The following is a 57,069-nucleotide window of genomic DNA, read 5'->3' as shown; positions in this document are numbered from 1 at the left end:
ATATGACGTGGATGATTAGTGAGTTTGCAAGTGTTGGGGATGTTACGGTGCGGACGCTTCGTTATTATGACAAGATTAATTTATTAAAGCCGAGCGATTATACTGAAGGCGGGCATCGGTTATATACGAAAGATGATTTGTATGTGCTGCAGCAAATTCAATCGTTTAAGCATCTCGGTTTTTCGCTTGGGGAAATTCAAAATATTATATTGCAGCGTGATATTGAGACGAGAGATTTTTTAAGACAAATGCATTTTCAAAGAGAATTGCTTTTTGCAGAACAAGAAAGAATTGCGAAGGTGCTTTCGCATATGGATGAGATGACGAAGAAGTTTCAAAAGGAAGAACGAGTGGATGTTGCTTTGTTTTCTTCATTTCTGCAAACTCTTATATGGGAGAAAGAAAATAAAGAATGGTTAGAGGAACACTTTTCAAATGAGTGTGTTCAATCGTTTTATAGTAATAAGGAATTAAAAGAAAAGTTTGATCGGCGATTTATGGATGTGATAGGGAAGTTGAAAAAGTATAAGGAAGAAGAGAAGGATCCGAGTCATCATGACGTTCAAGTTACCTTGAAGAGATTTTTCAATTTAATAGAAGAGGTAACAAACTATCTTGATACACCTCAAAGCGATATAGAGGATATAATCCAAAAATCAAACCTTCCACTATCCGAATTCCCAACCCTCTTCACAACCGAAGAAGAAAACTATATAAAAGAAGCAATGCAGCAGTTTAACAACTAGTTAAACTGCTTTTTCTATTATAATAGAATAAAAACCAAACGGAGGGAAACCCACATGCCAACCTACAACAAACTAATCCGAAATAAAATCCCACAAATAATAAAATCCAACGGAAAAACACCCACAACAAGAATCTTAAACGAAGATGAATACATAGAGGAACTCTGCAAGAAAACACAAGAAGAACTAACCGAATACCTAGAAGCAAAAACAAAATCCGATAAACTCGAAGAACTATCCGACCTACTAGAACTAATAAACGCCCTAGCCGAACACGAAGGCACAACACTAGAAGAAATCAACAACATCCGTAAAAAGAAAGCAGAAGAACGAGGTGGTTTCTCAGATCGAGTGTTTCTAATCGAAGTAACCGATAACTAGCCCCTCCTAAGCCCCTTACAAGCCCCTACCAAGTAATAAATCACTAAGAAAAAACATAACAAAACAAAAACACCAACAAACACCGTAGTAGGAGTCGAAAAAAATTTGAAATAACACGCCAAAAACCCGGCCATCCTCCCATATATATTATGAAGAGGCTTTTACTTTTGAACGGAGACGGGAGGAATTGGGATGGCGGTGTATCGTACTGTGCAGGTGAATTTTTGGCAGGATGATTTTGTTTTGGATTTGACGCCGGAGGAGCGGTATTTTTATGTGTATTTGTTAACTTGTTCGAAGACGACGCAGTGTGGGATTTTTCCTTTTCCGAAGCGGTTAGCTGAGATGGAGACGGGTTATAATCGGGAGACTGTTGATAAGCTTGTGCAGCGTTTCATTGATTACGGGAAGATTCTTTATGATGCGGAGACGCGGGAGTTATTTGTTTTGAATTGGCTTCGTTATAATCCGGTGACGAATACGAATGTGGAGAAGTGTGTGCTTCGTGAGCTGAAGGGTGTGAAGAATAAGGAGTTTGTACATATGTTTCTTCAGAAGTGCGTAGAGGAGGAGCTGAATGTTCCGATGCTTTTAGCTCATTTCGGTATGCCGAGTGATTTGGCTGTGGATGATGTTGAGCCAGTTTGTGAGGAGACAGAGGCGGAAGAAGAGGTTATAGAGGAAGAAACGGGGAGTCGCGTTTTTTCTTTTTATGAGCAGCATTTCGGTAGTTTGTCCCCTCATACGGTAGAGGAACTGAGTGCGTGGATGGAAGATTTGTCAGAGGAGCTTGTGTTGAAGGCCCTTCAAATTGCGTTTGAGAATAATAAGCGGACGGTTGCTTATGTGAAGGGGATTTTGAGGGGCTGGCACGGGAAAGGATTTACGAAAGTGTGTGAGGTTGAGGCTGATACGGCGAGCTTTAGGAAGAAGGATTCGTCTGTTAGTACGGGGGAGACGGAGGAGTTTTTGGCGAGATGTGAGGAGTGGGAGAAGAATGCGCCGTCTGAGGAAGAGTTGCAGCGCTTTTTAGCGGAGCGCGGGTGGCGGCCATGAGTATTCAAAATGTGGAGGCGGAAAAGACGGTGTTAGGTTCTCTATTACTTGATGGAGAGCTTATTAAGGAGTGCCGTTTGACGGAGCAGTATTTTTCGATGCCTGTGCACAAGTCTATATTTCAGTTAATGCGAAAAATGGAAGAAGAGGGGCAACCGATTGATCTTGTGACGTTCATTTCTAGGGTAGATCCGAAGTTTTTAGAGGGGATCGGGGGAATGGAGTATTTTATAGGGTTAATGGATGGAGTGCCTACAACTGCCAACTTCTCTTATTATGAGGGGCTTGTTCGAGGTGCCTGGAAAATGTATCAGGCGGGTGTTCTCGGGCACAAGATGGGAGAGCGTCTTATTGCGGAGAAGAGTGAGAAAATTATTGGTGAGACGATTACGGCACTTTGTGAGTTAGAGGAAAAGGACTGTGTATGTGAGTTTGATTTGAAGGATGCGTTAGTTGATTTATATGAAGAGCTTCATCAAGATGCGAAAGAGATTACTGGTATTGAGACTGGTTATACATCGCTAAATAAAATGACGTGCGGATTGCAGGAAGGTGATTTTGTCGTTCTTGGTGCGCGTCCTTCTATGGGGAAGACTGCGTTTGCGCTAAATGTTGGAATGCATGCGGCGAAGTCTGGAGCAGCGGTTGGATTGTTTTCGTTAGAGATGAGTAGTAAGCAATTGCTGAAAAGAATGGCGTCTTGCGTAGGTGAAGTGTCAGGGGGAAGGCTGAAAAACCCGAAGCATCGGTTTGCGATGGAGGATTGGGAAAAGGTGAGTAAGGCGTTTGCGGAAATCGGGGAATTACCATTTGAGATTTACGATAACGCAGGCATTTCGGTGCAAGATATTTGGATGCAAACTCGTAAGTTAAAGAGGAAACACGGTGATAAGAAGGTTTTAGTTATTGTAGATTACTTGCAGCTTATTACGGGCGATCCGAAGCATAAGGGCAATCGATTTCAAGAGATTAGTGAAATTTCGCGTAAGCTTAAGGTATTAGCACGTGAATTAAATGTTTGTGTAGTAGCGTTATCGCAATTATCTCGTTCGGTAGAAGCACGGCAAGATAAGCGCCCTCTTTTATCTGATTTAAGAGAGACAGGACAAATTGAGCAAGATGCGGATGTCATTATGCTTATGTATCGTGAAGATTATTACGATAAGGAAACGGTGCAGAAAGAGATGACGGAGATTCATGTGGCGAAGCACCGGAATGGGCCTGTGGGGAGTTTTAAGCTGCGGTTTTTGAAGGAGTTTGGGCGGTTTGTAGAGGGGAAATAGTGAAAAGACTTGAGTATTACTTTGCATATAAAATAAAGCATAAGTGTCCTATTTCATTAACTTATGCTTTATTTTTTGATTCTTTGAATATGTTTCTTATTTCCCCATAAAAAAGGATTTTCTCTCTGTAGTAATCCATTGTTCCAAATCGTCTTGGCTACGTTGGACAAGTCGATTCACTAGCACATCATGCCATACATAATCCTCTAATAGGTATATATGAACCGGATCATCTGTATAAAAAGCAACGTTACGCTCTTCAAGTGATGGTCCATAAATCATCTCTTTAGAATCTATGGATAAAATAAACCAATGTTCTGTAGAGCGAGTTTCTGTATAAGGTGTGATACGATGTGCTTCTAGATTTTTAATTGGATTTTCAACATGCAGGGTAATACCTTGTACTGTAACTTTATCAGCGACCGCAGATAGTTCCTCTTTTAATGCTTCATACATCTCATCCCACATTGAAATGACAATACGTTGTTCTGCTTTTTTTATTAATGTCTGACAATAGCTAATGATTGTTTTTTTGTCTTTTAAAGTAATTACTCGATTATCCGTTTTTTCCTCGGAAGTTTCTAGTTTTTTTAATGAGTCACTGATTCCTTCATACGTAGACTGCCATTCTGATTGAGCCTTTTGTAAAAAGATTTCAACAGGTAGAGGCGAATAGCGAGTGGTGTCATTTATTTCTTCCTTCATGACAATTCCTTTTTCTACAAGGTTACCTAAAATCTCATAAATTCGTGCTCTTGGGACACCTGAATCTTTACTAACTTGGTAGGCTGTGACAGGTCCCTGTTTAACAAGAGATACATAAGATTTAGCTTCATATTCATTAAAACCCATTTTTTTAAGCTGTTGCACTATGTAGTCCACTTTTTTCGTCCTCCGATGTTTGTTTTTATATTTCAACGTTACAATAACTCTTTACATTTAGCAAATTATTAGTTACTATTCCAATAGTGACTAAAGAAAGGTTGATAATATGGATTTTTATTTAGACCCATCAGTATTAATTATTTTGATTGTTTTTGGATTTTTAGCTTCATTTATTGATTCAGTTGTAGGCGGTGGTGGACTGATTGCTTTACCAGCTTTATTATTTACAGGACTGAATCCAGCAAGTGCAGTAGCTACGAATAAACTAGCGTCGACAATGGGGTGTGCAACTAGTAATATTGTGTTTTATCGTTCTGGTAACCTTGATTTGAAATCGGCGTTTAAATTAGTTCCACTCACTTTCATAGGTTCCATAATAGGGGCATGGACCGTTCATTTAATGAACCCGGAAGTACTGAAGCCATTGATGCTGATAATGCTTGGAGTGGTTGCTATTTATACGATATTCAAAAAGGATTGGGGCAGTATTTCTACTCATAAGAAATTGTCTGGTCGACACTTCATTATTTTTATTTTTTTTGTTTTTGTTATTGGTTTTTATGATGGATTTCTAGGTCCTGGCACAGGTTCATTTTTAATGTTTTCTCTTTTGTTTATTGGGTATGATTTTTTAAAAGCAGCAGGTAATGCGAAGTTTCTTAATTTAGGAAGTGATATTGGGGCATTGCTGATGTTTATGTGTGTAGGACAAGTACACTATGCGTATGGTTTTATAATGGGGATTGCTCAAATTGCTGGAGGGATTGTTGGCTCCAAATTTGCTATAAAAAAAGGAAGCGGGTATGTTCGTGCCCTTTTCATTACAGTAACTTGTTTATTGTTAGCGAAAAATCTGTATGACTATATGCAGTAAGTAATGTAGAAAAGGTTAACTATGCAGGCTACATAAATATAATAGTTCCTTGTAACATGTTTTAGATGCTACCTTATTCGAAGATAGCATCTAAAAAATTAAGATAAGAGGGTGAAAATAATACAAACGAATATTTTCGGGGTATGTTTATGTACTTTAGCGAAATAACTATTCCATATTTTTCTTATAATTAGGTCGCAATACACTCTTAAAATCCACCTCAGCAATCAACACACTCACTAATATAAGTGTCGCTCCTAAATATCCTTTCCCGGTAAGTGTTTCACCTGTGAAAACGAAAGCGAAGCCTGCGGAAAAGACAGGTTCTAATGAGAAGATAAGCCCTGTATGTGTAGGCGTCGTGTATTGCTGGGCGATAACTTGCACGATAAATGCGACTGCAGTGCAAAATATGCTTAAGGCTAGGATGATTAGCCATGAGTTGGTTGTGCTAGGCAGTTTGGGCGTTTCGATAATGAATGAAAAAATAAGACTAAATAGGCTGACGAACCCGAGTTGTATGACTCCAAGTGCAATGGAGTTTACATGTTTCGTTACGCTCCCAGTGATGATGACGTGGATTGCATAAAATAAGGCAGATAGTATGCAAAATATGTCGCCGTTACCGATCTTGAATTCACTCGTTAATGTTAATAAGCCGATTCCTATTATCGTTAAAAAGATGCCTACTATAACTTTCTTTTCCGGAATGTGTTTCAAAAATATAGCTGATAATATCGGAATGAAAATGACTGTGAGACATAGTAAGAAACCAGCATTTGAAACACTCGTATACTTTGTGCCAAAAGTCGCGAAAATGTAAACGATAAATAAGACAGAAGCGAGTATAAATGCATATTTTACCGTTTTAAAATCGATTTTGAATAAATGTTTGTAAAATATTAAACCTGATAAAAGAAAGGCGATAATAAATCGTAATGCGATTAAATTGTATTCTTCTATGCCTTCGAGTCCAACCTTTGTAAGTAAGATGGATGCACCCCAGAAGAATGTAACTAGTAGTAGCCCTAAATCCGCTTTTAATTGTAGTTTCATTTCTATTCCCTCGTTATGTATAAAATTTAAAATCCCATACCCCTATCCCCATTCTTCATTTTAATATTAATTCTGAATATTTGTAACTTAAATTTATCGACGTTTTATTCCATCAAAAAAAAGCTGTTTATAAAACAGCCTCTATGTATCTGAAAATCCGAACTTTGACTAAAGATTACGTAGAATCTCCAACCCTTTTCTTGTTAAATGAATTCCTGCTCTACCTCTTTTTATTTGCACATATCCTTTCACTTTTAGGAAGTTCAATCGGTGTCTCACTTGTGCCTCAGTTAATTTCATTTCGACTTCTTCGCTCTTTTCAGAAATAATTCTTCTTCCGATTGTTTTTCCTTTTTCTTCATAATTCATGATGAGGGTAAGGATGAAAAGTGATTCTTGATCAAGAGCGTTTGAACTTGAAGAAGAGGGTTTAATATTTTCTGCCTGATCGCTATCTATTTTCTTATGCGGAGGCTTTTGGAAATAATGTTGATTAGGTAAATCATTTTTTGTTATTTGGTTTCCGGTACGGACAGCAAGCATATAATCTATCGTGTTTTTTAGTTCTCTTACATTTCCGTACCATGGGTATCCTTGAAGTTCTTCAATTAGTTCTTGTTCAATTTTGACTTTAGGGCCCGATAGCGCAACAAAATGTTTAGCCAATAATTCAATGTCATTTCGGCGCGCCCTTAATTCAGGGAGGTGTATAAAGAGTACTTTAAGCCTATGGTATAAGTCTTCTCTAAACACATTTTCTTGAATCATTTTTAGTAGATCCTTATTGGTCGCTGCAATAATCCTTACGTCTATCGGGATAATTTGGCTTCCGCCAACGCGCATGATCTCTTTTTCCTGCAATACGCGAAGTAGTCGTGCTTGGAGTTTCAGGCTAATATCTCCAATCTCATCTAAAAAAATAGTGCCGCCATTTGCTTGTTCAAATAACCCCATTTTCCCGCCCTTTTTTGCTCCGGTAAACGCTCCGTCTTCATAACCAAATAATTCACTCTCGACTAAATCATCCGATAAAGCACTAAAGTTAACAGCAAGAAAAGGGCCGCTATTTCGCTGGGAAGCGTTATGAATAGCACTTGCAAATAACTCTTTTCCAGTACCGCTTTCACCCTCAATTAATACAGTTAAATCAGTCTTAGCTAACCTTTTTGCAATTTGTTTCGTGTCTTGGATGGTAGAGCTAATCCCAACGATATTATGGAAGTTGTATTTTGCTACATATCCTTTTTTGATAAATTCTTTTCTTAATTTCCGTTCAAATCCGATGGTCTTAAGGGCATTTCTAAAAGTAACAATAATCGATTGATCATTTATATGTAGACGTTCCACTATTACATCCAAGCCGTTTACAACAAATATTCCGCTTTCTTGTTGCTTATTTGAAAGGATGAAGTTTGCTAAATCAATATTATCAATAATGGCATCAATCGGATGACCGATAGCATGTTTGCTTTTTATTTTCAGCATGCTTTCCAAGAATTCATTAAAGACAACAATTCTTCCTTCATAATCAATAGCTAGTATGCCGTCACCAACACCATCAATAACTTGATGAAGTTGTCGATGAGCTTTAGCTAAATTCTTTGTTAAATCCACTATTTTTCGATAGTATCTCTCAGAAACGTGGTTACCTGATTCCTCCATTAAATGAAATCGATCTAGAATGGACATGATTGTCGTAATATCTATTAATCTATGACCAATATTAATTACTTTTTCTACGAAGTCAGGGATAATTTCAAGTTCGCCAGGTGTGATTGCGAGCTTGATCATTTGTATATTCGTTTTTCCAGGATAGTATGGGAAATATTCAATATGGTTCAGCCCCAATTGACGCATCGTTTCAATTGATTCGTATACTGTTTCATGATTATCATTCACATATAGAGCTTGTGTTCCTTCTGGTAAAAATAAAAGCTGGTCCACGTTTTCATAATTTAATGTTCGTTTTGCTATTATTACTTCGCAGTTTTCCCCAATAAAGTCTTTCACCGTTTCTATCGTAAATGTATTAGGTAACACAATTAATGTAGAATGAAATACTTTTGGAATATTTTCTTCTACAGAAAAACTTTCGATATCTATGAGGTCACCTACCATCTCCGTTAGTTGTTGATGTAGGGCTTTTCGTGTTTCTTTTAAAACGGTGATCAATACAATGTGATTGGTTTCAAATTTGTTCATAGAGCACCTCTTTAGTTGAATGTAATTGGTTATTGTGTAACCAATTAATAACCAATTATAATACATTTCAACATAGCAAACACCAATAAAACGACAAAATATTTAAAAATATGTAAATAATCACTTTAATTTTAATGTTGGCATGATATTTGCTTATATCAATGGTGTGTAAAGAAATAATGAAATGAGTAGAGTCGTAATTTACATATTTAATTCTTTACCACTTGCTAGAAAAGGGAGGTTAAGAGGATACAATTTCAGCAGAGAAAAACAACGAAACCATTTAAATTATGAGGTGAGAGAAAATGAAACCACTAATTGGTGTTACTGGGTATTATGTTGATCATAGTGAAATAGGGAAGGAGGGCTTGCGAGGGCTACCAGGTCAAGATATGGCTATCTTTTCTTATGACTATATTCGTTCAATTCAACGAGCAGGTGCAACGGTTGTTCTACTTCCAATTGAGGAAGTTGATCAAATTGAGTCCACACTTAATCAATTAGATGGATTGTTATTGGCTGGTGGCGCGGACATCAATCCGGTTTATTACGGTGATACTCCAAAATCGTATATAGGTACTGTAGAGGAAGAACGAGATAATTTTGAATTAAATCTGGCAAAACAGGCTTTAGAAAAAGATATTCCTATTCTAGGAATTTGCCGAGGATTACAAGTGTTAAATGTTGCAGCTGGTGGAACTCTTTATCAAGACTTAGAGCACGAGATGGGGCCAGAATATTTCCATGTTCGAGAACAGTTCCGTAAATGGCAAGGCTCTCATTCCGTAGATCTTTTGGAAGAGGGAAAAGTTTATGAGGCTATTGGCCAAAAATCTTTAATGGTTAATTCTTTTCACCATCAAGCAGTGAAAACATTAGGGAAAGATTTTGAGGCGAGCGCATGGTCCTTTGATGGTGTGATAGAGGCTATTGAATCCAAAGCTCATCGTTATGTAGCAGCAGTTCAATGGCATCCAGAAATGATGTCGGAAAGGGATGTCTTGCAGCAACGTTTATTTAACCAATTTGTAAATGAAATTAGTAAAAAGGTAGTTAAATCCTAGCGTGTTATAAATAAAAGAATTGGTGGATAGCTTGGTACGTCATGGTAGTGGGGAAACCAGACTGCCGGCTGCTTGTAAAAGTAATAATCATTGGGGGATGAACGAATCCCCAATGATTAAAGTTTCACTTTATTGCAAAGGGGATTGGTATATGAGTCAAGTATCAGAGAAGGCAGTTTCATTCGAGCCAGAAGAAAAAAAGGAAAAAAAAGAATGGAAAATAAACGTATTTGCAATGTTACTTGTCTTGTTAGTTATTGCGGCTGTTATTACACATATATTGCCGGCCGGAAAATATGAACAGATTGAAAAAAATGGGTATACAACAGTAGATCCAAATTCATTTAAATGGATTGAATCAACGCCACTTGGATTTTTTGATACAGTAAAATCTATTCCTACAGGGATGGTAGAAGCTGCTAATATTATCTTTTTTATTCTTATTATCGGAGGCTTTTTTGGTGTATTAAAGGCATCCGGTACGGTTGAGGCTCTTGTTTCAACGATGGCAAAAAAACTCGCTAATCGTGAAAAGTTAATGATTCCTATTATCATGCTGTTCTTTGCACTTGGCGGATCATTAATGGGAATGGCTGAGGAAGCTTTAGTGTATGTACCTCTATTCATCCCGCTAGCTCTTGCGGTTGGATTTGATACGATAACAGGAACCGCGATGGTACTAGTAGGAGCGTCCGTCGGATTTACAACGGCAATTATGAATCCGTTTACAGTCGGGCTTGCGCAAGGGATAGCGGGTCTTCCTATGTATTCGGGGATGGGATTCCGCCTCATTTTATTCGTAGTTATATATGTAATTGCTGTTACATTCGTCTATCGTCATGCTATGAAAGTAAAGAGGGATCCTGCAAACGGAATTTACGGAAAATTCGATACAAATGAGCAAGACAGCCTATTAACAGCGAAAGTAAAGTTAACAAAAAGACATAAATGGATATTAACGGCCTTTTTAATCAATTATATTATTCTTGTATTTGGTGTTATTAAGTACGAGTGGTATATAAAAGAAATTGCAGCCTTATTTATTATTTTAACTATAATCATTGCAATCCTTGGCAAGATATCTCTTGATGATACTGTAGAATCTTTTACACAAGGATCGGCATCTTTAATCGGCGGCGCATTAATTATTGGCGTATCACGCGCTATTTTAGTTGTATTGAATCAAGGGCATATTATAGACCCACTACTGTATCAAGTATCGGAGGGAATGGAACATATTTCTCCTTTTTTAAGTGTTGTTGGAATGTACAACTTCCAAGTAGCGATTCATTTTATTTTAGCATCAGGTAGTGGCCATGCGATGTTGACAATGCCTATCATGGCGCCACTTGCAGATTTATTGGACATTACACGCCAAACAGCCGTATTATCCTTTTCATTCGCCGATGGTATTGGAAATATTATTTTTCCGACAGGTGGTACGCTAATGGCTGGATTAGCAATTGCAGGAATTTCATGGACAAGGTGGGCAAGGTGGATTCTTCCTTTAATTCTAATTGAATACTCAATCGGTTTAATAGCAGTTATAATTGCTCATCTTATCGGTTATGGTCCATCTTAATAAAGACTATAAATATAAAATTGAAGAGACTCGATATGTAGTATGTACAAAAAAACGCCTATTTCATATAGGCGTTTTTTTTGATGGAGAAGTTATTCCTCTTCAAACTGAAAAATATCCCGATTAATAAGTTGGTGGAGATACTTATCCATTTCAGCAGCGGAAACTTTTCTTTCATTTTTAAACCACCATGCGCTTAATGAGGTGATTGCCCCTGAATAAAATTCAATGATTAAATCATTTGGCATCGTATGATTTTTGCAAAGTTGATTTAACGCTTCTATTTCTTGTTTTCTCGTTTCGTGACTTAAATACTGTGTCCGGTTAATAAATTGTTCATCAGACATTTGTGTCTCTAATATTTTACCGATTTCTTCATGGTGTAGGAATTGTTCCATTACTTGAAATGGTTTACTTAATCGATCTGAAACCGGTATTTCACCAATCATCTTGCTGTATCGTTTAAATCCAAATGCTAATAAAGCATCTTTATCTTCAAAGTGTTTATAAAAGGTTGTTCGGTGTACCATCGCAAGATCACAAATTTGGTTAATCGTGATCGTACTATATTTCTGTTTTGATTGCGTCATTAATTCAAATAAGGAATCCCACAATAATTTATGTGTACGTCTAATACGTAAATCAATTTGTTTTTCATTATCATTCATCTACAATTCTCCTTTTTTGTAGATTAAATATACAGTGGCTGAAAATTGATTCTCCCTTTTTAATCTACATATGTATATTATATTACATGTGTTCCGGTGTATTTAAAGTTTTTTAAGTAAGAAACAGGAGGAGAATCTGTAAATGAATATGACAACTAAGAGCCCTGCAAGTGGCAAAGTTGATACTTCTAATATGAAACATACCCCGATTTTAATTGCATTGCTTTTAGGGGCAATGGTTGCGTTATTAAACGAAACGTTACTTGGTAATGCGTTAACCGTATTAATGAAAGAATTTGGCGTAACAGCTTCAACGATTCAATGGCTTTCTACAGCTTACATGTTGGTAGTTGGGGTTTTAGTCCCAATTACAGCGTTACTTCAGCAATGGCTCACAACGAGACAAATGTTTTTGATCGCTATGGTAACATTTTTAGTCGGTACATTAATTGCGGGATTCGCACCGACATTTTCTATTTTATTAGTTGGCCGTATCGTCCAAGCTGTAGCGACGGGGTTAATTACACCGTTATTAATGAATACGATTTTAATCATTTGTCCGCCTGAAAAACGTGGTGCCACAATGGGGTTAATCGCACTTGTGATGATGGCAGCTCCAGCAATTGGACCTACATTATCTGGAGTAATCGTAGACTCACTCAATTGGCGCTGGTTATTCTATATTGTTATTCCTTTCGTGATCATTTCAATTATGATTGGGATGAAGTACATTCAAAATGTTTCAGAGTTAACAAGGCCAAAAGTAGATTATCCATCTATCCTTTTATCGACATTAGGATTTGGCGGGCTTGTGTATAGCTTTAGTGCATCGGGTGACTTAGGATGGTCCGATGTGAAAGTGTATGGCACTTTACTTGTTGGGCTTATCTCATTATGTATTTTTGTCGTTCGACAATTAAAAATTGAGAATCCAATTTTAGAATTACGCGCATTTAAAGTTCCGATGTTTACATTATCAGTAGGATTAATCGTCATTGTGATGATGTCGTTATTTTCAACGATGACTTTATTACCGATGTTCCTGCAAACAGTTTTACTCGTTACAGCTTTTAAATCAGGAATTATCATGCTTCCGGGAAGTGTTATTAGCGCCATAATGGGACCAATCGCGGGTAAACTATTTGATAAATTTAGTCCGAAAGTTATTATCGTTCCTGGCATTGTGTTAGTGGGGATTGCAATGTTCTTATTTAAAGGCATTACTCCTGACACATCAATGGTACAAATTATTGTCATGCATAGCGTATTAATGGTTGGACTCATGTTTGTCATGACAGCACAAACATACGGCTTAAATCAATTAACACCAGATTTATATCCGCACGGAACAGCACTGTTTAGTACGTTACAACAAGTAGCTGGCGCAATTGGAACAGCTATCTTTATTTCGAAAATGTCTTCAGGAACAGCTAGCTATATGGAAAGTTCCGCAAATCCAATGGATCCAGTAGAGAAGTTAAACGGTTTAACATCAGGATTCCAAGGTGCATTTACACTAGGGTTAGTCTTTATCATTATTGCATTTATCGTATCGCTGTTTTTAAAAGAAGAGAAAAAGGGAGTAAAGGCAGCGAGGGCTTTACAGAACGAGAATTAAGGTTTATATAAAAAAGACATCTTTTCTAGGAAAGGTGTCTTTTTACATGTCTTTTGTAACATCATACCGTAGCAACGGCCCCTGATCATAAAACCTCTCAAAAATAATCCCCATTATATAAAAGAACACTAAACCAAAACCAACATGAATAAGTGTAAAGGTAGTGCCAAATGAAGAAAATTCATACACGAGAATTGGCAATTTCGCAGTTGTCCAAACGCCTAAGAAAAATACGATGTACCGAATGCTTGCGCCTTTTTGTAAGAGTAGTGCTGCAATTGGGAAGGCAACGTAGAGAGGACCAGCTGCGATGCCGCCTAATAATAGAGAGAATAAGATTCCGTATACGCCGGAATTTGCGCCCATATATTTCATGAGCGTTTCTTTTTTCACCCATTGATCAAGTAATCCTACAAATAGTAGGACAGGGGGAAGGAGAAACAACATATCTAAAATGCTATTCCCTGTTAATTGTAATGCGCTCCATCCTAAAGATTGATTTATAAAAGTTAATACAATGAGCCCCAGTAGTAAGATGAAAAAGAAACGGTATCTCTTTAGTTCTTTCATACCATCACCACCCAAATGATATAGGAGAATAGAAGTGACATGAGTAATGCAGACGCATTACGTGCGTAAGCAAAGCTTCGCCCAAATATCTTTTGTTCCATCGGTAATGTTGTGATTCCTACTGACATGAGTGTAGACATAAGTGCCGCAACTTGAGGAAGGCCTGCGCCGTGTTGGACTAATGTATTGCCGAGTGGGAATACGACGAAGCTTGGAATAAGTGCAATGGAGCCGAGTATGGCTGAATAAACAATGCCGAGAAATCCAGATTGCTCCCCAATAATAGAAGAGATGAAAGACGGCGTTAATATAGAAAGCGATAAGCCAACGAAAAGCATGATGGAAAGCATCGCAGGTAGAAGATTGCGAAACATTTTCCACGACTTCATTAGAGCTCTTTTCGTTTTATTGCGGTCCTTCATAAAAGAAATCCCCGTAAGAATAATGGCTAAAGTATAAAGAATCACACCGTTAATCATGATCGGAATCCTTTAAGTCCTTATATTTTTCTATGAAAAAGGATAAGTTCTTCATTTTTTCTTCAATATCCATTTGGAAATCTGCCAATTGTTCCTTTCCAGCAGGCGTAATTTTGTACATCTTTCTCGGTTTGTCTTGATGATCTGTACTTACATAAGATTCAATTGCACCTTCGTTTTCTAATTTCTTTAGCGTACGATATAAAATGGCGCTATCGATTGGATTAACTGGAAGTTCTTCTTCGCACTTTTGCAATAATTGCCCGCCATAGTTATCCCCCTCAGCTAAAAATAACAAAAGAAATGCACCTGTATGTCTTCCTGTATGTTTCATGGATATACCTCCTTGAATGAATTAGAATTAATACTGTTAATGACAGTATACTGTTGTTAACAGTATATGGTGCATGAAGTGCTATGTCAATTTTAAAATGTGCGAGTTTCGAGGATACTATTTTCTAACGATTAACGTTGATAAACTACCAATGAGAAGGGGTTGTACATCAAAAAACACAAAAAAAAGACACTCTCAAGAGTGCCTCTTATTAGCAGCCGAATCCGCCGCCCCAACAGCTAGCTCCTACGATGATTAATAAAATAAATAGTACAACAAGTAAAGCGAATCCGCCGCCGAAACCGCAGCCTCCACCACAACTACCGCCATAGCCCATATTAACTCCTCCTTCCATAAAGACCATTAATTAATGGATTTAATGTACTTTATGTCTTTACGGATAAACTTGAGCAGGTCCTTTTGAAAAATAAAAAGTGCTTAGATTTAATGAGAATTGACGACCTTATTTTTGTCACGGGTATTAAGCTGATGACATATTGTATTTTATTCTGTGTATTGGGGGAAGGAGGATCTTTATGGCCAATTCTGAAATGATTTTACGATTACTTACGGATTTAAAGATTGAACAGCAAGCTTTAAAAGAACAGCTGGAAAAAATGCAAACAGCTGTGACTATTCTTGAAGAAAAATCAGTGATTGTGGAAGAAAAACCAGCGACTATTGAAGAAAAACCAATGAATATTGAAGAAAAATCAGCTGCTGCAAAGCAAAGAGCTCATTCTGGACGCCCAACATCTTTTCGTGCTTGGAGAGCATCTTCGCAAAAAAATTCATAAAAGTATAAGAAAAGAAGACATCGATTACGATGTCTTTTTTTGCTTGTACAATCCAAATGAAGTTAAGAAGATATATCCATATTGCTTTAAAAATAAGAAGAAAATAACGATTGTCGACTCCTGTTTTAGTATAGCATGTAATAATAAATATTTTTATGCAATGTTGCATATATATAGATTATATGATATTTATTGTATATATTTTAGTTGTCTGTTATTTGTTTTAATTCATTTACTTATATTATTTTTTGAGTGCCTCAGTGATGGGGCTTTTTTTTTTAGTGTGAAAGCAGAAACCCCTCAAGCTCAGGGAGGGGTTACATAACTAGGAAAAAGATTATTGGTGCTTAATGAGATGAAGATATGGATGTTGCATCTAGATTTCTTCTAAATGGATTAATATTTATTTTTAAACCGTTCCCCATAAATGATAAACCATACCGAAAACAAAAAAAGCTAGTCCTACAAACAGAACGATTAAAGCAAGCATTCCGTTTTTATTATGTTCCATATAGTCAGCTCCTTTTTTAGTTATATACAAAAAGCCTTTAGTCGTAATTATGGCTAAAGGATCGGATTCTCATACTTTTTAGTTTACAAAGAAAAGACACCCATATAAGAGTGTCTTTTCCGATAGTTTGTTTAGTCTTAGCAGAAGCAAGAAGCTCCAACGATGATTAATAAAATGAATAACACAACTAATAATGCAAATCCTCCAGCAAAACCGCAGCCTCCGCCGCAACTACCACCAAATCCCATAATAGTTCCTCCTTTAATAAGAGGGGAAAAACAAAGGGTCACTCGTGTTTTTTTAACGGATTCCATTTACTTTATGTTTTGACGTATAAACGTGAGCAGGTCCTTTTGAAAATAAAAAAAGACACCTTAAGGTGCCTTTATCCCGCTTTAATGGGCAGTAAGACCCCCACCTCAAAATTCAGCGAAAGCAAAGAAGTTAGGTGGGGGATCAACTGCCCATAAAAGTCCGATTGGTGAGGGCTGATAATCAGTGGGGGATGAAGAAAACCCCCACTGATTAAAGTTTCACTTTATGTAATTAATATTCGCTAGCATAAAACTCTTTTATTAGTTTTATTTCATTTGTATCCGGGTCAAACTTAAATATTTTAATTCGATTAGATTCGTCTTTATAGGCAAATGTATTATCGCCAACTTGGGTCATATTGCTAATATTTAAGCTAGGATCACTATCATGGTCAGTGATATCAACAGTTTTCTCACGATCCCAAAATGCAATGACAATGATTAAGATGATCAGGCATATACGTATGTTACGTAGTTCTCTTGCTAGAGGATGCTCCATATGATAGTCTCCTTCTTTAATTAATAAATTTTGTTTATAAAAGAGATACTTCCTATGAGAATATAAATAAAAAAGACACTGTAAAAAGTGTCTTTTTTATCTAATTTATGCGCATTGCTTAATAAGACGCTAGTTCCTCAAGCTAAATATGAGTAACTATGTAGGGTAATTTCATTATAACATTTTAACCATTACTGGGTCTATATGGAATTTTATCGATAATTATGTTTAATTATTCAGAATGGTACATGTAGTGAAAAATATATATTCCCTATAGTAATTGTAAAATATAATGCTGTATATAACTAGTCTTGTAATGAATGTAAGCAACAGCTGATAAACGGTTAGTATTTTTCCTTGTAAAAAAATATTCAATAATTTATCATTGCAACCGCTTACTCTTTGTGTATAATAAAGGTAAGTTAATAAGTAAAAGGATTGTTACTGTTCGGCAGGCAAAACCTAAATTGATCTAGAGGCTACGGGTGTAGTGTGGCTTTTGGAATCAGTTTAGGTTTTTTTATTACCTTTTGTGACTTTAAGAAGAAGAAGGCGGAACAATATGAAGATCCATAAAATCTTAAATAACAATGTTGTTTGTACGATGAAGGATACTGAGACAGAAGTTGTACTGATGGGCAGAGGTTTGGGATTTCAGAAAAAAGTAGGCGATACGATTGATGAATCTAAGGTAGAAAAGACCTTTGTGCTAGAAACAAGAGAATTATCAGAGAAACTTGCTAGGTTGCTAACTGAAATTCCTGTAGAAAATTTAGAGATTACAGAGAGAATTATTCAGTTTGCTAAGACAGCTTTGCCGGGGACTTTAAGTGATTATATTTATCTTACATTAACAGATCACTTAAGTTTCGCCTTAACTCGGCATAAAGAAGGAATGGATCTTAAAAATACTTTGCTTTGGGAGATTAAGAGGTTCTATCAGAATGAGTTTGAAATTGGTCTACAAGCTTTGAACATAATTGAAGAAGAGACTGGGCTTAGACTTTCTGAAGATGAAGCAGGGTCAATTGCACTACATTTCGTTAATGCACAGCAAGGAGAGCCGGCGATGCAACAAACGGTAGCGATGACGAAAATCGTCCAAGATATTTTAAATGTTGTAAAGTACCACTATAAGATGAACTTAGATGAAAGTTCATTTAATTTTAGCCGGTTTGTAACGCATTTACGATACTTTGCGCAGCGTTTAATGCAGAAGGAATTGAACTCGGCCGATGATGATTTTTTATACGAGCAAGTGAAAAGTAAGTATGAAGAGGCATATTGTTGTACAGAAAAAATTGAAGCATACTTACGAAAAGCACATAATAGTCATCTTTCAAAAGATGAAAAGGTGTACTTAACGTTGCACATTCATCGTGTAACGAAACGTAATGAATTATGTAATTGAATAAACGGGATTGTTACTGTTTGGCAGGCAAAACCTAAATTGACTTGTAATGGAGTGATTCGTATGTATCACACCGTTATGGTTAGTTTAGGTTTTTTCTTTTATAAAAAATAATAAATGGGATGATTGTAGGGAGGGAAATTACTATGAAGTATGAAAAATTAGCAAAAGATATACTGAAACATGTTGGCGGAAGAGAAAATATACATAGCGTTGTACATTGTATAACTCGCTTACGATTTCAGTTAAAAGATGAGGGGAAAGCAAATACAGAAGTACTGAAAAGTATGGAAGATGTTGTGACTGTTATGAAAAGCGGCGGACAATATCAAGTTGTAATTGGTAACCATGTATCGGACGTATACAAAGCGGTTATTGCTGTTGGAGGGTTTCAAGAAGCTGAGGAAGAAACTACGAGCGAGAAGAAAAAGAGTAGTCTTATAGATATTCTTTCTAGCATTTTTACTCCTATTTTAGGAGTGCTAGCTGCAACAGGGATGATTAAAGGATTTAATGCATTATTTGTAGCGTTAGGCTGGTTAAGTACACAGTCAGGAACGTATCAAATATTAAATGCAGTTGGAGATTCGTTATTTTATTTCTTCCCGATTTTCCTTGGATATACAGCAAGTAAGAAATTCGGGGGATCACCATTCATCGGTATGGCAATTGGAGGAGCGTTAGTCTATCCAGCTTTATCAGGTTTAAAAGCAAGTGAGCCATTATATACGTTATTTGCAGGAACGATGTTTGAATCACCAATTCATATTACGTTTTTAGGAATACCAGTTATTTTAATGAACTATGCATCATCTGTTATTCCAATTATTCTTGCTGCTTATTTTGGAGCGAAAGTAGAACAGTCTTTAAAGAAAATTATTCCAGATGTTGTGAAAACATTTTTATTACCATTCTTCACATTATTAATCGTTGTACCAGTTACATTTCTCGTTATTGGCCCAATTGCGACGTGGGCAGGGCAGTTTTTAGGACAGGCGACGCTTTGGGTTTATCATGCAAGCCCATTAGTAGCGGGTGCTTTACTCGGTGCTTTCTGGCAAGTACTTGTCATATTTGGCCTTCATTGGGGCGTTGTTCCGATTGGCTATAACAATTTAGCAGTAAACGGTGTGGATCCGATACTAGCGCTTATATTTGCCGCTTCATTTGCTCAAATTGGTGCTGTGCTTGGTGTTTGGATGAAAACGAAAGACAAGAAATTAAAAACACTTAGTATTCCAGCTTTTATTTCAGGTATTTTCGGTGTTACAGAGCCGGCGATTTATGGTATTACACTTCCTCTTAAAAAGCCGTTTATTATGAGCTGTATCGCTGGAGGAATTGGCGGCGCAATACTTGGCGTATTTGGTACACAAGCTTATATGACAGGCGGACTTGGTATATTTACGCTTCCGACATTCATTAGTCCGAAAGATGGGATTACAGCTGGATTTTGGGGAGCAATTATTTCGATGGTTGTTTCTTTAATAGTAGGTTTTGTTCTAACTTACTTATTTGGTTTTACGAAAAAGCAAACATCTACAGAAACAGCTGAAACAATTGATAAAATCGCTGCATCAAACGATGATGAAGTAATCTTTAGTCCTTTCCATGGCGTCGTTATGCCGCTGCAAAATATTGACGATGCTGCATTTGCATCAGGTGCGCTAGGTGAAGGAGTCGCGATTGAGCCTTCAGAAGGAAAGTTGTTTTCACCAGTTTCAGGTATAATCTCTGCGCTGTTCCCGACGAATCATGCAGTAGGAATTACGGCGGATTCAGGTGCTGAAATTTTAATCCATATTGGAATGGATACTGTGAAATTAAATGGCGAATTTTTCTCTTCTCATATTGAACAAGGAGTGAGAGTAGAAAAAGGACAATTACTTATTGAGTTTAATATAGATGAAATTCAAAAGGCGGGTTATATTGTGACAACACCAGTTGTTGTTACAAATTATGATAAATATAGCATCAAAAAAACGGAAATAGAAAAGATTCAAGCAGGAGATTCCTTACTAAAGTTAGGAGTTAAATAGTAGTTACATTTCATACAGGTTCAAACGAAGAAAGGTATTCTTTAAAACTTACAATAGCTTTCCTCGTTCATTCTTATATAAAGGAGTTTTTCTATATGTCTAAAGTTAATTTTCCAAAAGGATTTTTATGGGGTGGAGCAACTGCAGCCAATCAAGTTGAAGGTGCATATGTAGAAGACGGAAAAGGATTAACGACGGTTGATCTATTACCAACTGGTGAAAATCGCTGGGATATTATGAAAGGAAATATTCATTCCTTTACACCTGTAGAAGGAGAGTTTTACCCGTCACACGAAGCGATTGATTTTTATCATCGTTATAAAGAAGATATTGCACTCTTTGCAGAAATGGGATTTAAAGCGTTACGTGTATCGATTGCGTGGACGCGTATTTTCCCAAGTGGTGAAGATGAAAAGCCAAATGAAGCAGGATTACAGTTTTATGATAATTTGTTTGATGAACTGTTAAAGCACGGTATTGAACCAGTTGTTACGATGGCTCACTTCGATGTACCTGTTCATTTAGTAGAAAAGTATGGAAGCTGGAGAAGTAGAAAGCTTGTAAACTTCTTCGAGACGTACGCAAAAACGATCTTTAATAGATATAAAGATAAAGTGAAATATTGGATGACGTTTAATGAAATTAATATGCTTTTACATTTACCTTTCATGGGAGCAGGTCTAGCGTTTAAAGAAGGGGATAATAAAAAACAAATTCAGTATCAAGCAGCGCATCACCAACTTGTTGCAAGTGCGTTAGCTGTAAAAGCGTGTCATGAAATCATTCCAGATGCGAAAATCGGTTGTATGCTTGCTGCGGGTGCAACGTATCCATATACATGTAATCCAGACGACGTTCTTCGTGCGATGGAACAAGACCGTGAATCATTCTTCTTCATTGATGTACAAGCAAGAGGAGCATATCCTGGATACGCAAAACGCTTCTTTAAGGATAATAATGTAACAATTGAAATGGAAAAAGAAGATGAGGAAATTTTAAAAGAGCATACAGTTGATTATATTGGCTTTAGCTACTATTCAAGCCGAGCAACAAGTACAGATCCAGAAGTGTTAAAAAGCATAACGAGCGGAAATGTATTCGGTTCTGTTGAAAATCCATACCTTGAAAAATCAGAGTGGGGATGGACGATTGACCCGAAAGGCTTCCGTATTACAGCAAACCAACTGTACGATCGTTACCAAAAACCGTTATTTGTTGTTGAAAATGGTCTCGGTGCAATCGATCAATTAAATGGTGAAGAAGAAGTGAATGATGAATACCGTATTGATTACTTACAAAAACATATGATTGAAATGTCCGAAGCCATCCAAGATGGAGTAGATATTATCGGATATACAAGCTGGGGCCCAATTGACCTTGTAAGTGCTTCGACTGGAGAAATGAAAAAACGTTACGGATATATATACGTTGATAAAGATAATGAAGGAAAAGGTTCATTAAAAAGATCGAAGAAGAAAAGCTTCGATTGGTATAAGGAAGTAATTAAGACGAATGGTAAGAGTTTGGAGTCTTGAGTATGAAAGGGAGACATCTTAATTGATGTCTTCTTTTTTTCATTGTGAATAAAGTACGGAGCGATATTTCCCTTTACACGAACATAAAGGTATAATATAGTTTAGTTAAGTGAACTAAACTATTAAAACGAAATAACAGCATGGAGGAAGAACGCTATGACTAAATCATATAAAGAAGTAATTAATGAAATGAATCGCGCCTACACGGAACTCTACATTTTACTATTTCAAGATTTAAAGGATGAGTTCGGTCTTACTGGGCAGCAAGAGAGCATGCTATTTCATATTAATTTAAATGAAAACACGACAGCAAATAACATTGCGAGTACTTTTAATATAACGAAAAGTGCGGTGAGCCAAGTTTTATCGAAATTGGAAAAGCAACAGATGATTTCAAAACAAGTTAATCCGAATAATAAAAGGGAGTATTTCCTTACACTTGGTCCAAACGGTAGTAAGTATATGGAGCAATTGTCGAAGTTAGATGATGTATTAATCGAGAAATATTTCTCAAAGATTGATATCGAAGCGTTGCAGCAAATGACTGATACGTTAACGAAAATAAATAAAGTGATATTGGAAGAAAAACAGAAGGATCTTGAGTCTAATGAGTAAGAAGCAAGATGAAGCAATTAGCAGAAAGGAGGAGAAGCGTGTGATGAGTTACATACCAAATATGATTACGATAGCAAATTTTGTGTGTGGGCTGTTGGCTATTCACGCTGTTTTCGTTCATGATATGTATGGTGCAGTTATGTTCATTATTACAGGTATGGTATTTGATCTGTTTGATGGTATGGTCGCTCGGAAACTAGATGCTGTTTCGGAAATAGGCGGAGAGTTAGACTCATTTGCGGATTTAGTGACCTTCGGTGTGGCACCATCTATTCTTGCGTATAGTGTTGCTTTAAAAGATTTGCAGTCTATCGGGATGATATGTGCGCTCGCTTATAGTATTTGCGGAATGCTTCGGCTTGCGAGATTTAATACACAACAAAGCAAACTCCCGACCTTTATCGGAATGCCCATTCCATTTGCGGCAATGTGTCTCCTCATTTTATGCCTCCTAAATAATCCAGTTTCCGTGGCATTTGGCACATGCGTACTCGCTTATTTAATGGTGAGCAAAATCAAATTCCCCCATTTTAAAAAAGATATATCGGAAAGCTTGAATTCCGAAAGATGGGATTAATAGGAAAGATAAGGAGCATAACATGATTCGTATGGCATTAAGATCATTCAACATACAAATATATTGTTTGCTAGGCGTGATGTTACTGGGATGGTTGATGACACCTTTTTCAGCCCAGTTTGTAGGGATAAGCATTGGCCTTTTAGTTAGTATGTACTGCGCCTGGATCTTAGGAAGGCGTATCGAAAAGTTCGGAAATAGCATCGTAAAAAAAGAAAAAGCACCAATGCTCGGCATGATGAATCGATTTGCAGCGGCTATACTCGGCGCGATTATTATGTATGAAATTGAACACCGTGAGTACATGTGGACATTTGCAGCTGGAATTATGGGTGGGTATTTCTTGGTTATTATTAATTTGGGGTATTACAGTATGAGGGATGAGAAGGAATAAAGTGCTGTGTAAATAACTAATTTGGATGATTTTTATTACAAAGAAACGACACCCATATAAGAGTGTCGTTTCCGATAGTTTTTTAGCAGAAGCAAGAAGCTCCAACAATGATTAATAAAATAAACAATACAACTAGTAAAGCAAAGCCGCCGCCACAACCACTACTACAACTACCACCAAATCCCATAATAGTTCCTCCTTTAATAAGAGGGGAAAACAAGGGGTCACTCATGTATTTTAATGGATTCAACTTACTTTATGTTTTTTACACAATAATTGAGCAGGTCCTTTTGAAAATAAAGAAAAAACACCCTAAGGTGCCTTCCTCCGACTTGAACCATCTTAATTTTAATAATATTGGACTCCCGTCCGAATATTATTTTACCATGTTAAGTTGTTTTGTGAAATGTTCCATATCGAATTTGGAACTGAAAATGTACTAGCTTGATAATGAAGCCTGGCTATTAGAATTGAAAAATTTTAGTTTTATTATAATTAATAGAAATGAGAGTAGTGTGAATATAAATCCGCTCCAAATAAGCTGGTGAATACCTAAGTTTGAAATGAACCAACCTCCAATAGTGGTTCCTAAAGTAATTCCGAGATTTGAGAACGAAACGAATAGACTGTTACCAAATTCAGGTGCTTCTTTAGCTTCACTTATTAACCATGTTTGACCAACAATTAATCCACCAGCATGTACGATTCCCCAAATGAATACTATAAAAATCATTGGAACAAGGTAGGAACCTAAATAATAAACCAATATGTAAACAATAGAATATAGAATAGGGAATGATATTACAGTGTTTATTATACTTTTTTGCAGGAGACCACCAAATAAATGATTACCCAAAATCATAACTATACCAAATATGAATAGCATGATACTGATGAGAGATCCATTCATGGAAGTTACTTTTGCAAGGTACTCAGCGAAGTAGCTGTATACGGAAAACATGGCTGCAAAAAGGAATGTGACGGTTAAAATATTTAACCATAATCCTGGTTTGCCGAGTATACGAATTTGTTTGCCGAAAGACATTTTTTCTTTAACAGGCATAGAAGGAAGTAGGAGTAGTATTCCAATGAATGCAAGAGTGTTAACGAATGCTCCGAATAAGAAAGCGATTTCGAGTGAAAATTGGTCTGCAAGATAAGAGGTTAGTGGAACACCTAAAGCAAAGCCAACGGTAATTCCCATGAAAACTTTTGTAACTGCTTGACCGCTCTTTTCTGGAGGGACAAGTTTAGCAGCTGTTACAAGAGCGATTGAAAAGAAGAGTGGATGAAGCGCAGCCGGTAAAATACGAAAAATAAGCATGATTTCAAATTGTGTTGTATAAGCGTAGATTAAATTTGAAATAACAAATATGAAAATTGCTGTTAATAAAATTATTTTGCGATTCATACTAGAGACGAGCAGAATTAAAAACGGACCAGAAATAGCAACAACTAGTGCAAATATACTTACTAAAAATCCAGCTTGTGTAGTTGAAATTCCGAATTTTTGAGTGAGTTGTGGTAATACGCCGACAATACCCATCTCGGTAGTAATAATTCCGAACACACCTATTGCGAGTGTCAGAATAAGTAAAGGATTTACTTTTTTCATTTATAAAACTCTCCATTCGTATCAGTATTTTGAAAATAAATTCATTAACAAAGAAGCATTATTATAAGCATGATTGGATGCCAATATTATCAGGAGTATGTAATTCGAAATATAATAACAGATATCTAAATAACTAGATATGATGTGTTAAAAAAAATTCTCCTTTCTATGTTTCTTGCTTTTATAGGCAGTGCAATTTATAAAAAGTCATTGGATACCTGTAAAAAAGCAGAATGTGTGAAAGCTAATAATCAAGTAGTATGCTGATTGATTATTAGCTTTCATTTTATAATTCGTTTTGTACGTATTCAGAAAACTCTCGTATTGTTTTTTCGTTTCGACGATAGTAGGTCCATTTTCCAATTCGGTCAGACTCTAGTAAGCCTGCTTTTTTCATAGTTAATAAATAACTAGAAATAACCGATTGAGCTAAGCCAGTCTTAAGCTGGATATCTCCTACACATACTCCAACTTGAAAGTTAAGGTCTTGTTCTAGATAAGGTTTTTCATCGAAATGGTTTTCTGGATTTTTCAACCATGATAAAATTTGACATCTTGTTTCATTTGACAATGCTTTATAAATTAATAAAGGTTCCATAAGGATATTATATCTACTTTTATAGATTTGTAAATGGGTTTTAGTGATTTTAAGGGAAGAAGGTATAGTTGATCACTTTAAATAGGAATAAGTTGCTCTTGATCTATACCCTTTGTAAAGGACATTTTAAAAAAATCGGTAACCTAAAAAAGATGATTTCTGTATGCAAACAGGAGTCATCTTCTTTATATTCTATTGCTAACAAGAATGATTATAGTACGTCATATATTTCTTAATTTCATGTTTTAACTGAACAAACGATTCACATGATTTTATATATGCTTCATCGGTTAAAGTATTACGAGGATTACGTGCAAAAGTGATAATATTGTTAAGTTTAAGCATGTTGTTGCCTAGCTATAAATGGCGGATTACTAAGAAGAGTAATAATAAAACCCAACATAAGATTTAAGGGAAATTTTATATTTACCCCACTTTTTATTTTAAAAGTTTTTCCTATCCTATAAACAACAAAGTCATAGATGAAATTGTAAAGTTAGGGGATTCTACATGGATACAGGAGTTTGGATGAGTTATTTGTATACTTATTTTTTTACTATTATGTTTTGTATTGTGTTTCAAATTGGATTTTATTTTAAAGTGAAAAGAACTATATCTGTTCGGCATTTTCTATGGGTATATGTTTTTCTATTCTACCTTTCACTAGTGTATGGGGTGACGCAGATCGCGACTGTATGGGATATAAGTAGATACGAAACGTGGATTCGTGTAAGTCAAATCAACTTGACTCTATTTGATACGGCAGGTAGTACGACGTATCTTTTGAACATTGTACTGTTTATGCCATTAGGTTTTTTATTACCGACTATTTGGCCGCAGTTTAGAAAAATGAAAAACACCGTATGTGCGGGATTCTTTTTTTCATTGGCAATTGAGTTAAATCAATTACTAAATAATAGAATTACAGATATTGATGATGTATTTACGAATACTCTCGGGGCGATTGTTGGGTATGTATTATATAAAATATTATATATAGCATTATTTAAAATGATATTGAAAAGAGAGGGGAAAAAGCTTGATACGAACTCTTCTTTAGTCATAAAATACGAAGCTGTTTTTTGTTTAGTTTGTTCATTTGTAGGGGCGATGTTCATTTATTATCCTGGAGACTTGTAAGCTACGATCTCGATTATAAAATGATTCTAGTATTTCTTCCAATCAGCACAAGATTCTCTCTATACGTTATTAAGCTATTCAGCAGATTATAAGATTATCAGTAATCATACTGGTGAGATTGAAATAAAGGCTGACAGTTTCTATCCAAGCTTTTCATTTATGTATGATGCGCAAGAATTATTTGTTATTGGTGGGGAAGAGAAATGGTCACATATCCATTATATAAAAAGATTTTTTCATCTTGAGCAGATTACAGATGAGCTAATTATTGATGTAAGAAAATGAGAGATGAGTAAACCCTCAAGTATAGAACGATATACTTGAGGGTTTTTATGTATGAAGAAGGGTCTTGTATCATATATTTTATTCTTCGTTTCATGTAAGTCATTCGGTTTATAAAAACAATGTGTCGAATAGATCATTAAAGAAGGCTTTTCTATTTTTCCCTAGAATGAACAGTAATGAATAATCTAATTCCTTAATGTAATAAGGAGGCAGTAAAATTTGAGCAGGAAAATTTGGTTTGTAGTTACTTGTTTTGCTTTTTTAGTAGCTAGCTATATTGTTGTCCAATATTTTATTATGGATGGTTTTCAAACAGGGCTTGTAAAAGTGAAGCTTATGTTTGGATCTAAATTAAGTGCGTTCTGGTATATGATGCTATTTATACATATTACAACTAGTATAGTAGCATTAGTAATTGGTCCGTTTACATTATCCACTAAATTTAGAGAAAGGAATATCAACCGTCATCGAATAATTGGGAGAATCTATATGGTTGGTATATTATTAGGAGGCGTTTCTGGATTATACCTATCCTTTTATGCTACGGGTGGATTGGTAGCGAAGTTAGGTTTCGGTTTGTTATCCGTATTTTGGCTAACATCAGCATATCAAGCATTAAATAGAATTAAGAATAAAAAAATTAAAGACCATCGGAATTGGATGATTAGAAATTATTCTTTAACCTTTGGAGCAGTTACGTTAAGAATTTGGCTACCGTTGTTTATCGTTCTATTTGGAATAGAGCGGTTTGAACTTAGTTACGCTATTATTGCTTGGTTAGCGTGGGTACCCAATTTAATTGTTGCAGAATTATTCATAAGAAAAAGACTTAGTAAAGGAAAATATCAAGGAAATGAGGATTTACATTTTTAATGTAAATTTGCTGTAATATTGAGGGCAGAATTCTTCAGTAATTGAATTTTTTAATAGCTGGATTTCATTTGTAGATTCAAAAATCCACTAATTTTATTGAATAAATAGAAAATACTTTCTTTTTTCGTCTGTTTAATTTAATATCAATAAGGGCACCAAAAAAATAGATAGAGGTGCTAAAATGTACGGTATTATTAATTATGAAGTGTTTTTACTAACAGGAATTTTATTGAATTTAATTCCTGGTGCAGACACCATGTATATTGTGGGGAGAAGTATTTCACAAGGTAGAAAAGCAGGTGTGTATTCTGTTTTTGGTATTATTACTGGTTCTTTAGTTCATACGTTGTTGGTTGCTTTTGGTTTATCTATTATACTTACAAAATCCATTGTGCTATTTAACACTATTAAGGTTATAGGTGTTATCTATCTTGTATATTTAGGGATTAAAATGATACTTGATAAGACAAATGTAGCTTTCCAGGCCTCATCCAATAAATTGAACATTAGAAAGATATATGTACAAGGACTTTTAACAAGTCTGACGAATCCAAAAGTCTCTTTATTCTTTATTGCGTTTCTTCCGCAATTTATAGATACAAAGGCTTCAGGTCCTATGCCTTTTATCATTTTAGGACTTACTTTTACAGTAACTGGACTATTATGGTGTTTATTTGTTGCTTATTTCTCTTCATATGTTACAAAAAAATTAAGAGGAAACCAAAAGGTAGGAATGATTCTAAATAAGATAACAGGACTGATTTTTATTGGTATGGGGTTAAAGTTGCTTCAAACAAAATCTCCTCAATAAACCTGAATAACATAAAAATGCCCCCTTTCAAGAGATGTAATCGTAGGTTTAGGCTAATTTCTACATACTAAAAAGTCCCTTTAACTTTGAAGGGACTTTTTGCTTGTTATTTTGAGTTATTTAAAAATTTATTTCAAGAAACAACCTATACTTTAATTGTATTACCAACTAGCAGTTTCCGTACTTTCTTTCAACCACTTCACCCAATCCAAATCTTCTACCTTAAGCAAACTGAGCGATACACCTTTCATATCTAAAGAAGTTAGAAGGGTACCAACTTTCACGAACTCCACATGTAAGCCTTCCAGCTCACATAAGCGTCGAATGTCATTTGCGAAAATGTATTGCTCCATTAGTGGAGTTGCGCCTAGTCCGTTAATGAGGATGGCGAAGTTGTCACCTTTTCTCCAGCGATAAATGCTTTTAAGTTTGTTCATTAGTTCGATTGCTAATATTTCAGAAGAGGATAATGCTTCTTTACGGTATCCTTTTTCTCCGTGAATGCCGACGCCGTAAAAGACTTCATCGTCGTTTAATGAAAATGAAGCTTTTCCTTTCACCGGATCGTTTGCAGGTGAAAGGGCGACTCCTAATGTGTGTAAGTTTTCGATGATAGAACGGCCGAGTGTTGTTAGTTCGTCTAAAGGGTGACCTGCAAGAGCGGCCGCACCAAGTATTTTTTGAACAAAAACAGTACCAGCGACGCCGCGTCTTCTTTTATTAAAAGAAGCATCATCTTCAATTGAAACGTCGTCATTTACGATGATGTGGTCAATTTTTCTACCTTCTTCTTTTGCGATTTGTTCTGCTGCTAGAAAATTTGCTACGTCATCTTTAAAGTTTTTGATGATGAATAAAATACTTTTATCTTTTGGCATGAGGCGAGTTGCTGCAATAATTTGTTCCACTGTAGGCGGAGTGAAGATGCTTCCGTTTACGGCCGCCGTCAGCATACCTTTTCCTACATAACCGATATCAGCAGGCTCATGTCCGCTACCACCGCCGCTTATAATGACAACGTTTTGCTTCAGTTTCTCGATATCTTTTACATAAATGATGTTATTTGTTTCGTCGTAATTCACTTTGTCGTTATGTTCAAAATAAAAGCCATGCATCATATCTTGAACGATATGTTGTACATCATTCATAATCTTTTTCATTGCTTTTGCCACCCTTTAATTACTTTGCTGATTGCTCCAGTAATAGTAGTAATTGATTGTTTATCATATTTTTCATGAGAGAAGACATAATGGAAGGATCTACTTCGCACTTGCTTTCAATCCAATCTTTTATCGTTCCAACGAAGCCGTGACTATAAAAGGAGGCAATCGTATTTTTTGTCTCATCAGAAAGGCTGAATCCACAGCTCACAGATAGTTCATCAATAATCTTCATATATAAGTTTTTCGTATGCTCAAATAAATAGTGATTAAACGAGTTTTGCTCAATGACTTTAAAAGCATTTCGGTAAAATTTTTGATTTTCATAAAAGTAATCAAATAATAAATCGAAAATGTTTTCCCACGTTTCATAGTCGAGAAAGTCGATAATGTTTTCTTTCGTTTCTTCTCTATAAATCCAGCTTAATAGTTCAAATTTATCTTTAAAATGATAATAAAAAGTTTGCCTACGCATTTGACAGTGTAACATAATATCGCTCACTGATATTTTATGAAAGGACTCTGTTTCCATTAAATACTTCAATGAATTCGCGATTATCTTTTTAGAAATTATAGAAGAGGTCATCTGAATCATCCCTAGAATGTTAGTAATATGAAAATCCTACCTACAAATGAGAGCGGTGTCTTTAGACAGATTGTCCATTTTGTCCGTTTACTATAAAACGCTTTCATTTTAACATGGATAGTAAGAAGAAGATTTCAAATATATCACAATATATTAAAGGAATTGAGGGAGAATCACAATGAAAAAGATTATAAACAAACCAGAAACATTAGTAATGGAAATGTGCAACGGAATGGTTATGGCTCACCCAGAGCTTGAGCTTTTGAAAAAATATAAAGTCATTAAGAAGAAAGAAATGAACGAAAATAAAGTAACGTTAATTAGTGGCGGCGGTAGTGGTCATGAGCCAGCGCATGCAGGACTAGTCGGAAAAGGAATGTTAGATGCGGCAGTGTGCGGAGATGTGTTTGCTTCACCTTCACAAATTCAGGTATATCAAGCAATTAAAGAAACAGCGAGTAAAAAAGGTACGTTATTAATTATTAAAAATTACAGCGGCGATATTATGAATTTCAAAAACGGAGCGCATTTAGCGACGGAAGATGGAATTGAAGTTGACTACGTAAAAGTAGACGATGATATTGCGGTAGAAGATAGTTTGTATACAGTAGGACGCCGCGGCGTTGCGGGCGTTATTCTCGTTCATAAAATTGCCGGCGCAGCAGCGGAAGCAGGTATGGATTTAGGAGCGGTGAAAGCTGTAGCGGAAAAAGCAGCGGCTAACGTGCGCACAATTGGTTTAGCGTTAACGTCTTGTACAGTTCCAGCGAGCGGATCACCTACGTTCACACTTGCGGAAAATGAAATGGAATACGGCGTAGGTATTCACGGCGAGCCAGGAATTAAACGTGAAAAAATGTTGTCAGCAGATGAACTAGCGAACCGTATGACAAATGATCTAATGAAAGATTTAGGAGTAAAAGATGGCGAAGAAATTGCGCTTCTAGTTAACGGTTTTGGCGGAACACCACTGCAAGAACTTTACTTATTTAACAACGCAGTGACGCGAGAACTAGCTGCTAGAAACATTACAATTAATAGAGTATTCGTTGGCAATTATATGACGAGTATCGATATGGCTGGTATGTCTTTAACAGTAATGAAATTAGATGATGAGCTAAAAACATTACTATCAAAAGAATGTAATACACCAGCGTTTAAAGTAGATGGACCAGTTGAAAGTGTTGAGTACGTAAATGTGCTTGAAGAGACAGAAGAGAAGGAAGTTTCCTTTGAGATAGAAACGGCAGAAGAGCACGCTGTTATTAAAGATAATGTCATTACATTAAACAACATGATTTATCTCGTTGATAAAATGAGCGACGTTATTATTAAAAACGAAGTGCCATTCTGTGAATTAGACACGCATGCTGGTGACGGCGACTTCGGAATGAGTGTGGCAAAAGGATTTAAGCAACTAAAACGTGAGTGGCATTCTATCGTAGAACAAGAGAACGTAACGATCGGATCATTCCTTGACGGTTGTTCGATGATTATTATGGAACATTGCGGCGGCGCATCTGGTCCAATTTGGGGCGGAGCATTCCGCGCAGCTAGTAAAGCAGCAGGCGAAAAGCGTGAGCTAACAGTGAAAGAATTCGCTGAAGTGTTGCAAGCAGCACTGCAAGGCATACAATCTATCGGTGAAAGATCGTTCGGTAGAGGAGCGGTAGTTGGTGACAAAACACTTGTTGACGCACTTGCTCCATGCGTAGACTCTTGGTTAGCTAGCGCTTCAAACGAAGAAAACATGAAAACTGCCTTTGAAAAAGGCGCAGAAGCAGCGGTTAAAGGAGCAGAGTACACGAAAGAAATCGTCGCTCGCATGGGCCGCGCTGGTACAGTTGGTGAAAGAAGCTTAGGCTATCCAGATGCAGGTGCACATGCACTTGGGGTTATCTTTACGGAGATTGCTGGTAGTTTGAAATAGGAATTGGAAAGTCCCCTCTGCCTTGTGGTGGAGGGGGTTTTTATAGTTGATTGATATGTAAATTTGCTGGATATTCTCTTCGTAAAGATATGTGTGTTTATAAATACTGAGATAAGGATTTTAAAAGAAGCAACGTGAGTTCTCATATAAATATGAAGTTCAGGTTGTTTAATTGTATTGTTGAAAAACTGATTAATTGATAGAAAGCACTTCAAAAGGTGGTGTTTATTATTTTGGACTTCAAAATTATGTTGGCCACCTTATGGAGTACTTTGAGTGGGATAAGGAGATTATCTCGTATATTCTATTTTACATCTATTATATTTGAAAAATGCAGATTCATCTTTTTATAAAAGGCATCAGTACATAGAGATATTTAAAGAAGAATTATTTGAAAAAAACATACAATTTTTGAGAAACATTAGGTAATTCCAAATTTTTGAAAAAAGTTATTGATTGTGTTATTGATATTTTGTAAGATTTATACAGGTGCGAAAGTATTTATTAGTAATAATTTTTGGGATAATGGTGAAGCTTACGGAAACCATGAATTCCGATTAAGTGGTTACCAGACCTGGAAGACCGAAACTTACGGAACTTGATAAAATAGGGTGTTCGCATGAGCAAATTAGAATATATTTCTAATTTGCTTTTCGTATTTATAGAATTTATTTAGGGGTGATAAAATGAATCGAAACAGACTGGTATATATACTGTTATTATCAATGTTATTGTTGTTTAGTGCTTGCAAAAAGGAAACTGAAAAGACACAAGAAAATAATAATCAGCCTAAAATCCAATTAGATAGCACTAATTTCAAATCAACTATTGCCAGTACAGTAAATCGAGATAAATTGCCTTTCACCGAAACCGGTGGGATTAATGTTGGGATATATAATCAAAATGGAGAAATTGAGAAAGATTTTAACTTTAATATAGAAGAAAACCAAAGTCTTAAAAAATTTATTTCTTTAGGGAATTTAATTAAAACTGAAAGGGTTTATAAGATGTTTCTTCTTGTAGATTATAAACAAAGTGAATTTAAAGTTGATGGTAGAGAGTTAGCAAAAGATTTCACTTTTCAAGTAGGTGCGGGAGAATCAGTAGAAGTTCCTATAGAAATCCCACCATTACCAAAAGGGTTACATGATGTGGTTTTTGTCATTGCTAAATTCCCTGATAAAAAAATATTAGATGAAGAGTTTAGGAAACAAACGGATTCATCCAATCTTCTATTTGTAAGATTCAGTACAGTAGTAGGAGGGGATGAGACTGTAAATAATCAAGTTAAATTTAATAGTTACGGAGAAAAGAAAACAGAGGATATGCTAGATGGTGTTTTTATTGCTAAAGAAAATAATTACAAGAGATGGTTGACTCAAGAAGTTACTAAAGATAAAAACTTGAATTTCTATACGAAAGTCGGAAATAATAGCAATACAAGAAAACAATATGCATTAGTACAATTCTTTGATTGGGAGCAGATGAAATTTATAGATAATAAAGATGTATTATTTTATGATTTAGAACCAAATACAGTTTATACTGTAAAGTCTCAAATCCCTATAAATAAAGAAAAAGGAGTGTATGATTTAACGCCTATTTTAATACATAATCCTTTTCAAAAAGTAACGGTATACAATCAACAAATAGATACAGCAATTAGAGTTGGAGTAAATGTAGAGGATTAGTAAATACAAATGAATCTTTTTGTCAAACTATTACAGTGGCTGAATTAATACTTATTAAATATAAACAAAAGCACTCTAATTAGAAGAGTGCTTTTGTTTCGTAGAAGTTAGGTGGGGATCAACTGCCCGTAAAAGCCCAATTGGTGAGGGCTGATAATCAGTGGGGGATGAACGCCCCCATTGATTAAAGTTTCACTTTATTTGTTGGCCAACCTAGAAGCCGCCTCTTCAACTTCTTTATACGCATTTTGTAATACTTCATTTGGATCTAGTACTGCTGTTCCTTGTGCACGAACGATTTGATAATCTTCAATACCTAAGAAATTAAACATTGCTTTTAAATATTTATGAGAGTATTCCACTTCTGTATACCAATCATCATTTGTATAGATTCCTCCACTTGCTTGTATAACAAGCATTCTTCTTCCATCTTTAAGTAATCCGACTGATCCAGTTTCAGTATATTTAAATGTTTCACGTGCAATCATGATATTGTCCATGTAATCTTTTAATTTTGATGGAATATTAAAGTTGTGCAAAGGTAATACGATAACATACGTATTTGCACTTTTAAATTGTTGTACAATCTCGGACATACGCTCTGTTACTTTTTGTTCTTCATCAGTTAACTTTTGTCCATTTCCTTGCTTTTCCCATGCGCTTAAAACAGTTTTATCTATCATTGGTACTACATCATCGTATAAATTAATCTGTTCAATCGTTTCATTATTAGGAATTAATTCTTTATAAGATACTAAAAAGTGGTTAAGAACCTTAATGCTGACTGATGATGGATCATCCACTTTCGGATGTGCGTTTATAATAAGTGTTTTGTTCATTTGTATTTCCCCTTTTTAAAAGTTTTTACGTTTTAATTACCGACCGAATTAATCGTCGATTAACTTGGTCTTTAATATAAACTCTGAAATTATTTTTGTCAATTGAAATACACAATATTCTAAAAGAGCCCTTTTTTATTTGACTAAAATTCTAAATGGTCCTAAGATACAATTTGATAACCCTTAAAATAAAAAGCAGGTGATTTGTATATGCAATATAGTGTTGGGGTTGAATATGCCTTGCATTGCCTAGTTTATTTAATTAATACTCCTTCCAAGGAAAGTGTTGGAATAAAAGATTTGGCAGAGTTTCAAGGACTTTCTGAAACATTTCTTTCAAAAGTTTTCGGTAAATTATCTAAAGCTGACATTGTGAATTCTGTCCCAGGTGTAAAGGGAGGGTATAGGTTAGCTAAGTCTCCAGAAGATATCTCTTTTTGGGATGTAATAGAAGCTGTCGAAGGTCCAAAACCTATTTTTCAATGTAAAAATATTGTGCAGAATGGCCTACTATATCGAGACGAGGCTTGTAATTCTTGTGAACCTAGCAATTCTTCTTGTACAATTAACTTAGTGATGCTTGAAGCAGAAGAACACATGCGTGAGTTTCTTCGTAAAAAGACTCTTGCATGGTTAGATAAAGAACTTGATATTGTTTTACCTGAAAAGATAAGGGTAGATACTCGTGAATACTTCAAACAAAAAAACTCTAACTAAATCGCCATGACGAATTAGTTAGAGTTTTTTTGTTTTTTAACATTAATTCCATCATGTGGGTATTTCATTACAAATTCCTTCTTTAAATATCACATTTAATTAACTCATAAAGTTTCAAATTGATTAACATTAAAATTCTAAACAATACAATTTTATTTTCGTAAAAAGTAAATGGATTTATGTGTTCATATATTTTAAACATAGTGAAAATTGCCTTTGAAAAAGGAGCAGAGTATACGAAAGAAATCGTAGCTCGCATGGGCCGTGCCGGTACAGTTGGCGAAAGAAGTTTAGGCTATCCAGATGCAGGTGCACATGCGCTTGGAGTTATCTTTACGGAGATTGCGGGTAGTTTGAAATAGGAATTGGAAAGTCCCTTTGCCTTAAGGTGGAGGGGCTTTTATATAGTTGGTAGAAGACTACTTCCGGGCTCTCTTTGTAAAATATGAGTTTGTTAATATTTTTGATAAAATCTTATTTCAAAACTCCAACTAATATTTCTCAACATTAATATATTGCAAATAGTTAGAATATTTAAGATAATTATTTGTGAAGCAATATATTATAAAAAAAGGGGGAATTTATTTTGTTACGTCGCTTATCTATTTGTACTTTATTAACAGCTTTTATGTTTACTTTGTTTACATTTAACGGCTCTGCTTTCGCGGCTACGAATACTACTGAAAATAAAACTGTAGTAGCAGCTTGTGCAAAGGGAGGTACGGTAGGTACATATGGTGCAAAGATGCGCAGTGGTTACACTGTTGGATCACCTGTCTTACATACATTTAATAGTGGTGAGAAAATTACTGGAACATGGGTAACTGGTGAATATGTTCAAGGTCATTACAGTAATTCTAAACAGTGGTTAAAAGTTACTTATAAAGGGATGACAGGTTATGTATCCCACACAACATTATATAACATTTGCTCATAAAACTATGTACTATAATAATAACTCTGGATATATTGAACTAATCTCTTTTAGGGATTAGTTCTTTTTATCTTCTTTTAAAATATCCACATTTAACCAATTTAATGTATGGATAACCATTTTTTCTAAGTATTTATTGGATTAATAGTTTTAATGTTAGTTGTTAATTAGTATGGGGAAATTTATCATGCAATGAAGAGTGAGAAATCAAGAATTATAAAAAATTATAGTATCTTCTATTTATATGTTTATTTTTTATATAGAAACGAATAAGGGACAGAACAAGTTATAAGTTTAAAGAGTTGAAATGGTGAAAATGTATTGAGAAATTTTTTTGAAACAATAATATTCAGAAAATTAAATGTTTTCTAGGTTTATTTTTGTTATTATGTTAGTAATCTATAGACAAAGGAGAAGGGGCTATATGAGTGTACACGTAATAAAAAAGGAAGAAATCACTTTACTTTTACATGATTGGTATCGAGAAATCCGTTCACAGAATTTCGTTAAGGCAAAGGAATTAAAACAAAGTATTGATACAAAAATTAATAGTATGGAAGAAAATCAAAAGAATACAGAGTTTTATGCACTTTTAGATTTTAGATTTAAAATGTTAAGTGCAGAGTTTTATCCCCATCAATCTGACATATCTAAGAATGATCTAAGAAAAATGAAGCTAGATGAAGCGCCATCAGATGAATCTTTATTATATTATTACCATTTCTTTAAGGCTTCTCATGCTACGGTAAACGGTGATTTTAAAGTGGCTGAAAAGCATTATGGAATAGCAGAATCTTTGTTGGAAAAGATTCAGGATCCAATCGAAAAAGCAGAATTTAACTTTAAGCTATCCAGCTACTATTATCATGTTTGCCAGCCTATTTTAGTTATTCAATATGCAACCAGAGCAAGAAATATATTTGAAGGGCTGTACGGGTATAGTAGGAAGGTCGCAGCATGTGACAATGTTCTTGGGTTAGCGTGTGTAAAGCTAAATGAATTTGAACAGGCAGAAGTTTATTTTATGTCGTCTCTGGATATTTTGAAAAAGCAGAATGAAGAAGAGCTAATGTTACGAGTTCGACATAGCTTAGGGGTTATGTATGCAGAGCAAAACCTATCTGATTTGGCAATTCGTTATTTATCAGAAGTATCACAAAAAATCCCGAATCACTTTAGAGCGATTTTTTTGGAAGCTAGAGAGAATTTAAAGTTAGGAAAGACAAAGCTTGCAGCATCTTTAATTGAAAAAGGATTAGTAATCTGTAATGAACTAGAACAAAAAGAATATGAACATCACTTTACAATTCTAAAGGGAATGAATGAGAATGTTTCTGCTGAAGAATTAGAGTTAGCTATTTCTAAAGGAATTTCTTTCTTTAATGAAGTAGGTTTATGGCAATATGTCCAGGAATATGCTGAAAAATTAGCGGTTAAATATCATAAAGAAGGAAATTCAATAAAATCCAGTGAATACTTCTATTTAGGATATAAAGAAAAAGAAAAAGGTTTTCAGAAAGGGGCTTTAAAATGAAAAGAATCATAAGCAGTTCAATTGGATTAATAATTACGGTCATACTATTAAATGGAGTAAATGTTTCAACGGAACAATCAAAGGTTAGTACAACAAACGTTATACAATATACGCATGGAGAGCCGTGGGGTTGACGTAATATTGAAGTATAAAGAGTTATTAGATCAAAGTGAAGAAAAAGTAATTATTAGGTATATAGATGAAACGCTCCAATGAGCGTTTTTTTTATTTTATAATCAGATGATTTATGCTCATATGTACCGCAGTAAAAACTTATTCCTGACTTAAAAAAAGAGCCTCCACCGGAATGATATTTGTATTAACTACAACCACATCTACCAAGAAAATTAGTTTTTTTTCCACATGAAGGACATCTCGATTCTAGTATTTTATTCTTCAAATATCTCCGGCTTCTCCACTCTAAATGATTTCACCTCACCACATTCTAAACAAAATGTAGTTAATAGTTTGGAACGTTTTCCCACTGAAAAGAGCCTACTAGAATCATCCTCACAAACATATGCATGATAAGCAAATCCAACTCTTCCTTCTTTAAATGTAGTAGAACCACAATTCTCGCATCGTATATTTTTCATGCTACTAACACCTCTTTTGCTGTATTTTTAAGATAGAAGTAAAGCAACTTGGTTATACATGATGTTTTCGACAAGATACAATATACCCCTCTCTATATCCGCAAGTAAAACAACATAATCCCCTTATAAATCTCTATAACAATATGATTTTTCATATATCATTTAATGTTTATCGGAAAAATAAGTATTGAAGTATTGATTTTTATTATTCAGATGATTATAATAAATAAAAAACAATCAAACAATTCTTATGTTGAGAAGTGGAGGGACGGGCCCTATGAAACTTCGGCAACCTCGTTTTAGACGAAAGGTGCCAAATCCTGCAGGTGAAAAAAACCTGAAAGATAAGAGCGGTTCACTTAGTCAAGAAGGCTACTCTTATTTCGATAAGAGTGGCCTTTTTTTATGGCTAAAAGATAAAGGGGGAATAGGTAGTGGAGTATGGTTTTTGGTTACCGATTTTTGGGGGATGGCTTCGAAATGTAGAGGATGAATCTATGCCGCCTACGTTTGAGTATGCAAAACAAACAGCGCAAGCGGCAGAACAATTAGGTTTTTCAACAACGCTTATTGCAGAATTAAATTTAAATGATATAAAAGGTGTGTCAGCACCAAGTTTAGAAGCGTGGACAACTGCGGCAGCACTTGCAGCAGTGACGGATAGATTAGAGATTATGACAGCTGTAAGACCTGGCTTCCACAATCCAGCAGTTACAGCGAAAATGGCAGCGAATATCGATCAATTAAGTAATGGTCGTTTTACATTGAATGTAGTTTCAGCGTGGTGGGAAGAAGAAGCGAGACAGTACAGCGGAGTATTTACCGCGCACGATGAAAGATATGATCGCACAGAGGAATTTGTAACAATTTTGAAGGAGCTTTGGAAAGAAGACGAGTTTTCTTATAAGGGGAACTTTTATGAGCTTCAGCATACACATTTAAGTCCAAAACCTGTGCAGAAACAAGGTATTAAGCTTTATGCAGGTGGTGAGAGTGAGAGAGGAAAAGAGGTTATTGTAAATCACGCGGATGCATATGTAATGCACGGGGGAACAGTGGAAGAAGTATGTGTGAAAATAGAAGATATGAAGAATCGTAGAAAGAAAGTCACAGAGGAGCCATTGCAATCATTTGGGCTCGCGGCTTACGTCATTTGTCGTGATACAGAAGAAGAGGCAGTAGAAGAATGGAAACGCATAACGGATGTGAAAGATGATGCGTTAGGTTACGCAGGTTACCAAGATTTTGTGAGTAAATCGCAGTTGGAACAGCAAGTAAAGCTCAATGATTATTCCGTATCGAATCGCGGGTTACGTCCTAATTTAATCGGAACACCAGAACAAATTGCAGAAAGAATACTTGCTTTTGAAAAAGTGGGTGTTACGTTATTACTTTTACAATTTTCACCACAGCTTGAAGAGATGAAACGGTTTTCTGAAAAAGTGATGCCATTAGTTGAAGCAAAAAGAGAGGAATTGATTACAAATGAGTAAAATTTACATATTACATGAGAATAAGGAATGGACGGATCATTTAGTGAAAAGGTTGGAAGAACTGGAGTTACCGTATGAGGAATGGCTTTTAAATGAAGGAACACTTTCATTAGAACAAGAACCTCCAAAAGGTGTTTTTTATAGCCGCATGAGTGCTTCTTCACATACGAGAGGGCATCGATATGCACCTGAATTAACTGAAGGGGTTCTTGCTTGGCTAGAGGGATACGGGCGCACAGTATTTAACGGATCTCGTGCATTACGCCTTGAAGTAAGTAAATTGAATCAATATGCAGCATTAAGAAAATTTGGGATACAAGTGCCGAAAACAATTGGTGCTGTGGGCCGTGATCATATAGTAAAAGCAGCAAAAGAGTTAGGGGAAGTACCGTTCATTACAAAGCATAATCGTGCAGGTAAAGGCCTTGGTGTTCAACTGTTTCATTCCATTGATGCTTTAGAACAATATTTGGATGGTCCAGCGTTTGAAGAACCCATTGATGGAATTACTTTAATCCAGCAATATATTGAAGCGCCCGAACCATATATTACACGTTGTGAGTTTGTAGGCGGCCAGTTTGTATATGCGGTTAAAGTAGATACATCAGAAGGATTTGAACTTTGTCCAGCAGATGCGTGCTCCATTCACGATGCTTTTTGCCCAGTAGGAGAAGAGAGTAAGAAAGAAGCGTCAACAAAATTTGAAATTATATCGGACTTCCAAGAGCCAATTATTGAACAATACAAAGAATTTTTGAAAGAAAATGAAATAACTGTTGCTGGTATTGAATTTATTCGCAGTGCGGATGGAACAATTTATACGTATGATATTAATACAAACACAAACTATAATTCTGACGCAGAGTCTGTAGCGAATCAATTTGGTATGCTTGAACTTGCTACATTCCTTGGAAGAGAATTAGAAAAACAAGTAGAGTCAGTTAAATAGTATAGAAGGTTCTAGTGAAAACCTTTGTTACAGTAATCGTGGTCGTATGGCCAAATTCTTATTGTTTTTGCACAAAAGTATAAGAAGTAGCCCAAGTTTCAATGAGGAACTTGGGTTGTTTGTATGTTGTATTTCTCTTTTGTTTATTGTATACAAATGGCAGTGATGTGAGAGCTGCTGAGGCGGGTATTTTTTCTGATGTGCCTACATCGCATTGGTCGTATCCGGCGATTAAAGATTTAGCGAGTAAAAATATTATTTCTGGTTATGGAAATGGGAAGTTTGGTTTCGGTGATGTTGCGACGAGAGAGCAAGTTGCAGCTTTAATTTATCGTGTGTTAGTACCGAATAAGCAAGGTGGTACGTTTAGTAATGACGGTGCTCGTTACGTATTACAAGGTGGATCTACTTTAAACAATCCGTATCGAGATATTCGCTCAGGTTCAACATTGTTTCCTGAAGAGGTTTTAACGTTAACGAAATTAGGGGTTTTTAAAGGTGATGCAAACGGTGGTTTTAGACCGAAAGATTCTGTTAGCCGTGCAGAAATGGCACAAATTCTTACAAACGCTTTCCATCTTTCAGCAAAGCAAAAACATACATTTAACGATGTTCCGAGCGGTTTTTGGGATGAAAATGCAATTAGTGCAGTGCAATCAAACGGGATTGCTTCAGGTACAGGTGAAGGGAAGTTTGAGCCATATAGTACGGTGAAACGTGAACAATATGCGCAGTTTTTATATAATACTTTGAAATTTAAAAAGCCTGAAGTTGCAGTGCAAGATACAGGAGATGCGGCATTATTAACAGCATTTAAAGATGAAGTGCAAAAGCGTATTAATGCGTACGAAACGAATATTACACTTCCATATAAAACGAAAAATAGTAATCAGGAAGAAGTAATGAAGACACTTTTCAACGCCTATAAAGAAGTGGCAAGTAAAAATGAGTATACAAATTATAATAGATCGAATGTTTCATATGGACTTTCTGGATCACCTGGAAATTATACGTTTACGTTAAAGATTACATATCGTGAAACGAAAGAACAAACGGAATATGTAATGAAGCAAGCAAAGGCGATCGTTTCTTCTATTACGCAAGTAGGAATGGATGATCACGAAAAAGTGAAGGCGATTCATGATTATGTTGTAAAGCATATTTCTTATGATACGTCTTATAAAGCTTACACCGCATATGAAGCACTCGTAAATCGTTCTGCGGTTTGCCAAGGTTATGCACTATTAACCTATCAATTATTAAAAGAAGCTGGAATTGAGAATCATTTTGTAGTAGGAACTGGAGACGGTCAGCCTCACGCTTGGAACTTAGTGAAAATCGAAAACAAATGGTATCACCTTGATACAACATTCGATGATCCGGTGCCAGATGAACAAGGCCGCGTAACGTATTCTTATTTCAACTTATCAGATGAGCAAATCGCAAGAAATCATGAGTGGAACCGCGGGGACTATCCGCAAGCTACAACAAATTATTATAGTACATTAACAAATAAAATTGCGACAGGTAGTGCGAAGATCCCTGCATATCAGCAAATATTAAAAGATACAAAGTTAAATTATTTAGGAAATGAATACATCGCAAATAACTATAATGAATTCAAAAATAAAATGCAGAAACGTTATAACGAAAAATCACCAAAGATTGAAATCCTTTATAAACAATCAATGGATGGCGCATTGCAAGATGTGAAAAAAGCAATTGGAGAAATCGGTTATCTGCAAGGGGCAAACCGTGTTTCTTATAAAGCGGAGCCGTATAATGCAAAAGAAGGATATTCTTTAGTGACGATTACGTTTTTTTTAACTTAATTTGACATATACAGTCCAACTGTATAAAATCAAACTATACAGTTTAACTATATAGTTTAGCTATATAGTTATCGTTACATTGGAGGTCTTTATGAATAGAGATAAAAATTTACCATTAACGGAAACAACGTATTACGTTCTTTTAGCGTTATTAGAGCCAGCTCATGGATATTTAATTATGCAAAAGGTGGAGGAACTGAGTAATCATCAAGTGAAAATCGCAGCGGGTACATTGTATGGTGCGGTTGAAAATTTATTAAAACAAGGGTTAATAGAATCGGTAAAAAGTGAAGATAAACGAAGAAAAGTGTATGTCATTACGGAACGCGGGAAAGAAGTATTGCACTTAGACTTTATAAGAATGCAGCACATTATTGAGGTTACAAAGAGTTTATTACACGTATAGTTAGGGGGAAACGATGATGTGGAGATTGAAATTCTTTTTAGACTTTGAGAAAGAGGAAAAATGGTTAGAAGAGATGGCTTGGAAAGGCTATCAACTAGAAAGCACTACATTTGGTTATACATTCAGATATACAGAGCCGGAAGATGCGACGATTAGAATAGACCATAGAGTATTTAGTAGAAAAAGTGAATTTATGAATTACTGCACGCTATTTGAAGATAGTGGATGGGAGCATATAGCTGGTAATCGGTGGTCAGGTACGTACTATTTTAAAAAGATAAATGAGGAAAGTGAAGATGACATTTTTTCAGATCAAATGTCACGAGCAGGGAAGTATAAGCGTCTATCTAAAACATTTTTAGAATTAGCGACCTGTTATTTACCGATATTATTTTTATTTATGTATAGTAATACGATGAATTTAGGAGCATTTGTAAATCCGAAAGAACTATACTTGACGCCAGGATTATGGGATAAGCAAGGTGTATCATTTTTATGGTCATTTTTATTTGAAACACCATTTGCATTAATGAGAGGACTTTTTTTGACATTTATCCCCGTTGCAACATGTATGTTTTTCTTTTGCTCGTATAAAGCAAATCGATTGTATGAGGCGAGACGATGATAGGATGGGTCCCCTTAAAGCTGATGCTTTGAGGGGATTTTTTTGAGTTTGTAAATGGTATCTTTTTAAAACGGGTAAAGGAAAAGGATGCTTTATAGAGCATGCCTACAATTTAGAATTTACTATATGCATTGTTGTAAATATGTATAATTACATGAAATTTCAGTGAAAAAGAGAGTATACTTTCTTATTGTGTAATAAAGATAAGGCCCGCCTACGGAAATAGGGGGGCCCTTTTTAATGTATAAAGAAAAGGTATATTCTAGGATGCCTTCTTAAAGAAATCCTTCATCATTTTCGCATCTTTAATGTTCACTACCACACCTTCAACTTTATCTTTCTTCTCATCTTTAGCAATCGTAATTTGCTCCTTATTATCAACCCACACAAGAAACTCTTCTTTTGCGTCATCTTTATATGTAACGGTAATAGTAGAATGTGTAGATTCTCTCTTTTTTTGATCTAATGTAATTGATTTAGGAGTGCCTTTTTGAACTGCTGAAACGATTGATTGTATCATTTCTTCGTTATCTATTTGAGATTTTGAAACGTTGTTATTTTTTGTGCTAAGTATTTCGATATCTGTAATATTTGCGGAGTTTAATTGAAAGGCATTTTGTTTCTGTTCTTGTTTAGTTTGTGGAGATTTGTCTGTAGCTGAGGTACTTGTACAGCCTATTAAAGTGAAAGATAGAGCGGTTAGAGCGCATATAGATATGATTTTTTTCATAATATCCCTCCTTATGTTTAATTATAACAATTTTCTGTTAATTTAGGTAGTTATTGTAAAGAAAGTGACGAATACTATTTTTCCCTTACAAAATTGTCACACTCCTGTAAGGTAATTCAATAGATTAGATACTTTTTCCATGGCATAATAAAGACATAAGAAAGCTTATTCAAACTACAACTTATTAGGAGAGTGTCAGTCATGATTGTAACAACAACGTCTGGAATTCAAGGTAAAGAAATTATTGAGTATATCGATATTGTAAATGGTGAAGCTATTATGGGTGCAAATATTGTCCGTGATTTATTTGCTTCCGTTCGTGATGTTGTCGGTGGTCGTGCTGGTTCTTACGAAAGCAAGCTAAAAGAAGCTCGTGATATCGCAATGGATGAAATGAAAGAACTTGCAAAACAAAAAGGTGCGAACGCTATCGTTGGTATTGACGTAGATTACGAGGTTGTTCGTGATGGAATGTTAATGGTTGCTGTAAGTGGTACAGCTGTACGTATATAAGTAAAAAAACAGGCTCACCCCTTGAAGCTTATGCTTTGAGGGGATTTTTTTGTTTTATGACTAACGTTGACAGGAAATTATAATTACATATGTTCAAAGTGGGCAAAACGTTATTGTAAAAAATGCTAGGATTGCTCCTAGCATTTCGTGAGGGGGGTATTGCACGGGAATTTAGATAATAAGCAGACACACTTGCTTATTTCAAATGTAGTATATATTGTTTTCAAAGGGAAAAGTAAGAAATACAACAATCTTTATATATGTTTAACGAAGGTGTTAACTTTATGCCAAATAATAAATTTGTTATTTGGGGTAAGAAGAAAAATAATGGTATGAATAGCTTTAGAGAATATATAGTTGATAGAAATAAACGATTGAGCATGTAAAGCGTTATATTACATAAAATTTATAATGAATGGAGGCGATTACATTATGTTTTGGTTAGGGTGTTTTTTAGGCTACATTGTAGGTTCAGTTATTACATGTGCGCTACTTTACTATGGTTATAGATCTAGTGAAAATAAAAAAGCGGATATACGAGAGAGGGAGGAGAGGAAAATCAATAAAAAAGGTGTATAGTATGTGAAAGGTAAGGTGATAGTGTCGATGCAAAAATAAAGGACAGTACACATTGTATATGACTACTATGTACTGTCCTGATTATTCTTTTTGGATTACGAAAAATTATCTCCTGTCTTACTATAAATTTCATAGGCGAAATAACCAAATAAATAGCCTATTCCAGATCCTAAACTAACTGAAAGCAGGGAGAAGTCCGGGAAAAACATGCCGAAAATCAAACCGATTATACAGCCGACAAGCATTCCTATAGGTATGAGACTATCTAATAAATTTTGAGCTTCTTTTGATTTTTTCTTACCTACTGTTCCTTCGTTATATTTACGTTCCATTCTTTTCATTACAAATACTACAATTCCACCAACTATTACAACAGGCGCGATTGCCGAAATGAACCACATGTTAGAAGCTCCTTTCGTTTTTAATTAAATTATACCATATATTAACATTTTTAATTTAAGCGGAGACAAGATCTTTTGCAGTTCTTTTCTTTTTGTTCATGACTAAAGTTAATAGGAATAAAAGGAAGCTTAAAAGTGCCATTATAATAAAAACTTGCGTATAACCATTAAAGTAGTCACGAGCGATTCCTGCTAGGACAGGAATGAATCCGCCCATAATATATCCTCCTGACTGCATCATAGCAGTCCATGCACTCGCATCTTCTGAAGTTTTTGTTTCATATAGCGGTAGCATAAGAGCGAGTGGAAATACGCCGCCGAGCCCGATACCTAGTAGGATAGAAGGGATCCATGGTGTAGTTAGTGGGTAAATCATAAGCAATAAACCTACGAGTACAAAACATATACTCCCTAATAACCAAAGTGTCCTGTTTTTATAAATATCCGCTAATGTTGGAATTAAAAAGCTGCATATCATTTGGATCACTGTAAAAACAGTTATAAGAGTACCCGCTTGTTCGCTGCTTACACCCATACTTTGATTTGCTGGCGCAAGCCAAGTCGTAATAGAATAAAAGATTCCTGATTGTAGTCCGAAAAAGATTGTGAATAACCATGCTTTTTTATTTTTTAAAGGTAAGCTATTATTCTTTTTATTTTGTGTACTCGTATTCTTTTTTCGTTTCATAACGGGATACCAAAACATAATAGCGATAATCGTAAGTACACCCCAAAAAGCGAGTGCCATATTCCAAGACCCTTTTAATATATGTTGTAAAGGAATCGTTAATCCTGCACTTAAAGAAGCACCAGTTCCCATACCTACTGAATATATGCCAATCATTAAGCCGATTTTCGTAGGGAATTTTTCTTTAATAAAACCTGATAGTAACGGGCCTGCAAGTGCAATTCCAATACCGATAAATAAAGAGCTCGCGAATAATGCGGAAATGGAAAAGGTAAAGGCCCTCATACATGTTGCCAAGCCGATTAAAATAAGACAAGCCATAATTGATTTTTCTGCCCCGTATTTCTTAATTACCTTCCCAGTTAGTAAGGCGAATGTCCCCATACAAAAAACAGGAATAGCTGTTAAAAAACTAACGGAGAAATTGCTTATACTTAAGTCTTGTCGGATTGTTTCTAATACAGGTGAAACAGATGTAATTCCGATGCGTAGATTAATGGAAACAAAAAATAGTGCTAGTATATACAAATAAGTTCGTTGTCGATGTTTCAATTTCATTTTCTCCCCTCTCAAACATCAGATGTTATTGAGTATATCATCTGATGTTTGAGTGTAATAGATAAGGAGCTTATTTCAGCTCCAAATTTTGAATAGCGTATGTTCGTGCTTCTTCAGTATTTTGTTTTAAAATCGCTTGGAATAACTTTTCATGAATATCAGAGTTATCTTCATAGTTCGCTGTATGTAATATGAATTGGCTTAAAATGTGACGAAGGGCAGGTACGAAAGATTGATACAAATCAAGTAGAACTTCGTTTTTGCTCGCCTTTGCAATGGCTAGATGAAACTGAATGTCTGCATCTATGTATGCTACATAATTTCCTTCTTGAAGGGCATTTTTTCTTTTACTCAAATGTCCTTTTAAGTATAAAAGATCCTCGTCACTTCGGCGTTGTGCCGCTAACATTGCTACTTCTTTATCTAACATATTTCGTGCTTCATACACATGATGTATATTAGCTGCTTGCAGTCGTTTTTCAAATGAATCTTGCGTTGTATTGAGTGAAACAATACGAGTACCTTGTCCTTGTCGAACTTCTAATATGCCAGCATGTACTAATATTTTTATGCTTTCTCTCAGCGTTGAACGTCCTACCCCTAACTCTTCCATTAATTGCGGCTCTGTAGGGAGGCGATCGCCAACTTCATACTCGCCAGAAAAGATTTTCTCTTGTAGACGTTCTAGCACTTCATCGACTAATTTCCGACGAGAAACTTTTGAAAAAGATTTCTTTTCGTTCATATTCATCTGCTCATCTCCTGTTATATTCGTTTTTATGATAACCAATTTAAGTTCGGTTGACAATGTTATTTTTTAGGTAGTTGAAGTGGGGATACTAAAAGCGGGTTTATAAGACATAAAAAAATCTATTTTGAAAAAAATCAAAATAGATCCTTCGCTAGTATTCAATAACTCGTCAAAAACACTTTCCCTTTCGTTTTCTCAGCAGACTGCACAACATCAACTGCTGCTTTCACATCCGCTAAGTCATACGTAGAATGTACCGTCATAAAACGTAATTGCTTATTTTCAACTAAGCGAATTAAGTGACGAAACGTTTCTTGCCATTTATATGGTGAAGCTTCTTTATTCCAATGTCGTAAATGAAATATGTTCGCGTGCACTTTTGCTTTCGTGACAATCTCTGCCCAGTTTACTTGTATTCCTGATAGAAGGCCGATCGTTAAAAAGTGCCCGTTTGGACGTAAGGAGAAAGCTAATGCATTTCCATCTGGTCCCCCGATAGAATCAATCGCAGCATCTGCACCGAGCCCATTTGTTAATTCCATAACGGTTTCATAAAGCGGGGCAGTGGAAGTATCAATTACATACTCGGCACCAAGGCGCAGTAACTCTTCTGTATGCTTATTATTTCTTGTAACAGCAATTAATCGGAAGTTTAAAATTTGTGATAACTGCGCAAATAGATGACCAATAGCGGATCCACAGGCATTCACTAATAAAACGTCATTACGTTGTAAGTTTAACGTTTCTGTGCATGTAACCCACGCCGTAAGAGGATTAATATACATTTGTGCCGCTGTGAAATCATCGATGGAATCCGGAATAGGGACTACAAAATCAGCTGATGTCTTCACATAATCCTGCCAAGTACCTTCTCCGCGTAACGGTAAAACACGTTTACCGATAAGGTCTCTAGTAACGCCCGCGCCTACATCTTCTACAATACCGACACCTTCATAACCAGGTATGTTAGGTAACGGAATTCTATGTGCGTACGCTCCGGTAACGGGAATTAAGTCAGATGGGTTAATCGGCCTAACTAACATACGAATGAAAACTTCATTATCTTTTAATGGTTCTATATTTTTATATTCAACTTGTAATACATCTCTTGGGTTGCCGAACTTGTGAAATTGAATGTGTTTTCCGTGCACGATACATGTTCCCCCTTAGTTTGATTGGGTTTATTATAGCATTTTTGGTTTTGGGGGGTATTTTATTCTATTATATAGTTAAGACTCTAAAAGTTTGTGGTGGAGGAGTTTTAAATGGAGCTATTTAAAGGAAAAGTTGTTTGTCCAAGATGTGATGGAAATGGTCTCGTTTATAAAGCAGAAATTAAAGATATAAATAAAGTTGTATATGTTTGTGATGAATGTGACGCAACTTGGTTTCAGAATGATAGATTTGGAATGGATAATTTTGTGGATTATGAGACATTTCTTGAGGAGAATTCATTGTCTTATATGAAGGCGAATGTTATTCATTTAGGCTATGATTGGTACAAAGGGTAGTAAATTTTTCAAAAACAAGAAGCTACTTTAAAAGTAGCTTCTTCTATTTTTTATTAAGCCGAAGCTCTCTTCATTCTCTCAAGTAAACTAGATAACACATGCGTACGATATGATTCTAGTTTTTTACCTTCATAAGTACGAATACCTAATTTTTTAAGTTCTTTTACATACCAACCTTTGCTTCCGAAATACATGTGATCGCTCCCCTTCAACTTTGTTTTTATTTGTTCTGATTGTACTTGGAGGTACAGGATAATAATGAAGGAAATGAATTTCGCGCGAAAATGGTTAACTTTGTTGCAAAAGACATATATACTAAGGATAGTATATAACGAGGTGGGCAAGACGTGATTATAGAGAAGCACGAAATTCAAATTGACCAAATTACGAGCGGTAAAGTGAATATCTTTACTTTCTATAGAAATAGAAAGCAAATTGATGATCATTTTTTACGATTGCAAGAACCATCGCTTACAGCAAACTACTTCTTCCATTTTCATTTTGATGCAGAGAGCTTGCATCTACTGCAGGAAGAGTTTCCAAGCGTATATCCATACGACGGTAGTGAAACGATTCACAACTGGACGGAAAAGATGAAAGCAGAGTTGCAACATCAGATCCAAACAGGAAAATGGAATAAGCGCGTACGTATCGGTAATCGCATTCTAGATGTGGCGTTTACGTGGTGTGACGAAGATATAGTAGAGTAAAAAGAAGCGGGTGACGCTTCTTTTTTTTAGCGCTGGAATAAAACGAGCTTACCTGCAGAAGATGTGCAGCGATGTGTTTTTTCGTGCAATCCTTTTTCTTGTAAAATAGATTCACCTTTTGCTTTCGCTTCTTTTTCAGTTGCCGCCTCGAATGATTCATCTAATGCTTTTGAACCATCTTTTTCAAAGACTGTTAGAACGTATACTCCCATGAAAATTCCCTCCAATAATAAAAATCAGAATCTTATAACTATTTTGGCATAAATCGCTAGAATATGCAAAGAAATATATGACATTGCGTGTTACAATAAGGTGAAACTTTAATAAGCGGGGGTGTCTATTCATTCCTACTTATTAAAGTTTTCAGCAATTTTAATGTTGATAAAATGAAACTTTTGAAAGATAGAAAGGATCGTTATTTGTGAAACAAGTGAAGTTTATACATGCGGCTGATTTGCATTTGGATAGTCCGTTTAAAGGGATGGAGATGAATGTTGCGCAGTCTGTTTGGGAAAGAATGAAGCAAAGTACGTTTGAATCGTTCGAGCGTATTGTTGATAAAGCGATTCAAGAGCGCGTTGATTTCGTATTACTAGCCGGGGATTTGTATGATGCGGAGACGAGAAGTTTGAGAGCGCAAGTGTTTGTGCGCGAGCAAATGAAGAGACTGTCGCAGTACGATATCCCTGTTTTTATTATTCACGGTAACCATGATCATTTAGGGGGAAGCTGGGCAGCAATTGAGTTTCCGGAAAATGTTCATGTGTTTACGGAGCCTTATGTAGAAGAGAAATCATTTTATAAAAATGGTGAGCTAGTAGCTTCTATTTACGGGTTTAGTTATTTGCAGCAAGCGGTAACGGACAATATGACAGCGCAGTATACGAAAATGAGTGATGCGCCTTTTCATATTGGTATGCTTCACGGAAGTGTGGAAGGAGATGCAGAGCATAATCGCTATGCACCGTTTCAAATTCGTGAGCTAAAAGAAAAGCAGTTTGATTATTGGGCTCTTGGTCATATACATAAATGTGAAATTTTATCAGAAGAGCCGTACATTATTTATCCAGGGAACATACAAGGACGTCATCGTAAGGAAACGGGCGAAAAGGGTGCGTACCTGATTGAACTTACGAAACAAGGAACGCAATGTTCATTTTTCCATACGGCAGATGTTGTGTGGGATGAAATAGAAGTAAGTATCGATGGACTTGAAACTGTCGATGAACTTATGACTGTGATATCAAGTGCGATGAATGAATGCCGAAGAGAAGAAGAAGGGACGCTTTTAACTGTCGTATTTACAGGTCAGGGACCACTTTCTTCTTATTTACGTGACGAAAAACGTGCGGAAGAGATTTTCTATATTTTAGCAGCTGGCGAAGAGCGAAAAGACTTCGTATATGCGATGAAGTGGAAAAATGAGACGGTTTCTTTTGCGGAAATCGAGCGTTTGAAAGAGGAAAACCATTTCGTCGGTAGTGTGCTAAAAGAGTTAGAAGCTTTCACCAATATGGACGGCGTGTTGCGCACGATTTGGACATCTCCTGTAGCACGTAATAGTATTGAATCTTTTACAGAAGAAGAGAAGAAAGAGATTCAAAAGGAAGCAGAAAATATTATTTTAGAGCAATTATTCCAGCAAGAGAGGGATAAAAAATGAGAATTGAAAAACTCCATATTTATGGGTACGGAAAATTAGAAAATGTGGAAATGGATCTTTCATTGCTGACTGTTTTATATGGTGAAAATGAAGCGGGGAAATCGACAATTCGCTCATTTATGAAAAGTATTTTATTCGGTTTTCCAACAAGAGGACAGCGCCGTTATGAGCCGAAAGAAGGCGGCAAGTATGGCGGTGCGATGACTGTGCAAACAGAGAAGTACGGCCGTTTGAAAATTGAACGATTGCCAAAGACAGCAGTTGGCGAGGTGACCGTTTATTTTGAAGACGGGAAAACGGGCGGCGAAGAAATTTTACACGATATATTAAGCGGGATGAATGAAAGTTTATTTGAATCTGTCTTTTCATTTGATATGCACGGCCTTCAAAACATTCATCAGCTCGGCGAAGCGGATATCGGAAATTATTTATTTTCAGCAAGCGCAGTCGGAAGTGATGCGTTATTACAGCTAGATAAAAAGCTAGAAAAAGAAATGGATCAGCGCTTTAAGCCGAGTGGGCGTAAACCAGAAATTAACGTGTCACTGCAAGAAATGAAGAAGCTTGAAGAGAAGATGAAAGAATGGCAAGGGAAAATTGGCACGTATGAAAAACAGGTTGAGCAGTTAAAAGAAAGTGAAGAGAAGCTAGCTACTGTTCGCGTGGAAAAAGAGAGTGCGGAAAAACGAAAGCAAGATTATGAAATATTAGCTGCGCTTGAGCCACTCGTTATTGAAAAGCGTGCGCATGAGAAAGTGTTAGAAAACGAGAGCGGGCAATTTCCTGTAAACGGAATGGCGCGTTATGAAGCGATTAAGGCGAAGATGGAGCCGCTCCAATTACAAGTTGATTCACTCCATAAAAAAATAGAGAATGTGCAATTGGAAATGGAATCGATTCAAATAGATGAAGCGTTTTTACAAAAAGAAAGTTATGTAGAAGAACTTCGTATGCAGCACATGTCTTATGAAAATGCACGTCAAGAAATGCGTGATGTGACAGGAACGATTACGAATATAAAAGAAGAGCTGGCAGAACTAGAGCAACAAATCGGTGCTACGTTTGAAAAAGAAACAGTCCTGTCGTTTGATATGAGTTTGGCAACGAAAGAGTTAATTACGCAAGCAGTGCAAAAGGCGCGTGAATTAGAAACGCAAAAAGCACAACTTGATGATCGTTTTAAAGTAGCGCAGGAGCAATTAGAAGAACAAGAAGAAAATATAAGACAGATTAAGAAGCAAATGCTAGCGGATGAAGAGCGAAGTGCGTTAGCTGAGAAAGAGAAGTCGTTCCAAGATGCGGCGTTTATCGGCATGGGCGCAGAGAGAATGAAGCGTAAGTACGAGGAAAAAGCAGGAGCGGCTATGCAAAAGAAAAAGCAGTGGCAAAGAGTTTGTCTTCTGTTACTTCTTATTAACACAGTCGTTTTATTTACAAGCTTATTTATAGATAACCGCCCGCTCTTATTTATTAGTGTCATTGTTTTTGTAGGGATTGTTCTTGCCCTCGTTTTATATAAAGATCCGTCAAGTGGATTACAAGAAGAGCTTCTTACTCTTCAGCAAAGTGCTGGCGGGAGACAAAGTGAAGAAGCGATGTCTGTGCGCTATGAGTTAGAAAAAGATGAAGAGATTCGTAAGCTATTTGAGCGTGAGTCATATAAGTTACAACAAATGGAGCGAGCGTATGATAAAGTCGTTTCATCCTATGAGGAGTGGGAGCGAGAAACGTTCCGCATTAGCGAACAAGTAAATGTGTATAAAATGCGCTATACGTTCCCTGAATTTTATACGTATGCGCACATATTGCCGGCGTTTGAGCGTATGGAAAAAATGCAGCAATTATATCGTGATTTAGAGAAGAAAAGTGAGCGCAAATCTTCATTATATGAAATGATTTCGCATTTTGAACATAAACTAGAAACTGTTATCGGTAGTGCAGAGTATAGTAAGCTGCACGAGGCACAAATCCGTATGCAAAATGAGAAAGAAAAGCGCCAAACTTGTAAGCAGCTAAAAGAGAAGTTGGCGGAATGGCAAGAAGAGTATGAGTTCATGCAAGAGCAATTAAAACAACTGTTAGTAGAACGAGATGGATTATGGCATATCGCACATTCTACAGATGAAGAGATGTTTTTAGAAGCGGGTAAACTATCGGAAAAACGTGAAGATGCTGAGAAGCAAGTAGGGCGTTTATTACCGCAAATTGATCTATTAGAACAGCGTTTAACGAGTTTATCATTAGCTGAACATTATGAGGCTGACGGTTATGATGAGAAATTAACGCAAGAAATGACAGCCGCGCAAAACTGTCTTACAAAGGAAAAAGAACTGACAGAGCGCATTGCGAAGCATCGTATGGAAATTGCGAATTTAGAAGAAGGCAGTACATATGGTGATTTAATGCACGAGTGGGAAATAAAAAAAGCGCAAGTGCGTGAACAAGTGAAGAAGTGGGCTGCGTATGCGGCCGCAAAGACAGTGTTAACGAAAACGAAGCAATATTATCATGAAGTACATCTTCCCCGTATTTTACAAAAATCAGAAGAGTACTTTGTGTATTTAACAGGCGGACGATATAGTAAAATCTTTTCACCGTCGGAGGCAGAGCCGTTCATTGTCGAGCGTAACGATGGTATGCGTTTTTACAGTCATGAGCTAAGCCAAGCGACAGCGGAGCAGTTATATTTATCGCTGAGATTTGCATTAGCGAAAACATTTGAGCATGATTATCCGTTTATTATTGATGATAGTTTCGTGCATTTTGATGCGGTAAGGACGAATCGTACGATTGAGCTAATAAAGGAAATTGCGAAAGACAGACAAGTCATCTTCTTTACATGTCATGCGCATTTACTAACGTATTTTACAGAAAAACAGATTATAAAATTAGTGCGTAAGCGTAAAGAAAATGAGTTGTAGTGTGCTATACTAAAAGTAACTGATATGGTGGAGGAATTCGAATGAAAAAGAAAATTGCAGAATATGAAGTTGGTGAACAAGTCGATGTTTTCTTGTTAATTAAAACAGCGACAAAAGGTCTAGCAAGCAATGGAAAGCCGTTTTTAACAGTAATCTTACAAGATCCAAGTGGAGATATTGAAGCGAAGCTATGGGACGTATCACCAGAAGTTGAGAAACAATATGTAGCGGAAACAATCGTTAAAGTAGCTGGTGACATTCTAAACTACAAAGGCCGTATTCAATTACGTGTGAAACAAATCCGAGTTGCGAATGAAAATGAAGTAACGGACATCTCAGACTTCGTAGAAAAAGCGCCAGTGAAAAAAGAAGATATGGTCGAAAAAATTACGCAATACATATTCGAAATGAGAAATCCGAACATTCAACGTCTAACAAGACATTTATTAAATAAGCATCAAAACGAATTTTTAGAATATCCAGCAGCGACAAAAAATCATCACGAATTCGTATCTGGATTAGCTTATCACGTCGTATCGATGCTTGATTTAGCGAAAGCTATCTCAAATCTATACCCATCATTAGATAAAGACTTACTATATGCAGGGGTTATTTTACATGACCTTGGTAAAGTAATCGAATTATCTGGCCCAATTTCTACAACGTATACGTTAGAAGGAAATTTATTAGGCCACATTTCTATTATGGTGAACGAAATTGGTAAAGCAGCAGATGAGCTGAACATCGATGCAGAAGAAGTATTAATTCTTCAGCACATCGTCCTTTCTCACCACGGAAAAGCAGAATGGGGTAGCCCAAAACCACCGTTAGTAAAAGAAGCAGAAATTCTGCACTACATCGATAACTTAGATGCAAAAATGAACATGATGGACCGCGCATTAGGACGCACAAAACCAGGCGAATACACAGAGCGTGTCTTTGCTCTTGATAATCGTTCGTTCTATAAACCGACGTTCCATAATTAATAATGTGAATCAAATGGCCTCATTAAGTGGTAATAAGCTTAGTGGGGCTGTTGTATAATGATAATAAAGTTATTGAATTTTGATTATTAAAAGCTAAGAGCCTTACTACATTCTACGTAGCAAGGCTCTTTAAAGTTGTTTCAAATTACATCCATCTGTCCGTTTAAGTGTAACTATTCGTAATTATTTGATATTATACAGGTGAATAGAAAGATATATTAAAATTTAGTTTCGTAGTTGTAAAAGGAGGTTATTTATCCGACATTAACGGGCAGTAAGTAAAACTCCCACCTCAAAATTTGGCTGGAGCAAAGAAGTTAGGTGGGGGTCGGGCTGCCCGTAAACGTCCGATTGGTGAGGGCTGATTATAGGTTCACTTTATATTATTCTCTTATAATTTTCCCAAAAGGAGAGTTTATGAAAAAGATTATTGTTTTTGTATTAACGATATTTATATTATTCTCAGGATTCGCAACACAAAGTTATGCGTTGTCAGATTCGCAATCTGCGGCAATACAAGCGTTGCTAGATGATGCCTGTCGTATATCAGGTGTGCCGGGAATGTCAATCTCAATACTTGCTGATGATGAAGTGTTCTACTTTTCTTCAGGGTATGCAGACCGTGAAAAGGGGTTGTCTGCAAGTGAAAATACACTCTATGAGTTAGCCTCGGTCAGTAAAGCTTTTACCGGTATTGGTATTATGCTATTGGAAGAGCAAGGGCTGCTCTCAATGACTGACCCTGTCCAAAAATATTTACCTTGGTTTACATTAAAGTATCAAGGGAAACCTGTTGATATGCAAAATCTTACACTAAATAACTTTCTTCACCATACCAGTGGTCTAACAAATATTAGGCATCTTCAAAATATTCCACAAGGCAATACACCGGATATGTTGCAAAAGACTGTGGAAATGCTCGTGGATGCTGAATTGGCGTTCCCTCCCGGTGAA

At 35.9% G+C, this 57,069-nt stretch carries 61 protein-coding genes, 2 pseudogenes and 1 riboswitch; of the genes and pseudogenes, 38 read left to right on the top strand and 25 right to left on the bottom strand.

Going from position 1 to position 57,069, the window contains the following annotated elements; genetic code table 11:
• Nucleotides 1-2 precede the first annotated feature (2 nt).
• The 4 genes from MR115_RS19190 (at nt 3) to dnaB (ending at nt 3,466) form a co-directional block, all read left to right on the top strand.
• A complete protein-coding gene (locus tag MR115_RS19190; RefSeq protein WP_242242354.1) occupies nt 3-746 on the top strand; it encodes a MerR family transcriptional regulator in 744 nt (247 codons plus the stop codon).
• A gap of 54 nt (nt 747-800) precedes the next feature.
• Nucleotides 801-1,127 (top strand): nucleoside triphosphate pyrophosphohydrolase, encoded by a 327-nt coding sequence (locus MR115_RS19185; RefSeq protein WP_242242353.1) that lies wholly within the window; start codon nt 801-803, stop codon nt 1,125-1,127.
• Nucleotides 1,128-1,319: 192 nt separating this feature from the next.
• Nucleotides 1,320-2,183, top strand: a complete 864-nt coding sequence (locus tag MR115_RS19180) for a DnaD domain-containing protein (protein ID WP_098944875.1) — start codon at nt 1,320-1,322, stop codon at nt 2,181-2,183.
• Nucleotides 2,180-3,466 carry a replicative DNA helicase gene (gene dnaB / locus MR115_RS19175; protein ID WP_242242352.1) on the top strand — a complete coding sequence of 429 codons (1,287 nt, stop codon included), beginning with the start codon at nt 2,180-2,182 and terminating at the stop codon, nt 3,464-3,466. The genes MR115_RS19180 and dnaB overlap by 4 nt, the downstream gene beginning before the upstream one ends.
• 96 nt (nt 3,467-3,562) lie before the next feature.
• Here dnaB and MR115_RS19170 read toward each other — a convergent pair whose 3' ends face one another.
• On the bottom strand, nt 3,563-4,348 hold the full coding sequence (locus MR115_RS19170; protein WP_242242351.1) for a TrmB family transcriptional regulator: 786 nt from the start codon (nt 4,346-4,348) through the stop codon (nt 3,563-3,565).
• Between the two features lie 109 nt (nt 4,349-4,457).
• On the opposite strand from MR115_RS19170, the gene MR115_RS19165 reads away from it, so the two are divergent.
• Nucleotides 4,458-5,225 (top strand): TSUP family transporter, encoded by a 768-nt coding sequence (locus MR115_RS19165; protein ID WP_242242350.1) that lies wholly within the window; start codon nt 4,458-4,460, stop codon nt 5,223-5,225.
• Between the two features lie 168 nt (nt 5,226-5,393).
• Here MR115_RS19165 and MR115_RS19160 read toward each other — a convergent pair whose 3' ends face one another.
• Nucleotides 5,394-6,281, bottom strand: a complete 888-nt coding sequence (locus tag MR115_RS19160; RefSeq protein WP_242242347.1) for a DMT family transporter — start codon at nt 6,279-6,281, stop codon at nt 5,394-5,396.
• 168 nt (nt 6,282-6,449) lie between these two features.
• On the bottom strand, nt 6,450-8,483 hold the full coding sequence (locus MR115_RS19155) for a sigma 54-interacting transcriptional regulator (RefSeq protein ID WP_242242345.1): 2,034 nt from the start codon (nt 8,481-8,483) through the stop codon (nt 6,450-6,452).
• Nucleotides 8,484-8,788: 305 nt separating this feature from the next.
• On the opposite strand from MR115_RS19155, the gene MR115_RS19150 reads away from it, so the two are divergent.
• Together MR115_RS19150 and MR115_RS19145 are read left to right on the top strand one after the other, a co-directional pair.
• Nucleotides 8,789-9,547 (top strand): gamma-glutamyl-gamma-aminobutyrate hydrolase family protein, encoded by a 759-nt coding sequence (locus tag MR115_RS19150; RefSeq protein ID WP_242242343.1) that lies wholly within the window; start codon nt 8,789-8,791, stop codon nt 9,545-9,547.
• Between the two features lie 151 nt (nt 9,548-9,698).
• The gene (locus MR115_RS19145) at nt 9,699-11,129 is read left to right on the top strand and encodes a YfcC family protein (RefSeq protein ID WP_242242342.1); all 1,431 of its coding nucleotides are present in this window, start codon (nt 9,699-9,701) and stop codon (nt 11,127-11,129) included.
• A gap of 92 nt (nt 11,130-11,221) precedes the next feature.
• Here MR115_RS19145 and MR115_RS19140 read toward each other — a convergent pair whose 3' ends face one another.
• Nucleotides 11,222-11,797 (bottom strand): TetR/AcrR family transcriptional regulator, encoded by a 576-nt coding sequence (locus MR115_RS19140; RefSeq protein ID WP_242242341.1) that lies wholly within the window; start codon nt 11,795-11,797, stop codon nt 11,222-11,224.
• Between the two features lie 142 nt (nt 11,798-11,939).
• Between MR115_RS19140 and MR115_RS19135 the strand changes: the two genes are divergently transcribed.
• The gene (locus MR115_RS19135; RefSeq protein ID WP_242242340.1) at nt 11,940-13,415 is read left to right on the top strand and encodes an MDR family MFS transporter; all 1,476 of its coding nucleotides are present in this window, start codon (nt 11,940-11,942) and stop codon (nt 13,413-13,415) included.
• Nucleotides 13,416-13,457: 42 nt separating this feature from the next.
• On the opposite strand, the gene MR115_RS19130 is transcribed toward MR115_RS19135, so the two are convergent.
• From MR115_RS19130 to MR115_RS19115, 4 genes are all read right to left on the bottom strand, one after another.
• The gene (locus MR115_RS19130) at nt 13,458-13,985 is read right to left on the bottom strand and encodes a permease (protein ID WP_242242338.1); all 528 of its coding nucleotides are present in this window, start codon (nt 13,983-13,985) and stop codon (nt 13,458-13,460) included.
• Nucleotides 13,982-14,464, bottom strand: a complete 483-nt coding sequence (locus tag MR115_RS19125; RefSeq protein ID WP_242242336.1) for a hypothetical protein — start codon at nt 14,462-14,464, stop codon at nt 13,982-13,984. The genes MR115_RS19130 and MR115_RS19125 overlap by 4 nt, the downstream gene beginning before the upstream one ends.
• Nucleotides 14,457-14,798: a PadR family transcriptional regulator gene (locus tag MR115_RS19120; protein ID WP_242242334.1), complete on the bottom strand. Its 342-nt coding sequence runs from the start codon at nt 14,796-14,798 to the stop codon at nt 14,457-14,459. Before MR115_RS19120 ends, MR115_RS19125 begins: the two co-directional genes overlap by 8 nt.
• 211 nt (nt 14,799-15,009) lie before the next feature.
• Nucleotides 15,010-15,135 carry a YjcZ family sporulation protein gene (locus MR115_RS19115; protein ID WP_000540377.1) on the bottom strand — a complete coding sequence of 42 codons (126 nt, stop codon included), beginning with the start codon at nt 15,133-15,135 and terminating at the stop codon, nt 15,010-15,012.
• Between the two features lie 199 nt (nt 15,136-15,334).
• On the opposite strand from MR115_RS19115, the gene MR115_RS19110 reads away from it, so the two are divergent.
• Nucleotides 15,335-15,595: a hypothetical protein gene (locus MR115_RS19110; RefSeq protein WP_061679467.1), complete on the top strand. Its 261-nt coding sequence runs from the start codon at nt 15,335-15,337 to the stop codon at nt 15,593-15,595.
• A 648-nt stretch (nt 15,596-16,243) separates the two neighbouring features.
• Here MR115_RS19110 and MR115_RS19105 read toward each other — a convergent pair.
• Complete coding sequence (locus MR115_RS19105) at nt 16,244-16,354, bottom strand: YjcZ family sporulation protein (protein ID WP_000505681.1); 111 nt, start codon at nt 16,352-16,354, stop codon at nt 16,244-16,246.
• 298 nt (nt 16,355-16,652) lie between these two features.
• The gene (locus tag MR115_RS19100) at nt 16,653-16,919 is read right to left on the bottom strand and encodes a YmzC family protein (protein ID WP_242242330.1); all 267 of its coding nucleotides are present in this window, start codon (nt 16,917-16,919) and stop codon (nt 16,653-16,655) included.
• 562 nt (nt 16,920-17,481) lie between these two features.
• Between MR115_RS19100 and licT the strand changes: the two genes are divergently transcribed.
• The 6 genes from licT to MR115_RS19070 all read left to right on the top strand — a co-directional run bounded on the left by licT (nt 17,482) and on the right by MR115_RS19070 (nt 23,490).
• Nucleotides 17,482-18,330 (top strand): BglG family transcription antiterminator LicT, encoded by an 849-nt coding sequence (gene licT, locus MR115_RS19095; RefSeq protein ID WP_242242329.1) that lies wholly within the window; start codon nt 17,482-17,484, stop codon nt 18,328-18,330.
• A 146-nt stretch (nt 18,331-18,476) separates the two neighbouring features.
• Nucleotides 18,477-20,369, top strand: a complete 1,893-nt coding sequence (locus MR115_RS19090) for a beta-glucoside-specific PTS transporter subunit IIABC (protein ID WP_242242328.1) — start codon at nt 18,477-18,479, stop codon at nt 20,367-20,369.
• Nucleotides 20,370-20,464: 95 nt separating this feature from the next.
• Entirely contained in the window at nt 20,465-21,904 is a 1,440-nt protein-coding gene (locus MR115_RS19085; protein WP_063263238.1) for a 6-phospho-beta-glucosidase, read from the top strand.
• Nucleotides 21,905-22,060: 156 nt separating this feature from the next.
• A complete protein-coding gene (locus tag MR115_RS19080; RefSeq protein ID WP_061672076.1) occupies nt 22,061-22,519 on the top strand; it encodes a MarR family winged helix-turn-helix transcriptional regulator in 459 nt (152 codons plus the stop codon).
• Nucleotides 22,512-23,096 carry a CDP-diacylglycerol--serine O-phosphatidyltransferase gene (gene pssA, locus MR115_RS19075; protein WP_242242327.1) on the top strand — a complete coding sequence of 195 codons (585 nt, stop codon included), beginning with the start codon at nt 22,512-22,514 and terminating at the stop codon, nt 23,094-23,096. Before MR115_RS19080 ends, pssA begins: the two co-directional genes overlap by 8 nt.
• 22 nt (nt 23,097-23,118) lie before the next feature.
• Nucleotides 23,119-23,490 carry an ATP synthase subunit I gene (locus MR115_RS19070; RefSeq protein ID WP_242242326.1) on the top strand — a complete coding sequence of 124 codons (372 nt, stop codon included), beginning with the start codon at nt 23,119-23,121 and terminating at the stop codon, nt 23,488-23,490.
• An 82-nt stretch (nt 23,491-23,572) separates the two neighbouring features.
• Here the strand turns inward: MR115_RS19070 and MR115_RS19065 are convergent, their stop codons facing one another.
• The 4 genes and pseudogenes from MR115_RS19065 to MR115_RS19050 all read right to left on the bottom strand — a co-directional run.
• A complete protein-coding gene (locus tag MR115_RS19065) occupies nt 23,573-23,677 on the bottom strand; it encodes a YjcZ family sporulation protein (protein ID WP_000505689.1) in 105 nt (34 codons plus the stop codon).
• A 252-nt stretch (nt 23,678-23,929) separates the two neighbouring features.
• Nucleotides 23,930-25,105 carry an MFS transporter gene (locus tag MR115_RS19060; protein ID WP_242242325.1) on the bottom strand — a complete coding sequence of 392 codons (1,176 nt, stop codon included), beginning with the start codon at nt 25,103-25,105 and terminating at the stop codon, nt 23,930-23,932.
• 286 nt (nt 25,106-25,391) lie between these two features.
• On the bottom strand, nt 25,392-25,703 hold the full coding sequence (locus MR115_RS19055) for an ArsR/SmtB family transcription factor (RefSeq protein WP_000433539.1): 312 nt from the start codon (nt 25,701-25,703) through the stop codon (nt 25,392-25,394).
• 207 nt (nt 25,704-25,910) lie between these two features.
• Nucleotides 25,911-25,997, bottom strand: a pseudogene (locus tag MR115_RS19050) (TetR family transcriptional regulator); the annotation flags it as partial.
• Between the two features lie 216 nt (nt 25,998-26,213).
• Here MR115_RS19050 and MR115_RS19045 point away from each other — a divergent pair.
• The 4 genes and pseudogenes from MR115_RS19045 (at nt 26,214) to MR115_RS19030 (ending at nt 28,812) form a co-directional block, all read left to right on the top strand.
• Nucleotides 26,214-26,843 (top strand): VanZ family protein, encoded by a 630-nt coding sequence (locus tag MR115_RS19045; protein ID WP_242242323.1) that lies wholly within the window; start codon nt 26,214-26,216, stop codon nt 26,841-26,843.
• Between the two features lie 30 nt (nt 26,844-26,873).
• A pseudogene (locus MR115_RS19040) lies at nt 26,874-27,128 on the top strand (hypothetical protein); the annotation flags it as partial.
• Between the two features lie 219 nt (nt 27,129-27,347).
• A complete protein-coding gene (locus MR115_RS19035) occupies nt 27,348-28,001 on the top strand; it encodes a DUF2306 domain-containing protein (RefSeq protein ID WP_242242321.1) in 654 nt (217 codons plus the stop codon).
• Nucleotides 28,002-28,182: 181 nt separating this feature from the next.
• Nucleotides 28,183-28,812, top strand: a complete 630-nt coding sequence (locus MR115_RS19030) for a LysE family translocator (protein ID WP_242242319.1) — start codon at nt 28,183-28,185, stop codon at nt 28,810-28,812.
• 161 nt (nt 28,813-28,973) lie between these two features.
• Here MR115_RS19030 and dhaQ read toward each other — a convergent pair whose 3' ends face one another.
• Both dhaQ and dhaS read right to left on the bottom strand, forming a co-directional pair.
• Nucleotides 28,974-29,972, bottom strand: a complete 999-nt coding sequence (dhaQ, locus tag MR115_RS19025) for a DhaKLM operon coactivator DhaQ (protein WP_242242317.1) — start codon at nt 29,970-29,972, stop codon at nt 28,974-28,976.
• Nucleotides 29,973-29,991: 19 nt separating this feature from the next.
• Nucleotides 29,992-30,558 (bottom strand): dihydroxyacetone kinase transcriptional activator DhaS, encoded by a 567-nt coding sequence (dhaS, locus tag MR115_RS19020; RefSeq protein ID WP_000204220.1) that lies wholly within the window; start codon nt 30,556-30,558, stop codon nt 29,992-29,994.
• 178 nt (nt 30,559-30,736) lie between these two features.
• Here dhaS and dhaK point away from each other — a divergent pair, with 178 nt between their 5' ends.
• Nucleotides 30,737-32,488 (top strand): dihydroxyacetone kinase subunit DhaK, encoded by a 1,752-nt coding sequence (dhaK, locus tag MR115_RS19015; RefSeq protein ID WP_242242315.1) that lies wholly within the window; start codon nt 30,737-30,739, stop codon nt 32,486-32,488.
• 686 nt (nt 32,489-33,174) lie between these two features.
• Nucleotides 33,175-34,179, top strand: coding sequence for a hypothetical protein (locus MR115_RS19010; RefSeq protein ID WP_242242313.1), 1,005 nt, complete (start codon nt 33,175-33,177; stop codon nt 34,177-34,179).
• A gap of 197 nt (nt 34,180-34,376) precedes the next feature.
• On the opposite strand, the gene MR115_RS19005 is transcribed toward MR115_RS19010, so the two are convergent.
• Complete coding sequence (locus MR115_RS19005; protein ID WP_242242312.1) at nt 34,377-35,018, bottom strand: FMN-dependent NADH-azoreductase; 642 nt, start codon at nt 35,016-35,018, stop codon at nt 34,377-34,379.
• 210 nt (nt 35,019-35,228) lie between these two features.
• Between MR115_RS19005 and MR115_RS19000 the strand changes: the two genes are divergently transcribed.
• The 5 genes from MR115_RS19000 to MR115_RS18980 all read left to right on the top strand — a co-directional run bounded on the left by MR115_RS19000 (nt 35,229) and on the right by MR115_RS18980 (nt 38,337).
• Complete coding sequence (locus tag MR115_RS19000) at nt 35,229-35,735, top strand: RrF2 family transcriptional regulator (protein WP_016101675.1); 507 nt, start codon at nt 35,229-35,231, stop codon at nt 35,733-35,735.
• Nucleotides 35,736-35,914: 179 nt separating this feature from the next.
• On the top strand, nt 35,915-36,097 hold the full coding sequence (locus MR115_RS18995) for a DAK2 domain-containing protein (protein ID WP_000337298.1): 183 nt from the start codon (nt 35,915-35,917) through the stop codon (nt 36,095-36,097).
• Nucleotides 36,098-36,321: 224 nt separating this feature from the next.
• Nucleotides 36,322-36,672, top strand: a complete 351-nt coding sequence (locus tag MR115_RS18990) for an SH3 domain-containing protein (RefSeq protein ID WP_088028890.1) — start codon at nt 36,322-36,324, stop codon at nt 36,670-36,672.
• A 421-nt stretch (nt 36,673-37,093) separates the two neighbouring features.
• On the top strand, nt 37,094-38,203 hold the full coding sequence (locus MR115_RS18985; protein WP_242242311.1) for a response regulator aspartate phosphatase: 1,110 nt from the start codon (nt 37,094-37,096) through the stop codon (nt 38,201-38,203).
• The gene (locus MR115_RS18980; RefSeq protein ID WP_073518968.1) at nt 38,200-38,337 is read left to right on the top strand and encodes a Phr family secreted Rap phosphatase inhibitor; all 138 of its coding nucleotides are present in this window, start codon (nt 38,200-38,202) and stop codon (nt 38,335-38,337) included. Before MR115_RS18985 ends, MR115_RS18980 begins: the two co-directional genes overlap by 4 nt.
• Nucleotides 38,338-38,592: 255 nt before the next feature.
• Here the strand turns inward: MR115_RS18980 and MR115_RS18975 are convergent, their stop codons facing one another.
• Entirely contained in the window at nt 38,593-38,799 is a 207-nt protein-coding gene (locus MR115_RS18975) for a hypothetical protein (protein ID WP_016133805.1), read from the bottom strand.
• 245 nt (nt 38,800-39,044) lie between these two features.
• Nucleotides 39,045-39,150: riboswitch (SAM riboswitch) on the top strand.
• Between the two features lie 83 nt (nt 39,151-39,233).
• On the opposite strand from MR115_RS18975, the gene MR115_RS18970 reads away from it, so the two are divergent.
• From MR115_RS18970 to MR115_RS18950, 5 genes are all read left to right on the top strand, one after another.
• Nucleotides 39,234-40,292: an LLM class flavin-dependent oxidoreductase gene (locus MR115_RS18970; RefSeq protein WP_242242310.1), complete on the top strand. Its 1,059-nt coding sequence runs from the start codon at nt 39,234-39,236 to the stop codon at nt 40,290-40,292.
• The gene (locus MR115_RS18965; RefSeq protein WP_242242309.1) at nt 40,285-41,241 is read left to right on the top strand and encodes an ATP-grasp domain-containing protein; all 957 of its coding nucleotides are present in this window, start codon (nt 40,285-40,287) and stop codon (nt 41,239-41,241) included. Before MR115_RS18970 ends, MR115_RS18965 begins: the two co-directional genes overlap by 8 nt.
• 119 nt (nt 41,242-41,360) lie before the next feature.
• Nucleotides 41,361-43,073 (top strand): S-layer homology domain-containing protein, encoded by a 1,713-nt coding sequence (locus tag MR115_RS18960; protein WP_242242308.1) that lies wholly within the window; start codon nt 41,361-41,363, stop codon nt 43,071-43,073.
• Between the two features lie 91 nt (nt 43,074-43,164).
• Nucleotides 43,165-43,479 carry a PadR family transcriptional regulator gene (locus MR115_RS18955; protein ID WP_242242307.1) on the top strand — a complete coding sequence of 105 codons (315 nt, stop codon included), beginning with the start codon at nt 43,165-43,167 and terminating at the stop codon, nt 43,477-43,479.
• Nucleotides 43,480-43,492: 13 nt separating this feature from the next.
• Nucleotides 43,493-44,104: a DUF2812 domain-containing protein gene (locus tag MR115_RS18950; protein WP_242242306.1), complete on the top strand. Its 612-nt coding sequence runs from the start codon at nt 43,493-43,495 to the stop codon at nt 44,102-44,104.
• Nucleotides 44,105-44,366: 262 nt separating this feature from the next.
• Here the strand turns inward: MR115_RS18950 and MR115_RS18945 are convergent, their stop codons facing one another.
• Nucleotides 44,367-44,834 carry a lipoprotein gene (locus MR115_RS18945; RefSeq protein WP_242242305.1) on the bottom strand — a complete coding sequence of 156 codons (468 nt, stop codon included), beginning with the start codon at nt 44,832-44,834 and terminating at the stop codon, nt 44,367-44,369.
• A 201-nt stretch (nt 44,835-45,035) separates the two neighbouring features.
• Here MR115_RS18945 and MR115_RS18940 point away from each other — a divergent pair, with 201 nt between their 5' ends.
• Nucleotides 45,036-45,347, top strand: a complete 312-nt coding sequence (locus tag MR115_RS18940) for a YbjQ family protein (RefSeq protein WP_000637510.1) — start codon at nt 45,036-45,038, stop codon at nt 45,345-45,347.
• Nucleotides 45,348-46,021: 674 nt separating this feature from the next.
• Here the strand turns inward: MR115_RS18940 and MR115_RS18935 are convergent.
• The 4 genes from MR115_RS18935 to MR115_RS18920 all read right to left on the bottom strand — a co-directional run bounded on the left by MR115_RS18935 (nt 46,022) and on the right by MR115_RS18920 (nt 49,478).
• Nucleotides 46,022-46,327 (bottom strand): hypothetical protein, encoded by a 306-nt coding sequence (locus MR115_RS18935; protein WP_242242304.1) that lies wholly within the window; start codon nt 46,325-46,327, stop codon nt 46,022-46,024.
• A 55-nt stretch (nt 46,328-46,382) separates the two neighbouring features.
• On the bottom strand, nt 46,383-47,573 hold the full coding sequence (locus tag MR115_RS18930) for an MFS transporter (protein ID WP_242242303.1): 1,191 nt from the start codon (nt 47,571-47,573) through the stop codon (nt 46,383-46,385).
• Nucleotides 47,574-47,643: 70 nt separating this feature from the next.
• Nucleotides 47,644-48,324 (bottom strand): FadR/GntR family transcriptional regulator, encoded by a 681-nt coding sequence (locus MR115_RS18925; RefSeq protein ID WP_073518990.1) that lies wholly within the window; start codon nt 48,322-48,324, stop codon nt 47,644-47,646.
• A 158-nt stretch (nt 48,325-48,482) separates the two neighbouring features.
• Nucleotides 48,483-49,478, bottom strand: a complete 996-nt coding sequence (locus MR115_RS18920; protein WP_242242546.1) for a zinc-dependent alcohol dehydrogenase family protein — start codon at nt 49,476-49,478, stop codon at nt 48,483-48,485.
• 111 nt (nt 49,479-49,589) lie between these two features.
• On the opposite strand from MR115_RS18920, the gene MR115_RS18915 reads away from it, so the two are divergent.
• On the top strand, nt 49,590-49,835 hold the full coding sequence (locus MR115_RS18915; RefSeq protein ID WP_073518992.1) for a 3'-5' exonuclease: 246 nt from the start codon (nt 49,590-49,592) through the stop codon (nt 49,833-49,835).
• 53 nt (nt 49,836-49,888) lie between these two features.
• Here the strand turns inward: MR115_RS18915 and MR115_RS18910 are convergent, their stop codons facing one another.
• The gene (locus MR115_RS18910) at nt 49,889-50,029 is read right to left on the bottom strand and encodes a YflJ family protein (RefSeq protein WP_000273537.1); all 141 of its coding nucleotides are present in this window, start codon (nt 50,027-50,029) and stop codon (nt 49,889-49,891) included.
• Nucleotides 50,030-50,182: 153 nt separating this feature from the next.
• On the opposite strand from MR115_RS18910, the gene MR115_RS18905 reads away from it, so the two are divergent.
• Nucleotides 50,183-50,545, top strand: a complete 363-nt coding sequence (locus MR115_RS18905; protein ID WP_063260023.1) for a hypothetical protein — start codon at nt 50,183-50,185, stop codon at nt 50,543-50,545.
• A 26-nt stretch (nt 50,546-50,571) separates the two neighbouring features.
• Here the strand turns inward: MR115_RS18905 and MR115_RS18900 are convergent, their stop codons facing one another.
• On the bottom strand, nt 50,572-50,757 hold the full coding sequence (locus tag MR115_RS18900) for a YhzD family protein (protein WP_000539550.1): 186 nt from the start codon (nt 50,755-50,757) through the stop codon (nt 50,572-50,574).
• Nucleotides 50,758-50,966: 209 nt separating this feature from the next.
• On the opposite strand from MR115_RS18900, the gene MR115_RS18895 reads away from it, so the two are divergent.
• The 4 genes from MR115_RS18895 to MR115_RS18880 form a co-directional block, all read left to right on the top strand.
• Nucleotides 50,967-52,208: a metallophosphoesterase family protein gene (locus tag MR115_RS18895; RefSeq protein WP_242242302.1), complete on the top strand. Its 1,242-nt coding sequence runs from the start codon at nt 50,967-50,969 to the stop codon at nt 52,206-52,208.
• The gene (locus MR115_RS18890; protein ID WP_242242301.1) at nt 52,205-55,129 is read left to right on the top strand and encodes an ATP-binding protein; all 2,925 of its coding nucleotides are present in this window, start codon (nt 52,205-52,207) and stop codon (nt 55,127-55,129) included. The genes MR115_RS18895 and MR115_RS18890 overlap by 4 nt, the downstream gene beginning before the upstream one ends.
• A gap of 41 nt (nt 55,130-55,170) precedes the next feature.
• The gene (gene yhaM / locus MR115_RS18885) at nt 55,171-56,115 is read left to right on the top strand and encodes a 3'-5' exoribonuclease YhaM (RefSeq protein WP_000726650.1); all 945 of its coding nucleotides are present in this window, start codon (nt 55,171-55,173) and stop codon (nt 56,113-56,115) included.
• A gap of 417 nt (nt 56,116-56,532) precedes the next feature.
• A partial coding sequence (locus tag MR115_RS18880) for a serine hydrolase domain-containing protein (protein WP_242242300.1) occupies nt 56,533-57,069 on the top strand: 537 nt, incomplete at its 3' end.

The sequence above is a fragment of the Bacillus cereus group sp. BfR-BA-01309 genome (assembly GCF_022664315.1).
In the GTDB taxonomy this organism is placed as follows: domain Bacteria; phylum Bacillota; class Bacilli; order Bacillales; family Bacillaceae_G; genus Bacillus_A; species Bacillus_A mobilis.
Note: the sequence above shows the minus strand (reverse complement) of the source record. Positions and strands in the feature narration are given on the sequence as shown.

Excerpts from the sequence above, each read along its gene's own strand:
- MR115_RS19110 (WP_061679467.1), top strand. The coding sequence starts at position 15,335 with ATGGCCAATTCTGAAATGATTTTACGATTACTTACGGATTTAAAGATT.
- MR115_RS19055 (WP_000433539.1), bottom strand. The coding sequence starts at position 25,703 with ATGGAACCTTTATTAATTTATAAAGCATTGTCAAATGAAACAAGATGT.
- MR115_RS19010 (WP_242242313.1), top strand. The coding sequence starts at position 33,175 with ATGAATCGAAACAGACTGGTATATATACTGTTATTATCAATGTTATTG.
- MR115_RS19120 (WP_242242334.1), bottom strand. The coding sequence starts at position 14,798 with ATGAAACATACAGGAAGACATACAGGTGCATTTCTTTTGTTATTTTTA.
- MR115_RS19190 (WP_242242354.1), top strand. The coding sequence starts at position 3 with ATGACGTGGATGATTAGTGAGTTTGCAAGTGTTGGGGATGTTACGGTG.
- MR115_RS18915 (WP_073518992.1), top strand. The coding sequence starts at position 49,590 with ATGGAGCTATTTAAAGGAAAAGTTGTTTGTCCAAGATGTGATGGAAAT.
- dhaS (WP_000204220.1), bottom strand. The coding sequence starts at position 30,558 with ATGACCTCTTCTATAATTTCTAAAAAGATAATCGCGAATTCATTGAAG.
- MR115_RS18965 (WP_242242309.1), top strand. The coding sequence starts at position 40,285 with ATGAGTAAAATTTACATATTACATGAGAATAAGGAATGGACGGATCAT.
- MR115_RS19090 (WP_242242328.1), top strand. The coding sequence starts at position 18,477 with ATGAAGTATGAAAAATTAGCAAAAGATATACTGAAACATGTTGGCGGA.
- MR115_RS19155 (WP_242242345.1), bottom strand. The coding sequence starts at position 8,483 with ATGAACAAATTTGAAACCAATCACATTGTATTGATCACCGTTTTAAAA.
- MR115_RS19070 (WP_242242326.1), top strand. The coding sequence starts at position 23,119 with ATGATTCGTATGGCATTAAGATCATTCAACATACAAATATATTGTTTG.
- MR115_RS18950 (WP_242242306.1), top strand. The coding sequence starts at position 43,493 with ATGATGTGGAGATTGAAATTCTTTTTAGACTTTGAGAAAGAGGAAAAA.
- MR115_RS19185 (WP_242242353.1), top strand. The coding sequence starts at position 801 with ATGCCAACCTACAACAAACTAATCCGAAATAAAATCCCACAAATAATA.
- MR115_RS19135 (WP_242242340.1), top strand. The coding sequence starts at position 11,940 with ATGAATATGACAACTAAGAGCCCTGCAAGTGGCAAAGTTGATACTTCT.
- pssA (WP_242242327.1), top strand. The coding sequence starts at position 22,512 with ATGAGTAAGAAGCAAGATGAAGCAATTAGCAGAAAGGAGGAGAAGCGT.
- MR115_RS19100 (WP_242242330.1), bottom strand. The coding sequence starts at position 16,919 with ATGGAGCATCCTCTAGCAAGAGAACTACGTAACATACGTATATGCCTG.
- MR115_RS18985 (WP_242242311.1), top strand. The coding sequence starts at position 37,094 with ATGAGTGTACACGTAATAAAAAAGGAAGAAATCACTTTACTTTTACAT.
- MR115_RS19165 (WP_242242350.1), top strand. The coding sequence starts at position 4,458 with ATGGATTTTTATTTAGACCCATCAGTATTAATTATTTTGATTGTTTTT.
- MR115_RS19060 (WP_242242325.1), bottom strand. The coding sequence starts at position 25,105 with ATGAAAAAAGTAAATCCTTTACTTATTCTGACACTCGCAATAGGTGTG.
- MR115_RS18940 (WP_000637510.1), top strand. The coding sequence starts at position 45,036 with ATGATTGTAACAACAACGTCTGGAATTCAAGGTAAAGAAATTATTGAG.
- MR115_RS18910 (WP_000273537.1), bottom strand. The coding sequence starts at position 50,029 with ATGTATTTCGGAAGCAAAGGTTGGTATGTAAAAGAACTTAAAAAATTA.
- dnaB (WP_242242352.1), top strand. The coding sequence starts at position 2,180 with ATGAGTATTCAAAATGTGGAGGCGGAAAAGACGGTGTTAGGTTCTCTA.
- MR115_RS18980 (WP_073518968.1), top strand. The coding sequence starts at position 38,200 with ATGAAAAGAATCATAAGCAGTTCAATTGGATTAATAATTACGGTCATA.
- dhaK (WP_242242315.1), top strand. The coding sequence starts at position 30,737 with ATGAAAAAGATTATAAACAAACCAGAAACATTAGTAATGGAAATGTGC.
- MR115_RS19150 (WP_242242343.1), top strand. The coding sequence starts at position 8,789 with ATGAAACCACTAATTGGTGTTACTGGGTATTATGTTGATCATAGTGAA.
- MR115_RS19045 (WP_242242323.1), top strand. The coding sequence starts at position 26,214 with ATGGATACAGGAGTTTGGATGAGTTATTTGTATACTTATTTTTTTACT.
- MR115_RS19000 (WP_016101675.1), top strand. The coding sequence starts at position 35,229 with ATGCAATATAGTGTTGGGGTTGAATATGCCTTGCATTGCCTAGTTTAT.
- MR115_RS18955 (WP_242242307.1), top strand. The coding sequence starts at position 43,165 with ATGAATAGAGATAAAAATTTACCATTAACGGAAACAACGTATTACGTT.
- MR115_RS18900 (WP_000539550.1), bottom strand. The coding sequence starts at position 50,757 with ATGGGAGTATACGTTCTAACAGTCTTTGAAAAAGATGGTTCAAAAGCA.
- MR115_RS18975 (WP_016133805.1), bottom strand. The coding sequence starts at position 38,799 with ATGAAAAATATACGATGCGAGAATTGTGGTTCTACTACATTTAAAGAA.
- MR115_RS19030 (WP_242242319.1), top strand. The coding sequence starts at position 28,183 with ATGTACGGTATTATTAATTATGAAGTGTTTTTACTAACAGGAATTTTA.
- MR115_RS18935 (WP_242242304.1), bottom strand. The coding sequence starts at position 46,327 with ATGTGGTTCATTTCGGCAATCGCGCCTGTTGTAATAGTTGGTGGAATT.
- licT (WP_242242329.1), top strand. The coding sequence starts at position 17,482 with ATGAAGATCCATAAAATCTTAAATAACAATGTTGTTTGTACGATGAAG.
- MR115_RS18930 (WP_242242303.1), bottom strand. The coding sequence starts at position 47,573 with ATGAAATTGAAACATCGACAACGAACTTATTTGTATATACTAGCACTA.
- MR115_RS19005 (WP_242242312.1), bottom strand. The coding sequence starts at position 35,018 with ATGAACAAAACACTTATTATAAACGCACATCCGAAAGTGGATGATCCA.
- MR115_RS19160 (WP_242242347.1), bottom strand. The coding sequence starts at position 6,281 with ATGAAACTACAATTAAAAGCGGATTTAGGGCTACTACTAGTTACATTC.
- MR115_RS18945 (WP_242242305.1), bottom strand. The coding sequence starts at position 44,834 with ATGAAAAAAATCATATCTATATGCGCTCTAACCGCTCTATCTTTCACT.
- MR115_RS19180 (WP_098944875.1), top strand. The coding sequence starts at position 1,320 with ATGGCGGTGTATCGTACTGTGCAGGTGAATTTTTGGCAGGATGATTTT.
- MR115_RS19080 (WP_061672076.1), top strand. The coding sequence starts at position 22,061 with ATGACTAAATCATATAAAGAAGTAATTAATGAAATGAATCGCGCCTAC.
- MR115_RS19130 (WP_242242338.1), bottom strand. The coding sequence starts at position 13,985 with ATGAAAGAACTAAAGAGATACCGTTTCTTTTTCATCTTACTACTGGGG.
- yhaM (WP_000726650.1), top strand. The coding sequence starts at position 55,171 with ATGAAAAAGAAAATTGCAGAATATGAAGTTGGTGAACAAGTCGATGTT.
- MR115_RS19125 (WP_242242336.1), bottom strand. The coding sequence starts at position 14,464 with ATGATTAACGGTGTGATTCTTTATACTTTAGCCATTATTCTTACGGGG.
- MR115_RS19065 (WP_000505689.1), bottom strand. The coding sequence starts at position 23,677 with ATGGGATTTGGTGGTAGTTGTAGTAGTGGTTGTGGCGGCGGCTTTGCT.
- MR115_RS19115 (WP_000540377.1), bottom strand. The coding sequence starts at position 15,135 with ATGGGCTATGGCGGTAGTTGTGGTGGAGGCTGCGGTTTCGGCGGCGGA.
- MR115_RS18995 (WP_000337298.1), top strand. The coding sequence starts at position 35,915 with ATGTGTTCATATATTTTAAACATAGTGAAAATTGCCTTTGAAAAAGGA.
- MR115_RS18925 (WP_073518990.1), bottom strand. The coding sequence starts at position 48,324 with ATGAATATGAACGAAAAGAAATCTTTTTCAAAAGTTTCTCGTCGGAAA.
- MR115_RS18890 (WP_242242301.1), top strand. The coding sequence starts at position 52,205 with ATGAGAATTGAAAAACTCCATATTTATGGGTACGGAAAATTAGAAAAT.
- dhaQ (WP_242242317.1), bottom strand. The coding sequence starts at position 29,972 with ATGAAAAAGATTATGAATGATGTACAACATATCGTTCAAGATATGATG.
- MR115_RS19085 (WP_063263238.1), top strand. The coding sequence starts at position 20,465 with ATGTCTAAAGTTAATTTTCCAAAAGGATTTTTATGGGGTGGAGCAACT.
- MR115_RS19105 (WP_000505681.1), bottom strand. The coding sequence starts at position 16,354 with ATGGGATTTGGTGGTAGTTGCGGCGGAGGCTGCGGTTTTGCTGGAGGA.
- MR115_RS19140 (WP_242242341.1), bottom strand. The coding sequence starts at position 11,797 with ATGAATGATAATGAAAAACAAATTGATTTACGTATTAGACGTACACAT.
- MR115_RS19145 (WP_242242342.1), top strand. The coding sequence starts at position 9,699 with ATGAGTCAAGTATCAGAGAAGGCAGTTTCATTCGAGCCAGAAGAAAAA.